Below are 52478 nucleotides of genomic sequence, written 5' to 3'. Positions count from 1 at the left end.
GCGACGACACGACACGTCACCACTCCCCGAGACCGCCGACCCCATGCCTGAACAGCGGAAACACAGCCCTCAAGCCCGGAAAGACAACAGCCACTCACGGGCGCACGCCGATCCGAACCGATTTTCACCGTGCCTCCCCGCAGGCCTGCCCCGCCCGCCGCGGGGGCGGGGCGGGCCTGCGGCGGATCAGGTGTGGATGCCCTGGCCGGGGGTGAGGATGCCGGCCGGGTCGTAGCGGCGCTTCGCCGCGACGGCGGCCGCCCAGCGGGAGCCGTAGTGACGGCGCCAGTCGGTCGGCGTCATGCCGGGGACGGCGCCGATCAGGTAGCGCTTGCCGCCCAGGGCGACGGCCCGGTCGTAGAGGCGACGGTTGCGGCGGAGCATGGCGGCGGTGTCGGCGCCGGGGGCGGGGAAGGAGAGCAGGTCGAAGTGCCAGCCGACCGGTGCGTCCGGCATCACGGCCATCGGGCGGGTCAGGGCGGCGGTGCGGTAGGGGTAGAGCAGGAGGAGCCCGGCGCCGAGGTCCGCGGGGGTGAGCGACGCGGTGGCCTCACGGACGAAGGCGGCCGCGGTGGAGGCGGGCAGGAAGACGCTGAGCCAGGCCTTGGGCTGGGTCCAGAGGCCGGCGGCCTTGAGGTAGCCGGCGAAGCCGTCGACCCGGAAGGCGTAGTCGCGGGCGCTCTGGTCGACGACGGTGGTCTCGCCCGGGAGGCAGCGCAGCCCGCGCAGCAGGGCGTCCCGGTCCGGGGGCGTGGTGCCGTCGTAGTGGGCGACCGTCTCGATCTTGTACCGCCACGTGCCGGCCGCGGCGTCGAGCACCGCCTCACCCGCCTGGAGGTCGAAGCGGCGCTCGGCCATCAGACGCTCCTGGTCACCGAGGTAGGCGGCGAGGTCGTCGTAGTACAGGCTGAACACCAGGGCGCGCTGGCGGGCCGGGACGAGTCGCAGCGTGGCGCGGACGATGATCCCGGCCTGTCCGCCGCCGGCCAGGACCGCCTCGAACAGCTGACGGTTGGTGGTGGCGGAGGCGGTCAGCAGCCGGCCGGTACCGGTGACCACGTCGACCGACTCGACGGTGTCCACCTGCAGGCCGTGGCGCTGCACGGCGGAGCCGATCCCGCCCACGCTGAGCGTGCCGCCGACGGAGAGGTGCAGGTAGTCCGTCAGACAGGGCGGCATCCAGCCCTGGGCGAGGGCGGCGTCGGTGAGCTGCGCCCAGGTGACGCCGGCCTCCACCACGGCCCGGCCGGGGGTGAGGGAGAGGATCCGGTCCAGGCCCCGCGCGTCGACGGCGATGCCGCCGGGTGCGGTGGCCTGGCCGTAGCCGGAGTGCGACTCCAGTTCCGCGGGGTCGCCGCCGCCGCTCTGGCCGTTCATGGCGACCGGGATCCGGTGGCGGTGGGCGAAGCCGACGACCTCGGTGATGTCGCGCACCGAGCCCGGCCGAAGTACGGCCCGGGGCGCGGCGGTCACCAGGTGCCCGAAGTCACCGGTGAACCGGGTGAGCGTGGCGGGGTCGGTGACCAGGCTGCCGTCCAGCCGGGGCAGTGCGGCCACCGCGTCCGCCGTGGCCGGGCCGTCGGTGGGGGCGCCCCGGCCGGCGGCGACGGCCCAGCTGCGGCCGGCGGTGTTCCAGCCGATGACCGTGGCCGCCGCGCCGACGAGCAGACCGCGGCGGGGCAGAGCTGACTTGCTCATGGCAGATATCTCCGATCAATCGTCATATCAGCGCAGTTGTACCGCAGTCGGCCCGTCTCCGGGCAGTCCCCTGCGCCGTTGACGGCGTGAACGGGGCGCGGGCCGTCCGGACGGCGGGCTCAGGCCGGTCCGGCGCCGTCGTCGTCCACCTCGACGATCACCAGCGTGCCCCGGCTGCCCGGGGCCACCGCGTGCGGGACGCCGGCCGCCACCACGTACAGCTCCCCGGGGCCGAGCGGGACGGCCGTGCCGGCGACCAGCAGGTCCAGCCGGCCGTCCAGGACGAGCAGCGCCTCGGCGTGCGGGTGCCGCTCCTCGGCCAGCGGCAGCTCGTCCATCCGCAGCACCTTGACGGCGGCCGTGCCGATCCGGCCGAGGACGCGCGAGCGCCAGGCCCCGGGCAGTGCGGCGGCGGTCGCGGGGACGTCGATCCGGTTCATGGCACACCTCTTCCGGCACGGTCCGGCCGCGCCCGTGATCACTGGGATGCCCGCACGCTATCCGGGACGCGGGGCGCGTTGGTCGACCGTTCGGCAAAATCTCCGGACCGCGGCCCCGCTGACACCCCGTCGGGAGGGAGGACTAGCCTGGACGCATGTTCGTTCTGGAGTTGACCTACACCGCGCCCCTGGACCGTATCGACGCCGTGCTCCCGCGGCACGTGGAGTGGCTGAAGGAGCACTACGAGGCCGGGACCTTCCTCGCCTCGGGCCGCAAGGAGCCCCGCGACGGCGGCGTGATCATCGCCGTGGCCCCGGACCGGGCGGTCGTCGAGGAGATCGTCCGGACCGACCCGTTCAGCCTGGCCGGTCTGGCGGAGTACACCGTCACGGAGTTCCTCGCCACCACCACCGCGCCCGCACTGGACGCCTACCGCCAGCAGCTGCCCGCCTGAGGACCCCGCGGGGGCCGGGCGGCCCCGGCTCCCGGGGTGGGCGCCGTGGCGTCGGTGGCCGGTGGGGTTGGTGAACGGCGGGCCGGGGGAGGAGAGCGGCAGACCATCGCGAACGGGAGCGCCGCCATGACGATCAGTCACCGCACCATCGGTACCGGCGAGCACAAGGTACTCGTCCTGCACGACTGGTTCGGCACCAGCGCGGGTTGGGGCGCGTTCCTCGACCACCTGGACCCGGACACCTTCGGCTACGCCTTCCTCGACTACCGGGGCTACGGCGAACGGCGCGACGTGGAGGGCGAGTTCACCCTGGCGGAGATCGCCTCGGACGCGCTGGCCCTGACCGACCAGCTGGGCTGGGACACCTTCTCCGTGGTCGGGCACTCGATGGGCGGCAAGGCGGCGCAGCGCGTCCTGGCCGAAGCGCCGGACCGGGTGCGCAAGCTGGTGGGGCTGGCCCCGGTGCCCGCGAGCGCCTATCCGCTGGAGGGTGACGCGTACGACCTGTTCCACCAGGCCCCGCGGCAGCCCGCCAACCGGCGGGCCATCCTGGACCTGGTGACCGGGCACCGCGCCTGCGGCCGCTGGCTGGACGCGATGACGGCCCGCTCGGTGGCCGGCTCCAGCCCGGAGGCCGTCGCCGGCTACCTCGACGACTGGACCACCCAGGACTTCGCAACGCGGATCGCCGGCAGCACCCTGCCGGTCAAGGTCTTCGTCGGTGAGCACGACCTCGCGCTGTCCGCGGAGTTGATGCGCGGCACCTGGCTGGCGCACTACCCGAACGCGGACCTGGAGGTCCTGGCCAACTCCGGGCACTACCCGATGCACGAGGTGCCGGTGGCGCTGGCGACCGCCCTGGAGGCCTTCCTGCGCGCCTGACGGGCGCTGGGGGTCGGCTCCGGGGTCGGCCTCCGGGGGCCCGACCCGGGGGAATGTCACGCCAGCGGCGGCACCTGCTCGGCCAGCCGTCGCACCAGCCGGTCCAGCCAGCCCCGGACGGTGGCCTCGTCGAAGAGGTCGGCGTCGTACTCGGCCAGGCCCGTCAGGCCGTTCCCCTCGGGGGTGAGCATCAGCAGCAGGTCCGAGCGGGCGCCGCTGCCCGGAACGTCCTCGACCACGACGTCCAGGCCGGTCAGCTCCAGGACCGGCGCCGGGGTGGTCTGCACGGCCAGCAGCACCTGGGGGAAGGACGGCGGGAGCGCCAGCCCGCGCGCCCGCAGCTCCTCCGTGACCAGGCCGAACGGAACGTCCGCCTGGTCGAGCGTGGTGGCCAGGGCCTCGCCGGCCCGGTCGACCAGCCCGGCGAACCCGCCCGGCGCGCGGCTCGGCAGCCGGACCGGCAGGTTGGTGGTGAGCAGCCCGACCAGCCGCTCGTGCTCCCGGCGCCGCCGGTTGGCGGTCGAGAGCATCACCAAGGTCTCATCCGCGCCGGTGAGTTCGCCCAGCAGATCGCCCACGGCGGCCAGCACCACGGCCGCCGGGGTGGTGGAGCGGCGGGCCGCGCACCGGTTCAGCGCCGCGGTGAGCTCGGGGGTGAGCGTGAAGGGCAGCACGCCGCCGTGCCCGGAGCGCCGTTCGGGCCGGGGCCGGTCGGTGGGCAGCGGCACCGTGAGCGGCAGTCCGGCCAGCCGCTCGGCGTACCGGGCGGTGGCCCGGCGCACCGCCTCCCGGGTCACCACCGTCCGTTCCCAGCAGGCGTGTTCGATCATCGATCCCGGCTCGGGCAGGTCGGCCCGGTGGTCCCCGTACAGCGTGCCGAGATCGGCCAGCAGGGTGGCCAGGGACCAGCCGTCCAGCACGATGTGATGGATCGTCAGCAGTAGGACGTGGTGCTCGGGGCCCAGCCGGAGCAACCGGGCCCGGAGCAGGGGCGGGGCGGCGAGGTCGAACGGGGTGGCGGCCTCCTCACGGGTGGCGGCGGCCACCGCCTCCGCGCCGCCGCCCACCGCGGCGACCGGCAGCGGCAGGCCGTCGGGCGCGGGCAGGACCTGCTGGAGCAGCCCGAGGTCGGAGGGCGCGTACCGGGTGCGCACGCTGCGGTGGCGGGCGGTCAGCGCGGTCAGGGCCCGTTGCAGGCGGGCGGGGTCGAGCGGCCCGCGCAGGGTGATCCGCTGGGTGATGTTCCACAGGCTCGGGTCGGCCACCCGGCCGTGGCTGCGGTGCATCCGGGCCTGGGCGATGCCGGCCGGTGCGGCGGCCTCGGCGGCGCCGCCGCCGGTCAGGGTGGCGAGCAGCCGGGGCCGTTCGGCCTTCACGAGGGCGACGAGCGGGGCGTCCATCGCTCCGGGCGGGGCGAGGTAGTCGAGCCGGCCGCCCTCGGCGGAGAGGACGATCTCCCGCTCGTCCAGCAGCCGGACGAGCCGCTGCCAGTCCTCGGTCGGCGCGGGCACGGCGGGCGCGGTCGGTCCGGTGGGCACGGCGGTCACAGCGTCCCTCGCTCGAAGGTCTCGGCGGGTGCGGCGGCGCGGGCGCGGTCGGCCATGCCGCGGATGGTGGGCCGGCGGAAGAAGTCGAGGATGCCGATCTCCAGGCCGGTCTCCTCGCGGACCAGGTTGAGCAGCCGGGTGGCGGCCAGCGAGTGCCCGCCCAGATCGAAGAACGAGGTCTCCACGCCCGGGGCGGGGACGTCCAGCTCCTTCGCCCAGAGCTGTTGGAGGCGCTGCTCCAGCTCGGTGGCGGGGGCGGTGTCCGCGTCGGCGCCGATCGGCACGGCCGGGGGCAGTGCGGCGCGGTCCAGCTTGCCGTTGCGGGTCAGCGGCACGTGGGTGACGCGGGCCCAGAGCCGGGGCACCATGTGCTCGGGCAGCCGGTCGGCGAGCTCGTCGCGCACCCGGGCGAGGGCGGCGGCCGCGTCGGGAGCTGCCGGAGCTGGGTGAGCTGCCGGAGCTGTCGGAGCTGCCGGAGCCTCGGGGTCTTCGGGGGCTTCGGGGGCTTCGGCGGCTTCGGGGGCGAGCACGACGTACGCGGCGAGCGCGGTGCCCTGCGGGCCGTGGTGCGCGGCGACGGCGGCCTGCCGCACCCCGGGGACGGCGCGCAGCACGTTCTCCACCTCCCCTGGTTCGATCCGGTAGCCGCGGATCTTCACCTGCTCGTCGATCCGGCCGAGGAGCTCCAGCGTGCCGTCGGGCCGCAGCCGGCCGAGGTCGCCGGTGCGGTAGCGCAGGCCCTGCGGGGTGCGGACGAAGGCGGCGGCGGTCTCCTCGGGGCGGTTCAGGTAGCCGAGGCCGACCTGGTCGCCGAGCACGTGGATCTCGCCGACCGCGCCCTCCGGCACCGGCCGGCCGTGCGGGTCGAGCAGCTGGACGCGGCTGCCGGGGACGGGGCGGCCGACCGGGGCGTGGTCGGGGCCGTCGGCGGAGAGTTCGACGCTGGTCATCGCGTGGGTCTCGGTCGGCCCGTAGTGGTTGAACAGCCGGCACCGCGGGTTCTCCCGCAGGAAGGCGCGCAGCGCGGGGGTGAGCAGCAGCTGCTCGCCGCCGGAGACGATTTCGCGCAGGTCGGGCACCGGGGCCTCGGCCAGGGCGCCGAGCAGGCCGGTCAGGGTGGTGTGCGGGAGGTGGATGCGTTCGGTGCGGGTGCGCCGGAGGTGGTCGGCCAGTGCCCGGGCGTCGTAGCGGGTCGCCTCGTCGACGAGGACGAGGGTGCCGCCGCCGGCGAGGGCGGTGAGGGTCTCCTGGACGCAGACGTCGAACCCGCAGGAGGCGTACTGCAGGGTGCGCAGCGGGCCGTGCTGGTCGGTGTTCCAGTCGACCAGGGACCGCAGGCCGCGGTAGGGCATCACGACGCCCTTGGGCCGGCCGGTGGTGCCGGAGGTGTAGAGGCAGTAGGCAGGTGACTCGGGATCGGGGTCGACGGCGGCGGGTGCCGGCGGCACCGCGCTCCCGTCGTCGGCCAGGACGGCGGGCAGGGCGATGCCGAGCCGGTCGGTGCCGGTGCGGGTGAGCAGGACGGGCGCGCCGCTGTCGGCGGCGATCAGCCGGCAGCGCTCGGCGCCGTGCACCGGGTCGATCGGTACGTGGACGGCGCCCAGGCGGACGACCGCGAGCAGCGCGGCGACCTGGTCGGCGGAGCGCGGCAGCAGGGTGGCGACGGGGGTGCCGGCGGTGACCCCGGCGGCGGCCAGCAGCGCCGCCAGCCGCTCGGCCCGGTCGGTGATCTCGCGGTAGGTGACCGGGGTGCCGTCCGGGGTGAGGACGGCGGTGCGGTCGGCGTGCGCGGCCGCCGTGCGGGCCAGCCGTTCGCGCAGCGACGGGGTGCCGGGCAGGGCCGGGGTGGCCACCTCGCGGCCGCCGGGCAGCAGCTCGGCCACCGGGCGGGCGGGGTCGGCGACGGCGGCGGCCAGCAGCTGCTCGAAGGCGGTCAGCAGGCGCTCGACGCTCTCCCGGTCGAAGAGCGCGGTGGCGTACTCGACGTGGCAGCGGATGCCCTCCGGCAGGTTGGTGAGGAACAGGGTGAGGTCGAAGCCGGACTTGTCGACGACGTCGTCCAGCGGCCGGGCCTCGATGCCGGGCAGGTCGAGCTCGAACAGTGCGTGGTTCTCGAACTCCACCATCACCTGGAAGAGCGGGTTGCGGCTGGTGTCGCGGGCCGGGTTCAGCTCCTGCACCAGGACTTCGAACGGGAGCCGCTGGTGCTCGTAGGCGTCCAGTGCGGTGGTCCGCACCCGGGCGAGCAGCCGTTCGAAGTCGGGCTCCCCGGACAGGTCGAGGCGCAGGGCGAGCGTGTTGACGAAGAAGCCGACCAGGTCCTCGGTGCCCTCCTCGCGGTTGGCGACGGGGGTGCCGAGCACGAGTTCGTCCTGGCCGCTGAAGCGGTGCAGCACGCCGGCGAACGCGGTGAGCAGCACCATGAACAGGGTGGAGCGCCGGGAGCGGGCCAGCTCCCTTACCCGGGCGGAGAGTTCGCCGTCGAGCAGGCGGACGAAGGCGCGGCCCCGGCCGTCCGGCAGGGCCGGGCGCGGCCGGTCGGTGGGCAGCGCCAGTACCGGCAGCTCGCCGCCGAGGACCTCGCGCCAGTGCGCCAGGCTCGCGGCGTGCGCGCCCTCGGCCACCAGGGCCCGCTCCCGGGCCGCGAACGCGGCGTAGTCGGTGGGCAGGTGCGGCAGTTCGGGGCGGCGGCCCGACTGCGCGGCCCGGTAGAGCTCGCCCAGCTCGCGGGTGATCACCACGGCGGAGAGGGTGTCGATGACGATGTGGTGCATGGCGAGGACGAGCACATGGCGCTCCTCGGCCAGACGCAGCAGCCGGGTGCGCAGCAGCGGGCCGGTGGCCAGGTCGAAGCGGTGGGCGCCCTCCTCGGCGACCAGCGCGCGGACGGCCCCCTCCCGGTCCTGCCCCGGCGGGGCGTCCTCGACCGGGAGCGGCGCACCGGTGGCGGGCAGCACCACCTGGTACGGCTCGCCGTCCTGCTCGCGGAAGACGGTGCGCAGCGCCGGGTGCCGTTCGGTCAGGGCGTGCAGGGCGCCGGCCAGCGCGCGGTGGTCGAGCGGCCCGTCCAGGGCGATGGCCTTGACCTCGTTGTACCGGGAGCTGTCGGGTAGCATCCGGTGCAGGAACCACATCCGCTGCTGGGCGTACGACAGCGGCGCGCGCCGCTCGCGGGGCCGCTGGGCGGTGCGGCGCAGCTCGTCCAGGTACGGCAGGCCGGCGGCGACGAGCTCGGGCGAGAGGCCGAAGTCGACGAAGGCGGCGATCTCGTCGGCGCCGGCGGCGCGCAGCGAGTCCAGGACGGTCCGCACGCTCTCCGGGGTGCCGATCAGTGCGCGCGAGGCGCAGTACCGCTCGTAGGCGCGTTCCAGGACGAACTCCAGGTCCTCCTCCGGGGTGTTCTCGTAGTCCAGGGTGAGGCCGAGGCTGTTGGCGACCTGCCCGAAGAGCGAGAGCGAGGAGCGCAGGTAGCCGCAGAACGGGCGGTAGGCCTGCTCGCGGGCGGTGGCGAGGTCGGCGCCGAGGTAGCTGTGCACCAGCACCACCACGCGCCCGGCCTCGGGGTCCAGGCCGTGCTCGGCCCGGGTGCGCCGGTAGAGGGCGACGTTGGCGGCCAGCTCCTCGACGCTCTGGGTCATCAGGTTGGTGATCACGCCGAGGTCGTGGCGGGCGGCCTCGCGGAAGCTGTCCGGGTTGCCGACGATCGCCGTGTACATCGGCGGCAGCTCCTGGAGCGGGCGCGGGTGCAGGTGCACCTCGATCTCCTCGCCGCTGCCGTTGCGGCCCCGGTAGGGCTCGCCGCGCCACAGCGCCCGGATGGTGTCGACCTGCCGGTGCATCAGCTCCTTGTGGGTGCCGTAGCGGTCGGGGAAGAACAGGAAGTCGTTGGGGTGCCAGCCGCTGGCGCAGCCCAGGCCGACCCGCCCGCCGGACAGGTTGTCGACCACCGACCACTCCTCGGCGACCCGGACGGGGTGGTGCAGCGGCAGCACGGCGCAGCCCGCGTTCAGCCGGACTCGCTCGGTCTCCCGGGCCAGCGCGGCGGCCAGCACCGAGGGGTTGGGGAAGATGCCGCCGAAGGAGTGGAAGTGCCGCTCGGGCAGCCAGACGGCGTGGAAGCCGTTGCGGTCGGCGAACCGGGCGCTCTCCAGGACGATCCGGTAGCGGTCCTCGGGCCGGGTGTCGAGCGGGTAGTCGCCGAAGAAGGAGAGGCTGAAGTCGACCTCGCGGTCCGGGTCACCGGCGGGCGCGGGGACGGGGACCGGCGCAGGGACGGGCGCGGGGACGGGGGTGGGCGCGGGCAGTTCGAGGCGCGGGGCGGGTACGGACGGCACGGCCACCCCGCGCGTCGAGGGGAAGAAGCCGCCGCGCCGCATGTCCCGCAGGGAGGAGCGGACGGCGTCGGCCACGAACTCCACGTCGCCGTCGGAGTGCGCGGTGGAGAGGAAGAAGTTGCGCCACTCCCAGACGTAGACCCCCTTGACCAGCAGGTGGTGGAAGAGCAGCTCCATGTCGGCACGCGGCTCGAAGCGGAAGAGCGAGCCGAAGTGCGCCAGCCGGAGCGGGAACTCCTCCTCCTCGAAGAAGCCGTTGAGGGTGGTTGCCAGCTCCCCGGTCCGGGCGTTCAGCCGCTCCTGAAGGCCCGGCCCCTGCTCCTTGAAGTGCCGCAGCACGGCACGGCAGGCGGCCATCGACAGCGGGTGCTGGATGTAGGTGCCGCCGAAGAAGGTGGTGTCGTTCGGCGGGTGGCTGGCGTCCCCGTACTGCCAGAAGCCGCCGTCGATGCCGTCCATCACGGCCGCCCGCCCGGCGATGGCGCCGATCGGGAAGCCGCCGCCGAGGACCTTGCCGTACGTCGAGAGGTCGGGCTCCACGCCCCAGAACCCGCGGGCGCCGCGCAGGTGCGGCCGGAAGCCGGTGAGCATCTCGTCGAAGATCAGCACGATGCCGCGGCGGGCGGTCAGGTCGCGCAGCCCCCGGACGAACTCGGCGGGCTGGCGGGACGGGTGGCGGCTCTGCACCGGTTCGACGAGCACGGCGGCGATCCGGTCACCCAGCTCGTCGATGACCCGCAGGCTCTCCGGCTCCCCGTACGGCAGCACGACCAGGTCGGCGACCGCGCTGCCGGGGATGCCGATCGACACCGGGACCGTCTCGCGCTCGGCCCCGTGGCCCACCGGGCGGCCCAGCGTGTGGTCGAAGTGCCCGTGGTACGAGCCCTCGAACATCACGATGGTGTCCCGCCCGGTGTACGCCCGGGCCAGCCGGATCGCCCCCGCGTTGGCCTCCGTCCCGGAGTTGGCGAACGCGACCCGCTCGGTGCCGGTCAGCTCCGCGAGCAGTTCGGCGGCCTCGCCGGTCTCCGCGCCGCGCGGACCCAGCCGCAGACCGCCGGCCAGGTGCTCGCGGACGGCCTCCTGGACGAAGGCGGGCTCGTGGCCGAAGAGCAGCACGCCGAAACCCATCGTGATGTCGACGTAGGAGTTGCCGTCGACGTCCTCCAGCCGGGAGCCCTGCGCCCGGCGGGCGGCGAGCGGGTAGAGCATCTCCTTGGTGGCCGAGCGGAAGCCGACCACGGCCCGGCTGTCCGCGAGCACCCGGCGGTGGCGCTGGGTGAGCGCCTTGGAGGCGGCGGTACGGGCGGTGAAGCGTTCGACCAACTCGTCGAGGTGGCGGCGCTGTTCGCCGGTCAGGCCGCCCCCGGCCATCCCGGAGTCCCGGGCGACCGTGACGCGCGGGCCGTGCACCTGTGCTTGCGATGGGGTGGCCGGCTGGGCCGGTGTGGCGGGGAGTTCCGGTGCGACCGTGACGGCGGCGGCCGCGGCGGTGGCTGCGGCGGTGGGCAAAGCGGGCGCGGTCGGCGTGGCGGGCGTGGCGGGGGTGGCGGGCGTGGCGGGGGCGCCGGCGAGCAGGGCGAGCTGGTCGGCCATCAGCTGGGAGAACTGGCCCATCAGGGCGAGCTGGCGTTCGATCACCGCGCCGGCCCCGTCGGGAGCGGCGGCCGCCACCGGGGTGACGGGAGCCGCAGCGACGGGGGCCGGGGTGGGCGCCGGCTGTCCGGGCGTCGGCGCGGGCGCGGCCGGTGCCACCGCCAGGGGCGCCGGTACCGGCGCGGGCACCGCTTCCGGAGCCGCCGGCGTCGGCGCGGGCACCAGGCCGGCCAGCGCCTCGGCGCTCATCCGCCCGGCGATCAGCCCGGCCAGCCGCGCCGGGGTGTCCGCGTCCTCGAACAGCTCGCGCATCGGGACCCGCACCCCGAAGGCGCGCTCCAGGTCCCGGATCATGTTGATCATCGACAGCGAGTCGGCCCCGAGGTCGAAGAAGGGGTCCTCGGTGCCCACCGCCTCCTCCGCCACGCCGAGCTGACGCGCGGTCTGCGCGACGACCCGGCCCAGGACCAGGGCGGCCGCCTGCTCCAGCGGGTCCGGCGCGGGGGTGTCGGTCATGACGGGCTCCTCCAGGACGGTGCGTTCGGCTACGGGCGGGGCCGCCGGCCCGGGACGGGCCCCGGCCACGGTCAGCGGTACGGAACCCGACAGCGGTACGGAACCCGACAGCGGTGCGGGCCCCGGCGCCGGTACGGGCCGGGGCGCGGGCGGCGACGCGGTCGAGGCGTCGGCCGTGTCTCCGGCGCCGGGCGCGGTGAACCAGTGGTAGGTACGGTGGAACGGTCGGCCCGGCAGCGGGACGCGCCGCGCGGGCCCGTCCGGCCACCGCCGGGCGGCGGCGGCCGCCGCCCAGTCCACCGGCACCCCGTGGGTCCACAGCGTGCCCAGTGCGGTGAGCAGTTGGCGCTCCGGGCCGCGACCGCGGCGTCCGCTCGGCACGAACACCGCCCCCGCGAGTTCGCGCCGGCCCAGCCCGCTCAGGGTGTGGTGCGGACCGACCTCCAGGAAGAGCCCGTGGCCGAGCCCGTCGAGCGTCGCGAGCACCCGGTCGAAGCGCGCGGTCTCCCGGGTCTGGCGGACGAAGTGGTCGGGGCCGGGCACCGTGCCCGGTGCCAGCGGCACGCCGTCCAGATTGCTCACCAGCGGGACCCGCAGCGGCCGGAGGGTGATCTGCTCCAGCCGGTGCCGGAACGCCTCCAGCATCGGCTCCATCAGCCGGGAGTGGAACGCCCGGTCGGCGGTGAGCCGTTCGGTTCCGACACCCTCCAGGGCGAGCACCGCCTCCGCTCCCGCGATGTCCCCGGGCCGCCCGGCCAGGACGCACTGCCCGGCGCCGTTCACCACGGCCAGGTCCACCCCGGGCAGCCACTCGGCGAGCGCGCCGAGGCGTTCGGCGGACGCGGTGGCCACCGTCATCGCCCCCGGCTCCGTCGAACGGTGCATCAGCCGCCCGCGCACCCCGGCCAGGAAGAGGCCGTCGGCCAGTGAGAAGGCCCCGGCCGCGTAGGCCGCCGCGTACTCGCCCGCGCTGTGCCCCGCCACCGCCGCCGGCCGCAGCCCGAACTCCTCCCAGAGCGCGGTGTACGCGGCCTGCACCGCGAACAGCGCGGGCTGCGCGGCCTCGGTGGTCCACGGCTGCTCCTCGCCGTCGGGACCGGGCTCCAGCAGCAGGGGCAGCAGCGACTCCCCCCAGGTCTCGCGGTGCAGCCGGTCACAGGTGTCCAGCACCTCCCGGAACACCGGGTACGCCCGGTACAGCCCGGCGGCCATGCCCCGGTACTGCGCGCCCTGTCCGGTGTAGAGCAGGACGGGGACCGGTGTGCCGCGCCCGGCGTCCCGCGCCGAGTGCGCCGGGCCGGAGGGCCGCCCGCCGACGAACCCGGCGAGCGCGTCGGCGAGTTCGGTGGGCCCGGTGCCGGTGACGGCGAGCCGGTGGCGCAGCGGGCGGCGGCCCGCGCCGAGGGTGAGCAGCAGGTCGGCCGGGCGGGGCGGGTGTTCGGCGCGCAGCCGGTCGAGCACGGTGGCCGCGAGGTCGGTGAGCGCCTGCGGGCTGCGGGCCGACAGCGGCAGCAGGGCGACCGGCGGTTCGCTGTCGGGGGCGGCGGGGGCGTCCGCGGGGGCGCCGGCCGGCGCCTCCTCCAGGATCAGGTGGGCGTTGGTGCCGCCGACGCCCAGCGCGCTGACCCCGGCCCGGCGCGGGGCATCCCCGGTGGGCCAGTGCGATGCCTCGGTCGGGAGCGTGAAGGGGCTGCCGGCCAGCCCGAGAGTCGGATTGGGCCTGGTCAGGTGGGTCACCGGCGGGATCGCCCGGTGGCGCAGCGCGAGGACGGCCTTGATCAGACCCGCCATCCCGGCGCAGGTGTCCAGGTGGCCGATGTTCGGCTTGACCGAGCCGAGGGCGCAGAAGCCGACCGCCCCCGTACGGGCCCGGTAGGCACGGGTGAGCGCCTGGACCTCGATCGGGTCGCCGAGCGGGGTGCCGGTGCCGTGCGCCTCGACGTAGCCGATGCTGTCGGCCGGCACGCCCGCCACGTCCAGTGCCCGGCCGACCACGGCGGCCTGGCCGTCCAGGCCGGGCGCGGTGTAACCGACCTTGCCCGCACCGTCGTTGTTGACGGCTGAGCCGAGGATCACCGCGTGCACGGTGTCGCCGTCGGCCAGCGCCCGGTCGAGGCGCTTGAGCAGGACGGCGGCGACGCCGTTGCCGCCCACCGTTCCGGCGGCCCGCTCGTCGAAGGCCCGGCAGACGCCGTCGGGCGCCAGGATCGAGCCCTCCTGGTAGCGGTAGCCGGCGGCCTGCGGGACGTGCAGGGCGGCGGCGCCCGCGAGCGCGAGGTCGCTGTCACCGGTCAGCAGCGACTGGACGGCCAGGTGGACGGCGACCAGCGAGGTGGAGCAGGCGGTCTGCACGCCGACGGCGGGCCCGGTGAGGCCGAGCCGGTAGGCGACCCGGGTAGCCGCGAAGTCGGCCTGGTTGCCGATCGCCACCTGCAGCGCCTCGACCGGCCGGGCCGGGTCGGCGGCCGTGCCGATGGCGTGCTGGAGGTAGCCGCGCAGCGAGTACAGCGTCATGCCGGTGCCGGCGAAGACCCCGACCCGGGTGTCCGGCGCGGTGTCGCCGTAGCCGCCGTCGTCCAGGGCCCGGGCACAGGTCTCCAGCAGCAGCCGCTGCTGGGGGTCCATCAGGGCGGCCTCGGCGGCGCTGATGCCGAAGGCCTCGGCGTCGAAGTGGCCGATGTCGGCGATCGGCGCGGTGACCGGGACGAAGTCGGGGTGGCTGTACTCCTCGGCCCGGATGCCGGCGGCGGCGAGCTGTTCGGGGGTGTATCGGGTGGTGCTGACCACGCCGTCGACGATGTTGCGCCAGTACTCCTCGGGGGTGTCCGCGCCGGGCAGCCGCAGTGCCAGGCCGATCACCGCCACCCGCCGGTCGGCGGGCACCTCCGGCGCGGGCGCGGCGGAGGTCGGTGCCGGCTCCGGCGCACCGCCGGCCAGCTGGGCCGCCAGCGCGTCCACGGTGGGGTGCCGGAACAGCGCGGTCGGCTCCAGCCCGGGCGCCGGGCCCGCCGCCAGCGCGGCCTGGACTCGCATCAACTGCACCGATCCGAGGCCGAGTTCGTGGAAGGGCCGGCCGGGGTCGACCGGTTCGCCGAGGACGGCCTCGAAGGTGTCCAGCACGGCGCGGCGCAGCTCGGCCGGGGCGGGCGGCGCCACCACCGGGCGCGCCGGACCGGCGGCGGGCGGCTCCGGGGCGTCGGCGACCAGCCGCGGCTCACCCGCCAGCAGTCGGCGCCGGGCGGCGGGGCGGGTGCCGTCGGGACCGGCGTAGTAGTGACCGGGCGGGGCCGCGAGCAGCGCGGTGGCCAGCCGCCGGCCCTCGGCGGCGTCGAGCACGGCGATCCCGCGCTCGGCGGCGGCCGCGTCGTGGGAGGCCTCCCGGTTCATCCCGACACCCCGCCACAGGCCCCAGGAGACCGTCCAGGCCGCGACCCGGTGCTCCCGGCGCAGCCGCTCGACCGCCGCCTCCAGGGAGCGGTTGGCCGCCGCGTACCCCGCCGAGCCGACCGCCTCCTGGAACCCGATCATCGAGGAGTAGCCGACGAACTGGGCACCGGGGCGGGCCGCCACCAGCTCGGCCAGCGCGTCGGTGCCCGCGGTCTTGGCCCGGACGGCCTCCTGCCACCGCTCGGGTCCGAGCTCCTCCAGCAGGCCGATCCGGTACTCGCCGGCCAGGTGCAGGACGCCCTCCAGCGGCGCGCCCCAGGCCTGTTCGGCCTCGGCGACGGCGGCCGCCAGGGCCCGGCGGTCCGTCACGTCGGCCGTCCGGTACTCGACCCGGCCGCCGGCCCGCACCAGGCGCTCCAGCGCGGCGCGGCGCGCGGCCGCCGCCGGACCGCCCGCGGCCGGGTCGGTGCGCCCGACCAGCAGCAGGTGCGGGCCGTACCGGCGGAGCAGTTCCGGGAGCAGTTCCCCGGCGAGGCCGCCCAGCCCGCCGGTCACCAGCCAGCGGGCCCCGGGGGAGAGCAGCGTGCAGGCCGGTGCGGCGGCGGCCTCCGGCGCGGTGAGCGGGGCGAGCGGGCCGAGCCGGGGTACGTAGGGGCGCCCGTCGCGCCAGGCGGCCTCGGGCTCGCGCCGCGGGTCGGCGAGGAAGGCCAGCACGGCCCGCGGGTCTGTCGGGGCGTCGGCGGGCAGGTCGAGGTGGCGGGCCCCGGCGAGCAACCGCTCGGCCCGGGCCCCGGCGGTCAGGGCCGCGGTCGGCGCGGCGACCGGCCGCGGCAGCTCGCCGTCGGCGAGCGCGTGCAACCCGGCGCTGACAGTGACGAGTTCGACCCCGTCCGGACCACCGCCGTACCGGTGGGCCAGCGCCCGGGTCAGTCCGAGCAGGGCCTCGCCGCACAGCACCTCGTCCGGCTCGGCAACCTGCGCCCACAGGTGCAGCACCCGGTGCGGGCGGCGGCCGGCCGCCTCCAGCTCGTCCAGCAGCCGCGGCCAGCTCCCGGCCCGCCGCTGGTCGAGCGCGTAGCCGTCGCCCAGCCGGGCGAAGGACTCTGCTTGGGACGCCTGGACGGTGTCCGGCAGCACGGCGGCGAGTGCGTCCGACAGCGTGCCCGGTCCGACCGGCCCGAGCAGCAGGACGGTCCCCGGCGGTGGCACCGGAGCGGCGTCCGGCGCGGGCCGGGGCTCCCAGGCCGCACGGCGGACGACGTCCGGCACGGTGCGGGCGTTGCCCTCGGCGAGGTCGAGGCGGGTGATCAGCGCGTCCAGGCCGCCGTCCAGCAGCCGGGCGCGGATCGCGGTGCGCTGGATCTTGCCGCTGGTGGTGCGGGGGAAGTCGGCGGCCGGGACGGGCAGCACCAGCGCGGCCGACAGCCCGAACCGCTCGGCCAGCGCGGCCCGTACGGCGCCCGCCGTCCGGTGCGGCTCGCCCGCCTCCGGGGCGGCCACGAAGAAGACCGCCAACTGCTCGCTGCCGCTGCGCTCGTCGGGCACCCCGCACGCGGCGACGTGACCGGAGAGCACCCCGTCGACGGCGGACACCACGTCCTCCAGGTCGTGGCAGAAGTGGTGGACGCCGTTGATGATGATGATCTCCTTGCGCCGACCGGTGAGGATCACCTCCCCGTCGCGCAGGTAGGCGAGGTCCCCGGTGTCGAACCAGCCGTCGGCGGTGGCGGATTCGCGGTCCGCCCGCGGGTTGTTCAGGTAGCCGGGAGTGACCCGGCCGGAGGAGACCTGGAGCCGTCCGATCCGCAGCTCGGGCAGGACGGCGCCCCGGTCGTCGGCGACCCGCAGCCGCGCGCCGGCGGCCGGGCGGCCCATCGAGAGGAAACGGGTAGCCGCCTCGTCCGAGCCCTCCGGCAGCGGCCGCAGCGCTCCGGTCAGCGAGTCGGTGGCCAGGACCTGGACGGCGCCGGGTTCGCCGTAGCGCTTGTAGGTGATGACGGTGCAGGTCTCGGCCATGCCCCAGGCGAGCAGCAGGTGGTCGGGCCGCAGCCCGGAGGGGGCCAGCCTGGCCAGGAACTCCTCGGCGACGCCCTCGGTGCACTGCTCGCCCGCGTTGATCAGGGACTTGACGGCCGAGAGGTCCCAGCGCCGCCCGGGGGCGGCCCGCAGCGCCTCGGCGACCAGGCGGTAGCCGAAGTTCGGCGACCAGGAGTGCGCGGCGCCCCGGCGCTCCAGCGTGTCCAGCCACAACAGCGGGTCGGCGAGGACGAGTTCGGTGGGGATGTGGGTCTGGTCGCAGGCCGCCACGACGTCCCGCAGGTGGAACATCAGCAGGCCCGCGACATGGTCGAGCGGCAGCCAGTTGACGGTCGGGTCGCCGGGCGCGAAGCCCTGCTCGCAGGCGCCCGCCACGTACTCCAGGATGCCGCGGTGGCTGATCCGGATCGCCTTGGAGCGGCCGGTGGAGCCGGAGGACAGCTGGAGGATCGCGACATCGCCGCCGGCGCCGTGCGGCGCGGCGGGCGGCTGCGCGGCGGAGCGGTCGACCGGGATCACCCGCAGACCGGCGGCCCGCGGGTCCAGCCGGCCGATGCCCGAGAGCCCGGCGACGGCCTCACCGGCGGCCAGCACCGGCGGGTGCTCCAGCGTCTCCCAGGCGTTGACCAGCTTCTCCAGGACGGGGCCCGGGCGGTCGTAGCCCGGCGGGCGGGCCACCGTGACGGGCAGGACGCCGCCCAGCAGACAGGCCCAGAGCGCGGGGAAGTAGTGCTCCAGGTCGGGGACTTGGAGGATCGCGCGGTCGCCCGGGCCGAGGCCCGCGGCGGTGAGGGTGCCGAGCACGCGCAGCGCCCGGTCCAGCAGCTCGGGGTAGCGCAGGGTGGTCGCGCCGCCGTCGGCGCGCACCAGGTGCAGGCCGCGTTCGGGGTGCAGCCGGGCGGCGCGCAGCAGCGCGTCGGGCAGGTCGGCGGGGCCGTCGGGCAGCGCCGTCAGGACGGGTCCGACGGCGACGGCGGGCTCGCCGGTCGCGGGCTCGGGCTCCGCCGGCGGCTCCGGTGCGGCCGGCGCGGCGACGCCGAACGGGCGCCAGCGGCCGGTGAGTTCGCTCAGGTGCCGGCGGGCGGGGCGGGGGTGCTCGCGCGGGTCGCGGGCGGCGGCCAGGGCGGCGGCGTCGGCCGCCCCGTCGGCGGTCCGGGGGATGCCGTCCACCAGGCGGATCTCCGCGTCGGGGGCGTCCTCCAGCAGGTGGGCGGCGGCCCAGCGGCGCAGTCCGGCGTGGTCCCGGTCGTCGGCCGGCACCAGGTAGACGATCGGCTCGGCGCCGCCCGGGGAACCGCCGGGGACGAGGGCGCAGTCGGCCAGGCCGGTGTGGCGCAGCAGCCGGCCCTCCACCACGTCGGCTCTGGGGCGGTCGGGGCCGGGGACGCTCATGCGGGTCGTACCTTCCTGGGCTCTGCGACAAGGGCGGGCGGGGCGCGGTACGGCGGGGTGACGGCGGGCGGCGGCCGGGGCGGCCGGTACGGCGGTCGGGCGGGTACGGCGGGCGGTCGCCCGGCGCTCGGCCGCCCGGTGGGGGAGGGCCGGTACGCGGCTAGTGGTCGGCGGGGACGGGCCGCGCGGCGGGCGCGCGCCGCCGACGGGCGCCGACCCCCACCATCAGCAGGAACCCGGCGGCCAGCGCGATCGGCACGGCGTGCGAGAAGCCGACCACCGTGAGCGGGCTGAACCGCTCCATCAGCCCGGCGCTGAGCAGCATCCCGGCGCCCATGCCGAGGCTCTCGGCGCTCGCCACCAGCCCGAACGCCTGGCCGCGCCGGTCGTCGTCGACGGCCTGGATCCGGGTGGTGTAGGAGATCTCGGTGAAGCCGTCGGCGAGCCCGGCGCCGAGCGCGACGACGAGGAAGAGCGGGGTCGGCAGCCCGGTGAAGGCGAGGATGAAGCAGGTGGACATCAGCGCGGTGCCGACCGCGAAGGCCCGCTCGCCCGGCTCCCGGCCGCGTTTGACGAGCAGTCGGGAGACCAGCTGGTGGGCGCCCAGGCTGCCGACCGCCCAGGTGGCCCAGAACAGGCCCAGCACGGCAGCCGGGTTCTCCGGGGACGTCCGGGTCGCGAACACCGGCAGGCCGATGTTGTGCGCGGCCGAGCCGAAGGCGTCGACCAGCCGGATGGCGACCATCGCGCCGATCACCGGCAGGGTGCGCAGCAGCACCAGCCCGGCGAACCGCCCGCCCGGCTCGGCCGCCGGGCGCTCCGTCGCTCCGTCGCGCTCGGCCCGGGTGCGCAGCGGCAGTCGCAGCACGACCGTGCCGAATACGACGAAGCTGGCGGCGTCGGTGAGCAGCGCGGCCTGGAACCCGGCCCAGGCCACCAGCACGCCGGCCGAGGCGAACCCGAGCACCATCGCCGTCGAACGCCCGGTCACCAGCACCCCGTTGGCGCGGGCCCGGTGCTCCGGGCCGACCATCTCGGGCACGCTGCTGCGCAGCGCGACGGCGCTGAGCGTGCCGGCCGCGCCGAAGAGCAGGGCCAGCGGGTAGAGCACCGGGATCCGCAGGTGGTCGGGGACGATCGCGAGCGCCACCAGGCCGGTGGCCTGGGTGAAGGCGCAGCCGACCATCAGCAGCCGGCGGTCGAGGCGGGCGACGACGCGCCCGGCGAGCACGCCGGCGCCGAAGCCGCCGAGCAGACGCAGCGTCAGGTAGCCGGCGGTGCCGAGGGCGTTGCCCGCGGCCTCGTAGGCGAAGAGGCTGAGCGCGACCATATTGAGCTGGCTGCCGTAGCTGGAGACGGCGTCCCCGACGGCGAGCCGGTAGAACGGCCTGGGCAGGGCGCTCGTGGCGGTACCCCGGCTCGGAACGGTGTGATCCCCCACGACGGCTCCATTGCCATGTGACATTTCATCTGGATCCTAGGGCGGCGCCGTCGGCGGGATCAAGGGGTTCGACCGCTCACGGCGCTAAGACCATACGACGGTACGCCGTCAATTCGGACCGGAACGTTCACTTCCGGCCACCCGGCGCCCGAGCATGGCCGACCGAGGCGCCCTGGCGACGGCCGGCCGCTGTCGCCGGGCGGTTCGCGGGCGTACGGTGGCCACACGGTGGTGCGCAGTGCGGTCGCGCGCCCGTCGGGGCGCGGGACGGCGGCGCCACCGCCCCGCGATGGCACGCCCCGCCGGAGACCGCGATGGCTGATCCCCTGGCCGACCGCATGGCCTTCTTCACCACGCCCCGGCACCCCCGTGAGCGCCGGGACCCGCAGGAGCGGCTGGGGGACTGGCGCGAGGTCTACCGGGAGGGCGCGACGCTGCCGGTCGCCGGTGACCAGGCCGCGCGCTGCATGGACTGCGGTCTGCCCTTCTGCCACCACGCCTGCCCGCTCGGCAACCTCGTCCCGGACTGGAACACCCTGGTCGCCCACGACGACTGGCGAGCGGCCGCCGCGCGTCTGCTGGCCACCAACAACTTCCCCGAGTTCACCGGCCGGCTCTGCCCCGCCCCGTGCGAGAGCGCCTGCGTACTGGCGATCGACGCGGAGGCCGTGACGATCAAGAACATAGAGCTGGCGATCGCCGACCGGGCCCTGGAGAGCGGCTACGACCTGCCGCAGCCGCCCGAGCGGCTGACCGGCCTGCGGGTGGCCGTGGTCGGCTCGGGCCCCGCCGGGCTGGCCGCCGCCCAGCAGCTGACCCGGGCCGGCCACACCACGACCGTCTACGAACGCGCCGACCGGATCGGCGGCCTGCTGCGCTACGGCATCCCGGCGTTCCGGCTGGAGAAGCACCGGCTGGACCGGCGGATCGACCAGATGCGGGCCGAGGGCACGGTCTTCCGCACCGGCGTCGCGGTCGGCCGCGACCTGCCCGCCGACGAACTGCGCGCCCGCAGCGACGCCCTGGTGGTGGCGGTCGGCGCGACCCGCTGCCGCGACCTCCCGGTACCCGGCCGCGAGCTGGCCGGCGTGCACCAGGCCATCAGCTACCTGACCCTCGCCAACCGGGTCGACGAGGGCGACTACCCCGTCTCGCCGGTCTCCGCCGAGGGACGCCACGTAGTGATCGTCGGCGGCGGCGACACCGCCGCCGACTGCCTGGGCACCGCGCTGCGCCAGCGGGCCGCGGCGGTCACCCAGTTCGACATCAACCCCCGCCCGCCCGGGCGCCGCGCCTCCGGCCAGCCCTGGCCCGTGCACCCCAAGGTCTACCGGGTGACCACCTCGCACGAGGAGGCCGGCGGCCCGGCCGCCGAGCCCCGGGTGTTCGCGGCGGCCACGGTGGGGTTCGAGGCGGGCCCGGACGGCCGGCTGGCGGCCGTCCGCTTCGCCGAGGCGCGGCGGGGCGACCGCAGCCCCCGGCCCGGGACCGAACGCACCCTCCCGGCGGACCTCGCCCTGCTGGCCCTCGGCTTCGCCGGCCCGGGCTTCCCCGGCGCCGGCTTCTCCGGGCCCGGCCGGGACGGCGGGCTGGTCGGCCAACTCGGCCTCGCCGTCGGCCCGCGGGGCACCCTCGTCCGCGACGAGGAGTTCGCCGGCGGGGCGGACGGGGTGTTCGTCGCGGGCGACGCCGGGCGCGGCCAGTCGCTGATCGTCTGGGCGATCGCCGAGGGCCGGGCGGTGGCCGCCGCCGTCGACCGCCACCTGCGCGGGCACACCGAACTGCCCGCACCGGTCTCGCCGTCCGACGGCCCGCTCGCCGTCTGAGCGCCCGCCGCGTCGCCGCCCGTCGCGCCGCGCGCGGGCCCTCACCGCCGCCGCGCCGCCCGGGCCGGTCAGACGAGTTCGAGCACCAGCTTGCCGGTGTTCTCGCCCCGGAAGAGCATCTGCAGGGTCTGCGGGAAGTCGTCCACCGTGCCCCGGACCACGTGCTCCAGCACCTTGATCCGCCCCTCGGCGATCCAGCCGCCGAGTTCCCGCGCGGCCTCCTTGTAGCGCGGCGCGTAGTCGAACACCACGAAGCCCTCCATCCGGGCCCGGCGCACCAGCAGCGACAGGTAGTTCGACGGCCCCTGGACGTCGGTGGCGTTGTACTGGCTGATCGCGCCGCAGACGACCACCCGGGCGCGCATCGCCAGGCAGGCCAGGGCGGCGTCCAGGATCTCCCCGCCGACGTTGTCGAAGTACACGTCGATGCCGTCCGGCACCAGGGTGCGCAGCGCCTTCCGGACGTTCCCGGCGCGGTAGTCGACCGCCGCGTCGAAGCCGAGCTCGTCCGTCAGCACGGCGCACTTCTCGGCGCCGCCGGCGATGCCGACGACCCGGCAGCCCTTCGCCTTGGCGATCTGGCCGACCATGCTGCCCACGGCGCCCGCGGCGCCGGAGACCACCACCGTCTCGCCCTCCTTCAGCGCGCCGACGTCCAGCAGGCCGAAGTACGCCGTCATGCCCGGGCTGCCGAGCGCGCCGAGGAAGGTCGACGGCGAGGCGAGCGCGGGGTCGATCCGCACGGCGCCCTTCCCGTCGGAGACCACGTGCTCCTGGACGCCGAAGAGGCCCGCGACCAGGTCGCCGATGGCGAAGCCGGGGTGGTTGGACTCGGTGACCTCGACGACCGACCCGGCCCGCATCACCTCGCCGATCCCGACCGGCGGCAGGTAGGAGGGGCGGTCGTCCAGCCAGCCGCGCATCGCCGGGTCCAGCGAGAGGTAGCGGGTGCGGCCGGCGAACCGGCCCTCGCCCGGCGCCGCGGCCGGCTCGGTGACGTGTTCCCAGTCCTCGGGGCCGATCTCGCCCACCGGCCGGCGGGCGAGGCGGATCTGACGGTTCTCTGCGGACAACATGGCGGCTCCCGGTGGCTGGACTGAGCTGGAGCGCGGTACGGCGGACCTCCCGCGACGAGGGAGAGTCTAAGCAAGCGCTTAGTCAGTGCGCCAGGGCGGGACCGGCGGTCCCGCCTCCGACCCGGTCCGGACGCTGCCGACCGGGTCGGCCTGCGGGCTGTTCGGGCGAGGCGCGCCGGTCGGACGGAGGTCGGCCGCTACCTTCTGGCGGGGGCGGGACGACCGGACGACGCGCACGGGAGAGCCATGACTTCGAAGCGGCCCGAGGGCGGGGTGGCGGTGGTACGGGTACGGGCCTCGCAGGTGCTCCGCAACCCCAAGGTCTGGATGGTCCCGACCGTCATCGTCGGCACGGTGGCCTTCCTGCTGTCGCTGCTCTACCTGGGCGGCATCATCAACCCCCGGGCGGACCTGCACCGGTTGCCGATCGGCCTGGTCAACGCCGACCAGGGGGCCGTCGTGGCGGGCCAGCCGCAGAACCTCGGCGCGCAGATCACGGCCGGCATCGCGGCCGCGCCGGACCCGCAGGGGCAGGTCTCCTGGCGGCTGCTCGACCAGGCCGCCGCCGACGACCAGCTGGCCTCGGGCAAGCTCGCGGGCGCGCTGGAGGTCCCGGCCGGCTTCACCGCCGCCGTGGCCGCGCTGGGCGCGCCCGCGCAGCCGATGCCGCCGCGGCCCACGCTGACGGTGCTGACCAACCCCGGGGTGGGCAGTCTCGCGTCCTCGCTGGCCTCCTCGATCACCCAGGCGGCCGCGCAACAGGCCTCGACGCAGCTCGGCAAGACCCTGACGGCGCAGGCGCAGGCCCAGCCGGCGGCCGGCGGCGGTGCGGCGATCAACGCGACGCTGCTCCAGCTGGCCGACCCGGCGGCCGTCGAGGTCAAGGTCGGCCACCCCATCGGCCCGCACAGCGGGCTGGGCCTGACGGCGTTCTACTACACGCTGCTCCTCGTGCTGGCCGGCTTCCTGGGCGCCAACGTGATCAGCAACGGTGTGGACGTGGCGCTCGGCTACGCGGCCAGCGAGCTGGGGCCGCTGCGGATGCAGCACCCGCTGGTGCCGATCAGCCGCACCCAGACGCTGACCGTCACCTGCGTGATGTCCGTCTGCCTCTCGGTGCTGACCTCCAGTCTGGTGATGCTGGCGACCGTGGTGGTGCTCGGGATGGACGCCTCGCACCTGCCGCTGCTCTGGGTCTTCTCGGTCTGCGCCAGCGCGGCGGTCGGGCTCGGCGCGCAGGCCCTGATCGCCGCGTTCGGCGGGATCGGGCAGCTGATCAGCATGTTCGTCTTCATCGCCCTCTCACTGCCGTCCTCCGGGGCGACCATCCCGCTCCAGGCGCTGCCGACCTTCTACCGGGGGCTGGCGGTGTTCGAGCCGATGCGCCAGCTCAGCGACGGCGTCCGGGCCATCCTCTACTTCGACGCGCAGGCCGACGCCGGGCTGGCGCGGGCCTGGGTGATGATCGCGATCGGCACGGTCGCGGCCCTGGTCTTCGGCTTCGCGATGACCACCTACTACGACCGCAAGGGCCTGCACCGGTTCCATCCCGAACCGAGCTGACCTGTCGGATGTCCCGCCGGGACTCATGTCCCAGTGGGACATTTCCGGGTGTACGGTGGACGACGTGAGCATCGAAGAGGCAGCGGGAGCGGCCCCCGAGGGCCGGCGCGAACGCAAGGCACGCCGAACCCGGGAGTCGCTGGCCGCCGCGGCCCTGCGGCTGGTCCTGGAGCGGGGCCTGGCCGCCGTCTCCGTGGAGGACGTCACCGACCTGGCCGACGTCTCCCGACGCACCTTCAGCCGGTACTTCCCCTCCCGGGAGGACGCCGTACTGGACTGCCTGCGGGCCGACTTCGCCCGGATCAACGCGGCCCTGGCCGAGCGCCCCGCCGCCGAGACCCCGCTGACCGCGTACCGCGCGGCCCTGCGGGTCTGGCTGCGGGACGACCTCGACCCGGCCTGGCACCGGCGCCCCGGCGTCCGCGAGCTGTTCGGCCTGATCGCCGCGGAACCCGCGCTGACCGCCGCCTACCGGCGGATCTGCGTCGACGAGGAGGAGGCGTCCATCCGGATCGCCGCCGCCCGGCTCGGCCTGGACGCCGAGCACGACCTGCGCCCGGCCGTCGCCATCGGCCTCGGGGTCGCGGCCCTCCAGGCCGCCTCCCGCGCCTGGGTCCGGCACCCCGCGACCGGCGCGGCCCCCGACCTGCCCGACCTGCTGGAGCAGGCCTTCGAGCTGCTCACCGCCGAACCGCCACCCGACGGCACGGCGGTGTGAACGAGCGCGCCCACCCGGCGCGCACCGGTACGAAAGGAACGACCGCCATGACCGGCATCGACTACACCCAGGAGTTCACCGGCCGGACCGCGCTGGTCACCGGAGGCGCCTCCGGCATCGGCCTCGCGGTGGCCCGGCGACTGGCGGCCGGCGGCGCCGCCGTCGCGATCGCCGACTTCGACCCGGCGGGCGCCCGCGAGGCCGCCGCCGAGCTGTCGGCCGCCGGAGCCCGCGCCCTGGCCGTCGACGTGGACGTCACCGACCCGGAGTCGGTGCGCGCCGCCGTCCGGGCCACCGTCGACGGGCTCGGCGCCCTCCACCTGGCCGTCAACAACGCCGGCATCGCCGGGGCGGCCGCCCCCACCGGCGCCTACGAGCCCGAGGACTGGCGGCGGGTGCTGGCCACCAACCTGGACGGCGTCTTCTACTCGCTGCGCTACGAGATCCCCGCCATCCTCGCGGCCGGCGGCGGCGCCGTCGTCAACATGGCCTCGATCCTCGGGACCAACGGCTTCGCCGGCTCGCCCGCCTACGCCGCCGCGAAGCACGGCGTGGTCGGCCTCACCAAGACGGCCGCCCTGGAGTACGCCGCCCAGGGCGTGCGGATCAACGCCGTCGGCCCGGGCTTCATCGACACGCCGCTGCTGCGCGACGCCGACGCCGCCGCCCGCGACGCGCTGGTCGCGCTGCACCCGGCCGGCCGGCTCGGCCGCGCGGAGGAGGTCGCCGAGCTGACCGCCTTCCTGCTGTCCGACCGGGCCTCCTTCGTCCACGGCAGCTACCACCTGGTCGACGGCGCCTACGCGGCCCGCTGACCCGGCCGATTCCGGGGGGAGGGGGAACACCGCACGCCGCGCGCACCGGACGCCCGTCCCGAACGCGCCCGCACCGAAGGAGAGTCACGACGATGAAGGCAGTCCAGTACCGCACGGCCGGCGCCGCCCCCGAGGTGGTCACCGTCCCCGATCCGGAGCCCGGCCCCGGGCAGGTCCTGCTGAAGGTCACCGCAGCGGGCGTGTGCCACTCCGACATCGCCGTGATGAGCCTGCCCGCCGAGCAGCTGTCCTTCCCGCTGCCGCTGACCCTCGGCCACGAGGGCGTCGGCACCGTCGCGGCGCTCGGCGCCGGAGTGACCGGCTTCACCGAGGGCGACCCGGTCGCCGTGTACGGGCCCTGGGGCTGCGGCAGCTGCGCCAAATGCGCGGAGGGCAAGGAGAACTACTGCCTGCGCGCCGCCGAACTCGGCATCCGCCCACCGGGCCTGGGCGCCCCGGGCGCGATGGCGGAGTACATGATCGTCGACGACCCGCGGCACCTGGTACCGCTCGGCGGACTCGACCCGGTGCGGGCCGTCCCGCTGACCGACGCCGGTCTGACGCCCTATCACGCGATCAAGCGCTCGCTGGGCAAGCTGGTGCCGGGCAGCACCGCCGTGGTGATCGGCACCGGCGGCCTCGGCCATGTCGCGATCCAGCTGCTGCGAGCGATGACGGCGGCCCGGGTGGTCGCCCTGGACGTGACGGAGGAGAAGCTGGCCCTGGCCCGGGCCGTGGGCGCGCACGAGGCGGTGCTCTCGGACGCCTCGGCACCGGCGGCGGTCCGCGCCCTCACCGGCGGCGTCGGCGCCCAGGTGGTGCTGGACTTCGTCGGCGCCCCGCCGACGGTGGCCTCGGCCGGCGCGATGGCGGCGGTGGAGGGCGACGTGACGATCGTCGGCCTCGGCGGCGGCTCCCTGCCGGTCGGCTTCGGCACCCTCCCGTACGAGGTGTCGGTGGCCTCCCCGTACTGGGGCACCCGCTCCGAGCTGATCGAGGTGCTGGACCTCGCCCGGGCCGGCGCGGTCGAGGTGCACGTCGAGACCTACGGCATCGACGACGCCCCGCTGGCGTACGAGCGCCTGCACGCCGGGCTGATCAACGGCCGCGCGGTGATCCTGCCGAACGGCTGAGCGCGGGAGCGGCCCGGACCGCCCCGGCCCGTCCGGACCGTCCCGGACCGCACCGCGGCGGTCCGGGGGCCGCGCCGGGGTCAGCGGCCGGGCGGGGCGGCGGAGGCCGTGGGCGCGGCGGCGCCGCCGCAGGTGGCCGTGTCGATCAACGCCTGGAAGGTGCGGCCCGTCGCCTCGCTCAGCTCGTAGGGATTCAGCGAGATCGCCAGCTGCCGGCGCCCGGCGGCGTCGCCCATCACGATCGTGCCGTAGCCCGCGATCCCGCCGCTGAGCCCCCAGTAGTCGCCGCAGGCGGTCGGGTACCGCACCAGCCCGAGCCCGTAGCCGCCCCCGGTGTCCGTGGTGACCTGCTGCTTCATCTCGGCCAGCTCGGCCGGGCCCAGCAACCTGCCGCCGAGCAGCGCGGCATTGAAGCGGGTGAGGTCGGCGGTGGTCGAGATCCCGGCGCCCGCCGGACCGAAGGCGGAGGGGTTCTGCAGGGTGATGTCGACCGGGCCGTCGGCCCGCGGGAGGTACCCGTGGGCGTGCGGCCCGGGGACGAAGGGCGAGGAGCCGGGCATCGACGTCCCGTACAGGCCCAGCGGGCGGATGATGCGGCGCTCGACCTCGTCCGCCCAGGAGTGCCCGGTCGTCCGCTGGACGATCATCCCGAGCAGCACGTAGTTGGTGTTGGAGTAGTGCCACGGGCCGGGCTCCGAGTACGGCGGGTGGGCGTTGGCGAGGTCGACGACGTCCTGCGGCCGATAGGTGGTCCAGCGCCCCACCCGCAGCCAGCGGTCGGCCGCCTCGCCCTCGGTGCTGAACCGGGCGTCGTCCGTGAAGTTGTAGAGACCGCTGGTGTGGTTCAGCAGCCGGCGCACGGTGATCGCGCCGCCGTTCGGTACGACCCCGGGCAGGTACCGCTCGACCGGGGCGTCCAGAGCGATCCTCCCCTCCGCGACCAGCTGGAGCACCACGGTGGCGGCGAAGGTCTTGGTGACGCTGCCGATCCGGAACCGGGCGTCCTCGGGCACCGGCGCCCCGCTGCGCAGGTCGGCGACGCCCGCCGCGCCCCGCCACACCCGGCGGCCGTCCTCGCGCACCTCGGCCTGCACGGCGCTGGAGCCGCCCTCCGACACCACGGCGCGGATCGCCCGGTCCAGCGCGGCGGCGTCGGTCGCGGGCCGCGCCGGGGCGGTTGCCACGACGCCACCGGGCGTCGCCGCGAGGGCCGCCGGCGCCGCGGTGCCCAGGAGGCCGGCCGTGGCCAGGGCGGCGATCGCGGCCCCGACGGCCGAGCGGCGGAGCCTTGACGGTGACGTGCTGACGGTCATGACGGTGTCCCTCCCGAGAAGCGCCGGATTCCCTTCCGGCTGATGCCAGCCTGGCCCCGGCCCACCGGGGCGGGCGTCCGCCCGAGGTCGCGACGGCCTCCCCCAGGGGTGTCGTGCGGGCTCCGCCGGAAGGAGGAGGAGCCCGCCTATCGACCGGGGCCGTCCGTCCCATCGACGCGGTTCGGCTCGACGGGTTCGGCTCAACGGGGTTCGACGAGCCCCAGCAGCCAGAAGTCGGCGCAGGGGCCGGCGCTGGTGACGGTCGGATCCCCGGGCCGGCCAGCGCGGCCGGGGCCGGGCAGCTCCCCGGTCCGGGTGCGTGCCGCGGGGTACGCCGCAGGTGGGAGGCCGATGCCCTCCTGCGGGCGGATGGCGGCCGGGGCGGTGCGCCGTATCGTCGGCGGTATGAGCCGACCGCTGCACCTGGCCACCTACCTGATGGCCTACGACACCCGGGCCCAGGCCCTCCAGGACCGCACCCGGGCCGGGTTCCTGCTGCGCGCCGCCGCGCTGGCCGAGCTGGCCCAGCGCGGTGACCTCGTCGAGGACGGCCGGGGCCGGGTGCTGGTGGCGCCCGGCGCCGGCCCCGCCGGGGACCCGGTGCTGGACGCCGTCCTGGCCGAGGTGGCCGCACGGCGGCGCGGCTGGAAGTCGTGGATCAAACGCGGCCGCGAGGAGACGCTGGACGCCGTCGAGCAGCGGCTGGCCGTCCTCGGCGTGCTGACGGTCCGGGACCGTGACCCCTACGGCCCCGTCGTGCCGCGGCGGCCGGTGGCGATGCCCGACCCCCGGGAGGCGCTGGACCGGCAGCTCCGGGTGGCCGAACTGGTCCGTGGCGAGGAGCCGGTGGGCGAGGTGGCGTTCGCGGACGCGGTGCTGGCGGCGCTGGCCGCGCACGGGCAGGTGCGGCTGGTGCTGTCGCGCCAGGAGCAGCGGACGCACGCCGGGCGCATCGCGGCCCTCACCGCGCGGCTGGGGGAGCGGGCACCCGGGCTGGCCAAGGCGGTCGACGGGCTGGGGACGACCATGGTGGCCGCGCAGGGCGGGATGGGCGGCGGCTGAGCACGGAGCGCCGGCCGCACAGGTGGGGGAGCGGCGGAGCAGGGCGCCGCGGAGCCGGTTCGTCGACGCAGCGAGTGGGCAGGAGTGGTGAAGCGCTTGCTTTGACGTCGGCGTCAATGTCTACCGTCGACATCGCGTACCGGCGCCGAACGGGCGGCGGAGACGCGTCCGGGGGCCTGGCCGGGTGTCCGGCCATGACCACCCGTGGTTCGACGGCACCGGAGACCGCGTCACACCGCTGACGCGGCCGACCGGTGGCGATGCTTTGATTCGCCCCTGATACAACCCGAGGTCGCCTTCATGCCTTCCCTGCTGCACATCGACGCGAGCATTCGTCACGACGGCTCCGTGTCCCGCGAGTTGTCCGCCTACTTCGCCACCCAGTGGCGCGAGAACCACCCCGACGGCGGTTACGTCTACCGCGACCTGGGTGCCGAGCCCGTCCCGCACATCACGCACGCCGTCCGCGAGGCCCTGCTCGACCCGAGCGGCGAGCACGGCGAGACCCCGGAGGAGCGGGCGCTCAGCGAGGCGGTCACCGCCGAGGTGCGCGAGGCGACCACGCTGATCATCGGCGCCCCGATGTACAACTACACCATCCCGTCGACGCTCAAGGCGTGGGTGGACCGTCTCGTCACCCCGGCCCACATGGTGGCTCCCGGCGGCGACCCGGGCCTGCTCAGCGGCAAGTCCGTCGTGGTGGTCACCGCCCGGGGCGGCTCCTACGCCCCCGGCACCCCCCGTGAGGGCTGGGACTACCAGGAGCCGTACCTGCGCGCCGTCCTGGGCGCGATCGGCCTGGCGGACGACCTGACCTTCGTCCACGCCGAGCTGACCCTGGCCGCGATCGTGCCGCAGATGGCCGCGCTCAAGCCGCTGGCGGAGAAGTCCCGGGACACCGCGTTCGAGACGCTCAAGACGCTGGCCGCCTGAGGGTCCGTCACGCGGTAGTCCTGTCGGTGGGTCGCGGGGCCGCGGCCGGGTGGTTCCCGGCGGCGGCCCCGCTCACGTCTCACGCCGGCCGTGGCCCCGGCCGGGGCGATCAGCCGCGCCCGGCGGGCCGGGTGATCCCGGCCCGCTCGGCGACGTCCAGCGCCGGCTTCAGCAGGAGCGGACGGCGGTCCTCGTGCTCCGGACCGGCCGCCGCCAGCAGATCCGCCACCACCGCGGCGTCCACGGTGCGCGCCTCGGCGTGCCGGACGAACCGGGCGAGCGCATCGGTGAACGCCGCCGCGTCCGCGGGCCGGACGGCGGCGAGCTCGGCCGCCTCGTCGGCGAACTCCGCCTCCGAGCCCAACCACCCGGCGGCGCCGGACAGTCCGTCGTCGTCGAGCGACTCCGGGTACGGGATGCGGTGCCAGGCCCCGGCCTGCCACCAGTAGACGAAGCCGAACAGGTTCCCCTCGGCGTCCTCGCGCAGCGCCTCCCAGGGCAGCCACGACGGACCGCCGGCGAGGAAGTCGATCTGCCGGCCGTCGACGTGGGTCCGGCTGCCGTCGGAGTCCTGCCCGCAGAAGACGACGCCGCCGCCCTCGCACCGCGTGACGCGCCACCAGTAGGAGCCGCCCGTCGCGTCGCACCACACCCCGTGCTCGTCCAGCCAGTAGCCCTCGGGGTTGCCGTGGGCGGCCTCCAGGAGGGCGAAGGCGACGGCCCTCGCCCACACCCGGTCACCGTGGTCCAGATCCTCGGGCCGGCTCGGCCTGTGCATGATGCTGCTCCTCCTCAGGTGGGTCGGGCCCAGCCTGGCACACGCCACCGACAACGCGAGGAGCGGGCTCGCGCTCCTGCCGGAGGCGCCGCGCGGCGAGGTCATGGCGCAGGAGACGTCTACGGCACCGGCCGGTTCCGGTCCGGCGGCCGCACACGCCCCCGCCGGCCGGCGTCCGCGCGCGGACGCCGGCAGACGGTCACACACCCTTCAGGAACGCCCCCGCCCTGCGCCACGAGTCCTCGGCGGACTCCTTGTCGTACGGCGGGTGGCCCGGGAAGAAGAAGGCGTGCTGCGCCTCGGGGTAGACGACCACCTCGTGCGGGACGCCCGCCGAGGCGAGACCCGCGACGACCTCCTCGCGCTCGGCGGCGCCGATCACATGGTCCCGGCCGGCGAAGAACAGCAGCACACGCGTGCCCACCCGGGCGATGGCCGGGGTGTCCTCGGCGAGCGGGGCCGGGCGGCTCAGCGCCGTGCCCGAGGTCGTCAGCCAGCCGGGGAAGTAGGCCACCACGGCGTCCAGTTCGAGGCGGGTCGCCGCGAAGTACGCGATGTGCCCGCCGAGGCTGAAGCCGATCATGGCGGTACGCGTCGAAGCCCCCGCGTACTGCCGGGCGTGCGCGACGGCGGCCCGCAGATCCGCCTCCACCTCGTCCCGGGCGAACCCGTCGAGCAGCGCGAAGGCCCGGGTACGGTTCTCGGGGCTCTGCGCCATGCCGGCGGCCGTCCCCTCCTCGCCCGCGCGGTAGTAGAGGTCGGGCGCGACAGCGACGAAGCCGAGCGCGGCGACGTCCCGCACCGTCTTCCGGACGTCCTCCGTCACCCCCCACAGCTCGGCCCCGACGAGCACGACGGGGTGGTCCCCCGGCTCGGTGGGCCGTGCGAGGTAGGCCCCCATCGGCGGCGCCCCCGCGGCCGCCTCGATCCGGATCTGCTCGGCAACGATCTCGTACGCCATCGTCCGTCCTTCGCTCCACGTCGCACCCGCGCGTCCTGAACTCCACGCGGGCTCTGCCCTGTTGACGATCATGGGTGGGCTTGCCGGAGAGGCATGCTAGCCCAGTCGATCGCCTCGCGAACGCAGCGCTCCGGCTCGACCGCCGCCTCCCGGTCATCGCATCCCGGACCGGGCGGCCCCTCGGACGTCGGGGTCCGCTCCCGTCCCCCCGGTCAGTGGGTGGCCTGGACGGCGATGACGACGAGCGGCCTCACCCTCACCTCGGCTCAGGGACCGACCTCGGCTCAGGGGCCGACGTATTCGTACACGCCCCCGTGCGGGTGCCGCAGTACCGCGCGGTGACCGTTGGGGGTGGGTTGCGGCGGCATCACCACGGTGGCACCGGCCGCGCGTCCCTCCTCGACGGCTGCCGCCAGATCCGGGACGGCCAGGGTGGCACTCACTCCGGCGAACGTCCGTACCGCGTCGTCCGGACCGCAGAACAGCAGGAAGGGTCCGACGCTCGCCAGCCGCACACCTGCGAAGGTGAAGCGGCTCGCGGTCCGGCCGGTCAGCCGTTCGTAGAAGGGGATGGCCGCTTCCAGGTCGTCGACGCGCTGTCGTGCGATCACTGAGTCGATCTTCGAGTCGATCTTTGAGTCGATGTTTGAGTCGATCTTCATCGGCATGCTGGAACACCTCGTCAGGTCGGGCCCGCGGTCAATGCCCTGGCCATGACCGCCGGCCTCGGCTCGGGCCCGGTGGGGCCGGCGCCGGACCGCGCCGGCCCCACCGGGCCTTACGAAGGATCAGGCATCGCCCTTGCTCTGCCAGGTCGCCCGCTGGCGCAGCGAGATCCGGTTCCCGTCGGGATCCACGGCCTCGATCCGGATCCCGTACCCGTAGTCCTCCGGTTCGGGCTGGTCGAAGGTCACACCGCGCTCGCGGAGCACCTTGAAGTCCGCCCGCAGGTCGTCCGATTCGAGGAAGACCGGACCGGGCGTCGTGCCCGGCTGTAGCGCGGCCGGCTGCCCCGAGGCCGTGGCGTGCGGCCAGAGGATGATCTCCAACGGGCCGCCGGAGACACCTACGGTGAGGAAGCGCCCGTCAGGACCGGGGTAGTCGACGCGCTTCTCCAGGCCGAGCTGCTCCGTGTAGAACCTCAGCGCGCGGTCCTGGTCGGTGACATAGAGCGTTACGTACATGATGTTCGTCAGCACCGTGTGGTCCTTCCATCGGTCGGTCAGGCGGTCCGCCTCACTTCATCGACGGACTTCGCCGAAGGAACGTGACCGATGGACGGAGAAAACTTGACGGCTTGTGCGGGCCGGGCATCCGCGACGGCCCGGAGTGGGCCCCGCCGGTAGGGCGGGTCAGGGCATCGGGACGGCTTCCAGGCAGGGGTGGGCGGTGCCGTAGCCGGTGGGCAGGGCGAGGACTTCGGCGGTCGAGCCGTTGATCTGGAAGCGGAATCCGCCGGTGGTGTCCTCGTAGACGGGTTCGTGGGCCGGTCCGAGGCGGTCGGTGCGGTGCACGATGACGGTGCGTGTCGTGCCGTTCGGGCCGCGGACGGCGATGGCGTAGCGGGTGGCGTCCCTCACGGCGCACTGCCTCGCTGGTCGAAGCTGTTGTGCTGGTCGGCGAGGCCGGCGAGGCCGGCGAGGCCGGGCCGTTCGGCGACGGCCGGGAGCCGGCGTGCGGCCCCGGCGCGGATCCGTGCGGGGGCGGGCGCGGTGAGCCGGCGGACCACGCCGCGGGCGCGGCCGGTGGCCGGGGCGGGGGTGGTCATGGCAGGTGCTTCCCCTCGAGGATGGGGCTGGGGGTCTCGGCCGGGGTGTCGTTGAGGAGGCCGGTGGTGTGGACGGGTTTGGTGTGGAGGCCGGTTTTGGCGTCGGCGGGGCGGGTGCCGCCGGGCGGTGTGGCCCCGTCGGGGTGGCCGTCGAGGGTGAACAGGGCGGTGGTCTCGGTGAGGGCCAGGAGCCGCTCCAGGCGGGGGCCCGGGTCGGTGATCGTGAGGCGGCGTTTGGCGCGCAGGGCGGTCAGCCGCAGGCGCAGGAGCATGTTGAGGCCGTAGCTGTCGCAGAACGTGACGGCGGAGGTGTCGAGGTCGAGGCCGGTGCCGCTCTGGTGGAGCAGTTGTTCCAGGGTCTCGCGCATGCCGTCCGCGCTGTCCATGTCGATCTCCCCGGCCACCTGGACCAGGGTGCGGTGTGCTCCGGCGGTGACCGCGAGGTCCGGGCCGCCGGGCAGGCGCCGCGGTACGGACGGCGGCTGCACGGCGGAGCGCCCTGCGGCGCCGGTAGCGGACGGATCTTCGGTCATGGCCGGGTCCTTGGGGAGGGAAGGGGCGGGCTGAGACCCTTCCAGCGTGGCCCGCAGCCACATTCACGTCAAGAGATACCAGAAATTCGATTCAGGTGTAGCGAAATCTGAATCTTTCGTCTTACGGTAGGGGGCATGGCACACGAGGAACCCACGGCGAGAACAAGCTGGACGTTCGTGACCAACCACGCCCGCGTGCTGGCCGCGATCGCCCGCGACCCCGGTATCCGGCTGCGGGACATCGCCGTGGAGGTCCAGCTGACCGAGCGCGCCGTCCAGGCGATCGTGACCGACCTCGACCAGGGCGGCTACCTCACCCGCGACCGCGCCGGGCGACGCACCCACTACAGCATCGCCTCCGGCACCCTGCTCAGACACCCCGCCGAGGCCGGGCTCAGCATCAGCGCACTGCTCGACCTGCTCGCCCCCACCCGCAAGGACCGCGACCACGACGCCCCCACCGGCGACGGCGGTGCCCGCCGGGTGAACGGCACGTCGGCCAGCCGGCCCCACCCCTGACCGCGCCACGCTTCGTCCACGGGATCGGGTGGTCGCCACCCGGCCCGAACGGGGGCCGCGCGCCTCGGCCCGCGAGCCCGGTACCTCCCGCTGCTCAAAGCCTCGTCTTGTACCTGGTCATGACCACGCCGCCGGGGAACGTCCGCGTCTCCACCAGGTTCAGGTCCACCCAGCTGTCCAGCGCGGTGAAGAACGGTGTCCCGCCGCCCACCAGGACCGGATAGGTGGCGATCGCGTACTCGTCGATCAGCCCGGCGCGCATGACCGCCCCGGCGAGCGTCGCGCCGCCGATGGTCATCGGGCCGCCGTCCTCGGCCTTGAGCCGGGTGATCTCGGCGATCGCGTCGCCGGTGACCAGGCGGGTGTTCCAGTCGACCTCCTCGGCCGTCATCGTCGAGGAGAACACCACCTTCGGTGTGTCCCGCCAGTTCCGCGCGAACGCGATCTCCCCCGGGGTGGCATCGGGCTGCTCGTCGCCGGTCGGCCAGTAGGAGCTCATCGTCTCCCACAGCTTGCGCCCGTACAGGGTCAGGCCACTCGCCCGCTCCTGGTCGAGCCACCACTGGAACAGCTCGTCGCTCGGCGGTCCGCTCCAGCCGATGTCGTCCCCGGCGGCGGTGACGTAGCCGTCCAGGGTCAGGTTCATGCCGTAGATCAGCTTCCGCATGGCCAGCCTTCCGTCGTGGGTGTCCGGCGTGGAGACCAGCGTGACGCGGGAAGCTCACCGGTGCGCGGTCCGACCCGCCGGTGTGGGCCGAGTCCGATCTGGCGTGGCCGGAGTCGCTCGGGCGGGCAGAGGTAGAACAGTTCGGGGTCCGCCTCGTCGAGGCCGTGGACCAGGCCGGCCGGGTGCCAGTCGAGCTGCTGCAACAGCAGCTGCATGGGATGGTTCGAGACGTTCGTCGAGGTGAACAGCTTCGGGGTGGAGCAGCTTGCTTCGACGGCCTGGAGAAGGCGGGCGCCGACGCCCCGTCGGCGTGCGCCCGGCGAGACCGTCACCATGGTCACGAAGCCCTGTTCGAAGAACGTGTACTCCAGAACGCCGTAGCCCAGGATGCCTGACGGATCTTCGGCGACGCTGACGGATCCCTGGTCCAACCACCGACGAATGCTCCGGGCCCGCGCTTCGTCGCCGGCGGCCGCGATCGCGTCGATGGCGACGAGGGCCGGCAAGTCCGTGGCGTCCGCGGCTCGCACCCGGATCCGGCTGGACATCTCGATGTTCGTGCGGACCATCCTGGCAGTGCGACGAGGCCCCGGCGGCCGAGGATCGCCGGGGCCTGGTGCTGGGTGAGGGGCGGCCGGTGTCCTGGACCCGGACGGCGAACCTAGCGGAACTCCTCCGCGTGCTCCTCCGCCCAGGTGCGGAACGTGCGCGCGGGAACTCCGGTGATCTCTTCCACGGTGGAGGTGATCACGTTCGATGCGGGCCGGGTCTCGGCGCTGGCCAACAGCGCCTCGACGAGTGCGGGTGGCCTGCCGTCAGCCAGCATCTGCCGTCGCGCGACCTCTACGGGGACTTCTTCGAACGCCACCGGGCGACCGATGGCCTCCCCGATCGCATGGACCTGTTCGGCCCTGCTCAGTACCTGCGGACCCGTCAGGACAAGCCTCGCGCCCACGTGCCCGTCACCGGTCAGGACAGGAACCGCCACAGCCGCGATGTCGCTCTCGTGGATCACCGCGGTGGCGGCGGCACCGGGACCGCGAACGGTGCGCGTGGCGCGGACCTGCTCGCCCCACCCTCGCGCGTTGGACGCGATGGTGTTCGACCGTAGGAAAGTCCACTCCAGGCCGGATTCCTCGATCATGCGCTCCATGTCGGCGTGGAGCTGGTTGATCGGATCGGTCTGCCGCTCGGCCGCCTCGTTGACGCCCGACGACGAGAGATAGACGATGCGCCCGACACGTCGTGCAAGCGCCTCCAGTACGGCGGGCGCGCCCTCGGTCGTCAGGAAGGGCCAGACCAGGAACACTGCGCTGGTCCCCTCCAGCGCCACGTCGAGCGTGCCCGGCGCGGACAGGTCCCCGCTGACGACCTTCACTCCCTCCGGCAGCCCGGCCGTTTCGGGATCACGCGCCAGCGCCCGCACCTCGGCGCCCGCGGCCAGGAGCCGAGCAACCACGTGTCGGCCGACGTTGCCGGTCGCGCCCGTCACAAGAATCTCACTCATGATCAGCCCAGCCTCGGCCCTGCTCGGACTATTCCGTCTGCCGGGCCCCGGCGCTCGGGAATCCCCCCGCCGCTGAACGTCTTCCTCGCTTCAGCCGCAGTGCTTGGAGCTGTAGCCGGATGCCCCTTGACCTGCGAACTCGTTGTACATCAGCCCGCCGACGAAGTCGATGCAGGCCCCCTTGGCGTACGTGTAGACCGGGCCCGCGTAGCTGGAGTAGTTGCTCCCGGCGCCGTCCTGGATCCAGTCGCTCGTTCCGGAGCGTCGTATCGCGACCCGGATGTCGTGGTGACCGGTGACGGTCCCGTCCTTCCCGCGGGCGATCGCACAGTTGATCCCGTTTCCGCTGTTGTAGTAGATGTCGATGAAGCCGACCACCACGCTCGTTCGGGCGTTGTCCGTGATGTCCCAGCTCTGCTTGAAGTCGTACGCGCTCCCGCACTTGTTGACCCGGGGGTAGGCGTGGGCCGCGCCGGCGGAGAGGCCGACGAAGCCTCCGGCGAGGACCGTGGCCGCGAGTACCGTCGCGAGGTGCTTCTTGATGAGCATGGCGAGCTCCTTCGAGTGCCGTGGGTGTCTAGGGTCGGGACGGGACTGCCGGGGGACCGTCTCCGTGCCGGAAACCCCGGGGTGTCCCGTCGCAGGCTTCGACATGTTGTCCGATGGCCTGATGAAGCTCCCACAGTGCAGGCATGTCCGATTGTCCATCCACCGGACTCGGCTGCGGCCCAGGTGACCAGCGGACAAACCGGATTGGCCGCGGACACGGCACGGCTCGACACAAGGTAGGCCGTCCACCCAGGGCATCGTCGTCCCCGGCCGCTGAAGTACCGCGCGCACCCGACCGGGACGGCCCCGGGGCCGTCCCGGATCCGGTCCCTCCCGTCGCGCGGAAGGCTCCCGTGTGGCCGGCCCCGGGCGTTCGCAGCGAAAGCCACTGGTACCGGCGCAGCGGGTTGGACAAGCTGGGGCCCATGGACTGGACGCCTCTGCTCTCCACACTGACCGGTGCCGTCATCGGCATCGCCGCCACGCTGATCGCCGACCGCAACCGGTGGCGGCGGGAGGAGGCCAGGCATGCGCTGGACGTGCGGCGCGAGGTCTACACGGAGTACGTCTCCGCGCTCAAGGCCGCGGGTGAGGAGATCCGGGCTGTCGCCCTGGGCGACCACATGTCAGATTCGGCCCGCGACGCGGCGGTGCGGGAGGCGGTGCGGCGCACCGGCATCTACACGGCGAGCGAACGCCTGTGGCTCGTGGGCCCGTCGCCGGTCGTGGAGGCCGGGAACGAGGCGTTCCACTGCCTGCGGGCGATCCGCGACGCCTACGCCCGGGGAGCGGCGGTCGGCTCGGCCGACGACGCGCCCCTGATAGCGCGGCGACGCGAGGCCATGGCGCGGATGCGTCGCCTCATGCGCGAGGACCTGGGCGTCGGACCCCTCGGAATCGAGTGATATCGAGTGAGGTGGCAGAGCCCCGCGGGCCGACCCGGGCCGACCCGGGTAGGCCCGTACCGGCCGCAGGACGCCGAACTCCGGCGCGCCGCCGGCCCTGGGGCCCGGCCGATCGGGCCAGGTCGTGCACGTGGCGGCGCTCGGACTCGTCCAGCCGCAGGGCCCGGGCGATCCCGTCCAGCACCTCCGGCGAGGCGTTCGGCGAGTGCCCCTGTCCCAAGCGGGCGTAGGAGGAGGCGCTCACCCCCGCCAGCAGCGCCGGCTCCTCCCGGCGAAGGCCCGGCACGCGCCGGCGCTCCCCGTAGGCGGGCACCCCGACCTCCTCCGGACGCAGTTGGGAGCGCCGCGTCTGCGGGAAGTCCCCGAGCTGTGATTTCCCGTTCATGCCTCCGAGTACGGGTCGACCCGCACCGCGCAGCCTCTCCCTGCCGAGGATAGGCACCGGCGGGTGTGGCCGACGAGCCCGGGACGCGATCAGCTGGGTGTCATCGCATCCCGCACTCGTCCAGGAGGACAGCATGAGTACCGCGACCCGTGAGGATGACCCCTTCGAGACCGTGGACGCGGCGGATTTCGCCTTCACCAGACGCGCCTGGGTGGATGCGGCCCCCGCACTGGTCTACGACCTGGTCGGCGACGTGTCCGCGAACCGCCGGTGGAGCCCCGACGTCGTCGAGGGCGCCTTCGAGGCCGCCTTCGACCAGGACGCCGGACCGCGGGTCGGCGCCTGGTTCAGCGGCCGCAACCGCAGGGACGGCAAGGAGTGGACCACGCGCTCCCAGATCGTGCGGGCCGTCCTCGGCGCCGCCTTCGCCTTCGTCGTCGGCGGCGCCGAGGACGGCATCGTCCGGTGGAGCTGGACGTTCCGAGCCCGGGGGCGCGGCACCGTCGTCCGGCAGTCCTGGCAACTCCTGCGCCTAGCCCCGGTACTGGGCAGCACCCGCGGCGACCTCGCCGCGCTGCGCGACCGCATGGCGGACAGCGTCGAGGCCACGCTGGCCGCCCTCGCCCAGTGGATCGCCGAGGGAGGGCCGCCCCGGGATCGGCCACGGCGATCGCCGGAGCTCCCGCTGATCCGCCGGTCGCGACGGGAGGCTCAGTCCTCGCGTTCCGGAGTCCCGTTGTCCGTGCCTCGTGAGAGGCTGCCGGCGACGTCGAGACAGGGAGGGAGAGCTGGCGCAATGGGATTCGAGGGGGAGGTCTGGCGTCTGATGCGCCAGGAGGAACTGCTCGGCGAGATCGTGATCGACGAGAGCGAGTTCCCCTGGTTGTACGGGCGCTTCGCTCCGACTGCGGCGTTCGGGGCGGTGAAGCCGTGGTTCGACGAGTCGCTGGCTCTGGTGGAGGCGGAGGAGTTCGAGCGCTTCGACGACTCCTACGACCGGATCGCGGCCGCCCTGACGCTGCTGGCCCCGTCAGGTCTGGTCGCGGAGTTCCTCCTGCACATCAACGACGGCCGCGCCTGGCTCAGGTGGAGCGACGAACCGTTCGACGCCATCTGAGCCCACCGGGCCCCTGGGCACCGGCTGACCGGAAGAGCGGGGGGACGGCACCCCCCAGGCCCGGCTCGAGAGGCCTGGTCGCGCTCAGCGCTCAACCAGCGCCGTTCGACGGGGTAATTCGGTGGCGCCGAGCCCGTCCACCGTCGACTCTGGGCACCGTGTCAGAACCCAAGCACCAGATCCGCGCCAGCTACACGGACACGACAGTGACGGTCTACCAGGCGTACGCGCCGGAGATCGGCCTGCCCGCCGCACTGGACGGTCGCTTTCCCGCAGCCTGGCGGCGGGACCGGATGACGTGGATCAAGCCGTCGTTCCTCTGGATGATGTATCGCTGCGGATGGGCGGGCAAGGAGGGCCAGGAGACCGTGCTGGCGGTCGAGATTACCCGCGAGGGCCTCGAATGGGCCCTGGAGAACGCCTGCCTGGCCCACTACCAACCCGGACTGCATCCCGACCGCGGCGACTGGAAGCGCCGGCTGAAGCGAGCCCCGGCCCGGGTGCAGTGGGACCCCGAACGCGATCTGCACCTGCGGCCGCTCGCTCACCGGTCCCTGCAACTCGGCCTCGCGGGCGAGGCGGCTGAGCGCTACGCGGAGGAGTGGATCGTTTCGATCCGCGACGTCACCGCGCTCGCGCAAGCGATCCACGCCCACGTGAGGGACGGAGCACTGGACGCCGCCCGGCAGTTGCTCCCCGCGGAGCGCCCCTACCCGGCGGGCGACGTGCTCACGGCCCATCTGCGCGACTGAGCCGACCCGACCACCCGGGCCGCAGGCTGCTCGCCCCGCGCGGCGTCTACCGTCGGCGGGGTGCCCCGGCCTGCGGACCGGATCCACCGATGGCAGCGGCGCCTCTCGGCCAGGGGGCGGATCCAAGCCGCCGACACCGGGGGCCGGTCGGCCCGCTCGGACAGGTGGAGGGATGAGCGCGGCGATGCTTCAGGCGTCGTCCTCGCCCCGGTGGTGGCGGCCGTCCAGGGGGAGCCCGGCAATCTCCAGGGCCTGCGCCATGCCGGGCCGGCTGCGCAGGCCGTACGCCTCCGTGAAGGCCGATTCGGCGTTGGGGTGGTGCCGGCCGAAGGGGTAGGGCGTCCGGGTGGCCCGGCACTGCCGGGTGAACTGGTGGCGGTCGTCGTCACCCCAGCCGGCCCACGGGTGGCGTCCTGTGGGGTGTTCGGCCGCCGGCGTTCGGCGCGCCTTGGCGAAGCCGACCCCCGCGTCGACCTCGCACTGGGTGAGGCCGGTGGGCTCCGTGCGGAACTCACTGACGTGGACCGGGTGGGCCGCACCAGGATCCGATGGCGGGCGAGGCGCTCCCCGGCGGGTTCCGAGCCGGTGAACGGACCACTGCGGCGAGCCGCCCCGCACGCGAACATTTCCGTCCGGTAGGTCTTGACGCCCTTCCGCAATCGGCGTTTCATTTTGTTCATAAGTGTTTGAACCTGCTGAAACATGATGGAGCACACCCCGCTCTCCTCCCGGTACCGAACACGGCACCGCCCCCACCCGCATCGCCCCCACAGCGCCGCCGGTCCGAAACGCCGCTCGGCGACGGAATCCGCCACCCGGAAGAAGACAGCACGGCTTCCGCAGGCGCGTCACACCCGGAGAGAGCCATGTTCACATCCGTCTTCGCCCCGCCATCGGAGCCCGCCCCGGTGCCGGCGGCGTCCTGCACCGCCCGGGGCGCGGGTCAGGTCGCCGCCTGGAGCGGGCGCAGCAGCAGCCCCTGGTGCGTCACCGTCCCGGTGGCCTTCCCCGACGGCCGGGCCGGCACCCAGACCTTCGTCGAGTGGGCCGACAGCAGCGGCCAGGCGCGGGAGGCGGCGCTCCTCAGGGCCGACACCCCGGACGCCCTGCGCCGCCGTCGCAACGCCGTGATCCTCCCGGTCGGCCGGGTGACCGTGGAACCCTGGCAGCGCCCGGCCTGGTGGTGACACCGCCGCCCGGTGGTGGCACCGCCGCCGGAGGACGGGCGTCCGCCACGGCCGGCCGCCCCACCCCGTACCCGCGGCGGCCCTACTGCTCCGGCCCCGTGGAGCCCGTCGTGGAGCCCGTCGGCTCCGCCGCTCCCGGCGGCAGCCGGACCGGCCGCAGCCTCGCCCAGCCGGCGAAGAGCGCCGCCCCGACCAGCATGCCGACGCCCACCCAGAGGTTCACGTTCGCGCCGCCCGCCCGGTCGAGGTCGGCCTGAGAGGTGGCGGTGGCGCCCAGCACGGTCAGCGCGGTGCCGTAGACGCAGAAGAGCAGCGCGAGGATCAGGCGCAGGTCGAAGATCCCGGCCTTCACGGCCGCCCCCGTCGTCGGATCCGTCATGTCCTCGCTCCTCTCACCAGAAGATCACGTTGAGTACGGTGGCGAGCAGCAGGGCCCCGGCCCCGAGCAGCGCGGGGCTGCGGTACCAGCCCGCGTCCTCGGCGGTGTCGCCCTCCTTGATCCGGTCCCTGGGCGTCAGCGACCAGACCAGGCCGACCAGTTCGCTGTCCGGCTTGGGCCGGGTGGCCAGCGAGACCGCGACGCTGACCGCGATGTCCAGGACGAAGGCGGCGCTCGCCGCGACGAAGCTGGGCCCCTGACCCGCCAGGTGCAGCACGTCGTGGCGGACGAGCTGGTCCACCGTCACGGCGGCCGCCGTTCCGACGATCAGCCCGATCCCGCCCGCGAGCGGCGTCGTCCGCTTCCAGAACATCCCCAGGATGAACGTGGCGAACAGCGGGGCGTTGAAGAACGAGAACAGCGTCTGGAGGTAGTCCATGATGTTGTTGTAGCCACTGGCGATGAACGCGGTGCCGACCGCGATCGCGCAGCCGAGCACGGTGACCGTCCGGCCCACCCGCAGGTAATACGCGTCCGGCCGGCCCCTGACCACGTACGCCTGCCAGAGGTCGTAGGTGAACACCGTGTTGAACGAGCTCACGTTGGCCGCCATGCCCGCCATGAAGGCCGCCAGCAGCCCGGTGATCGCCACCCCCAGCATGCCGTTGGGCAGCAGGTCGCGGATGAGCAGTTCGATCGCGTTGTTGTACGTGACGCCCTCGGTCGACGTGCCGCCCGCCGCCTTGTACCGCGCCAGCTCCGGCGAGAGGACCGCGGCCAGCATCCCCGGGATCACGATGACCAGCGCGATCAGCGCCTTCGGGTACGCGCCGATCAGCGGCGTGCGCCGGGCCGCCGACATGTTCCTCGCCGCCAGCGCGCGCTGCACCTCCGCGAAGTTCGTCGTCCAGTAGCCGAACGACAGCACGAACCCGAGGCCGAACACGATGCCCAGCACGGACAGGGTGGCGTTGGCGATCCCGGTCAGGTTGCTGGCCGGCCAGGCGTTCAACTGCTCCGCCGCGTCGGCGTTCACCGCCCGGATCCGGTCGCTCAGCCCGTCCCAGCCGCCCACCCGGTGCAGCCCGACCAAGGTGATCGGCACCAGCATGGCGACGATCAGGAAGAACTGCATCACCTCGTTGTACACGGCGGCCGAGAGCCCGCCCAGCGTCGTGTACGCCAGCACGATCAGCGCCGCCACCAGGACGGAGGACCACAGCGGCCAGCCCAGCAGGGCGTTGACCACCGTGCTGAGCGCGTACAGGTTGACCCCGGCGATCAGCACCTGGGCGAGCGCGAAGCTGAGCGCGTTCACCAGGTGCGCGAAGCGGCCGAACCGCAACCGCAGGAACTCCGGGACGCTGCGCACCTTGGACCCGTAGTAGAACGGCATCATGACCAGGCCGAGGAAGACCATGGCCGGGATCGCGCCGATCCAGTAGTAGTGCACGGTCGGGATGCCGAACTGCGCGCCGTTGGCGGTCATCCCGAAGATCTCCACCGCCCCGAGGTTGGCCGAGATGAACGCCAGGCCGGTGATCCAGGCGGGCAGCGACCGGCCGGCCAGGAAGAAGTCCAGACTGGAGGAGACCGACCTGCGGGCGAGCGAGCCGATGCCCAGCACCAGGGCGAAGTAGACGGCGAGCAGGGCGTAGTCGACCGGCTCGGCATCCAGCCGGAGGCTTGCCTCGGCAAGGGAGTTCACTGCTGCCTCGATCCGTTACGTGGAGCTTCTCCGCTTCCGGACTTCTAGCAGCGGCGCGCCCGCCCGCCACCCGGCGTCACCCGCCCGTGGGCGAGTCGCTCGACCGACCGGCCGACACCGACCGACCGGCCGACACCGACCGGCCGACGGACACCGCCCGGCCGACGCCGGCCGGCCGACGGACACCGCCCGGCCGTCCGGAAAACCAGGTGCCACGGCCCCGGGCAGGCCGGTAGCCTGCGCCGATATGACACCCGAACTGGAACGCCCCCCACTTCAGGCCGACGAACGTACCGCGCTCATCGGCTGGTTGGACCTGCAGCGGCAGATCCTTCGCTGGAAGTGCGAGGGGCTGACGGAGGAGGACGCTCGTCGCTCCGTCCTCCCGAGTTCACCGGCCATGACGATGGCCGGCCTCATCACTCATATGCGCTGGACCGAGCACACCTGGCTGGAGGTCCTGTTCCTCGGCGGCGACGAGAAGCAGAACCCGTCGTTCGCCGAGTCGGGCGAGGACGCCGACTGGCAGCCCGGCGACCGCTCCCTGGCCGAGCTGCTCGCGGAGTACGAGGCCCAGTGCGCCCGGAGCAACGAGATCGTCGCCGCGGCCTCCCTGGACGATGTCGGCCGTCACTCCGGCTTCCGCTCCGGTGGCGCCAACCTCCGCTGGATGCTGATCCACCTCGTCGAGGAGACCGGGCGCCACGCCGGCCACGCCGACATCGTCCGGGAGCTCCTCGACGGCACCAAGGGCTATTACTGACCCGGGCGATGCCCCGCGATGGACCAGCCGTCCAACCGTCCGATCCGGCGGATCTCGTCCACCGGATACGGGGTTCGCCTGCTCTCCCGCTGGAGCCTGCGGTAGAAGTCCGTCATCACCACGGCGAGCGGGGCGTGGCGGGTGAGGATCGCCGCGACCTCCGGCGGGACGCCCGGCGGACGCTCTCCCCGGGCGCACGCGCGCACGAACGCGTCGCGCTCGTCCCGCTCGTAGCCGTACAGAGCGGTGATCAGCCACAGCACCAGGTGCGTGGTGGCGTAGCAACGGTCGTAGCTGCGGTGCGCGGCGAAGAAGTCGGCCTCGTCCTCGGACAGGTCGAACCGGGAGGAGGTGGCGAGCCCGTAGTCCGCGAAGAACAGCCGCCGGCCGTCGGTCAGGATGTTCTGGAAGTGGGCGTCGAAGTGGAGGAGCCCGCGGGAGTTCATGAACGAGATTCCGGCGTCCAGCCGGCTCGCCACCATGGCGCAGGCCCGCCCGGTCGCCTCGTCGCCGGCTCCGACCCGGGCGCCCAGCCAGTCGTGCAGGTTCTGCGGGATGTACTCCAGGAACAGCGCGATGCTCGCCGAGGCGTCCCGCAGGGCCTCGATCCGGCCGCGCACCTCCGGTCCGCCTCCCCAGTACGCGACGGCCCGCTCCACATCGGCCAGTTCCTCGGGGAGCACCTGCCCGGCGTGCGGCAGCACCCGCCAGTGGTGCATCAGGGGAAAGCCCTCGTGGTCCGCCGTGAGGACCCAGTTCGTGGTCATGGTGTGCACGGCCAGCTCCCGCCAGGCCCCGAAGCCCGGCCCGCCGATGCCGTACTGGCAGAAGCCGGGGAGCCCGAAGAGGTTCGCCGTGGACCGGGCGTTGCCGGGCTGCCGTTCCGGGTCGGTGAGCGGGACCCGCTTGACGAAGACCGGAGTCCCGTCGACCTCCAGCAGCGCCGACGTCCCCCCGATGCCGGCACCCAGCGGCGCGGCCTCCGCCAGGAGGGCCTGCAGTTCGCGATCACTGCACAGGGCCAGCGAGGTGGCGACGGCGCCATGGGTGGCCAGGCGTGCACCGCGCGACATGTCACGGGCCTCGACGGTTGCCCCCACCAGCGCACCGACCTCTCCGAAGCAGCCGGGCGCCGCCGACGGGCGCGCACGCTCGGCGCGCGGCCCTTCGGGGCCCTGGCACGGGCAGGGGTGTCCGGCTTCCGTGCCGGGGCACAGGTCGGAACACCCGCTCGGCTGCACTGTACGGGGAGATCGGCGAGGAGATCGGGTGAACGCGAGGACCGCCGGTCGGAGCCGGCCCCCAACGCGGCCGCCGCCTCGTCACTCAGGTCGCCTCGTCACTCAGGCCGCTCGGGCAACTCAGGCCGCCCCCGTCGCTCAGGCCGCTCGGGCAACTCAGGCCGGCAGGGGAGCGAGGGCGTCCACCCCTGCGTGCTTCCTCCCCGGCCCGAGGTCGCCGCCGTCCTCGGCGACCCGTACGACGGTGTCGCGCAGCGCGTCCGCGTAGGCGCGCAGGGACTGGGCGGCGACGGTGGTGTCGGGGTGGCGGCAGGCGAGGTGCAGACCCTCGTGGAGTCGGGTGATCCAGACGCAGGCCTGGTCGCCGTGGGAGACCCGGACCGTCGCGCAGGCGTTCTGCTCGGTCCAGCGCTCGGCTCCGGGGACGGCCCTGGCGTCGACGAACGACATGAGCGAGTGCAGGTCGGGCGAGGTCGGACGGAAGTCCGAGCCGAGCAGGTGCAGGATCCGGGCCAGCGGGGTGCGGGCGAGCCGGCGGTTCGCGTGCAGCTCGGAGCGTGCCATCGCCAGCGCGCTCCGGAGGTCGGGGGCGTCGGCCGCGGGGATCTCGATGGGTACGACGCCGACGTACCAGCCCAGCGAGTCCTGCCACTGGGAGGCCGCCCTGGTGTGGAACGGCACCACCGTCCGGTACACGTCGTGCCCGCCGAGGTCCCGGGCGATCAGCGCGCTGGCGGCCAGGATGCCGGCCAGCGTGCCCCCGAAGGGGCGGCAGTACCGCTCGAACCCGGCGGCGTGCTCCTCGCCCACCAGCATCTCGGTCATCAGCCGTTGGGCGGGCATCGGTTCCTCCGGCTCCAGACCGAGGTCGAGCGGGAACCTCGGCAGCCGGTCGTCGCAGCCGGCGATGAACTCCCGCCAGCGGGCGACCGCCGAGTGGATCTCGTCGACCTGCTCCGCGTGCGCGCATTCGAGTTCGCAGAAGTCGAGGTAGCTTCCGACCTCGACCGCTCGCGGTTCGCCGCCGCCCCGGCGGGTGTCGTAGAGCTCGTGGACCTCGGCGGGGATGCGGAACAGCGAGTACGCGTCCACGTTGCTGTGGTCGAAGGCGAGGTAGACGTCCGTGCCGTCCTCGCGCAGGACGGCCGCGTAGATGTAGTTCGGCCATTCGAGCGCGTTCGTCGCGGCGTCGAAACGGTTCTGCAGGTAGGTGACCAGCTCCTCCGCCCGGTCGAACACCCCTGCCTCGTGCCGGTGCAGGGCCACCGAACCGGCGCCGATCGTGAACCGGCGGACGCCCTCGGTCCGGCGGCGGAATCCGCTGCGCAGCGTCTCGTGGCGCAGGGTCCAGTCGAGCAGGGTGGCCTCCAGCACGGCCGGGTCCGCCGGGCCGGGCAGGCTGAACCGGGTGCCGATCCAGGTCGGCATGGTCAGGCCGTTGTCGCGTACGGTCCGCGCGGTGCGCAGGTGCGACTGCTGGAGGTGGGAGAGCGGGCGGAGGTCGTCCGCCAGGGCCGTGGCGGCGTCGATGGTGGACGGGTGGAGGGTCCATTCCATGACACGCCCCGGACGGGCCTCGCAGCGGGCCAGGTCGGTGATACGCACAGGTGCTCCCTCTCTCGACTCGCGGTGCGCCGGCGGTCCCGGCGCACCGCCGCCACCCGTCGGCCCGTCCTCGCCACGGGCGTTCCGGCGTCACGTCCCGTACGCGTCTCGGCCGACGGGGTGTTGGTGACGGACCAATCAAGCAACGATCAACAGGCCGTCAGGGCACGCCCTGATGGCCGCCGGACCGGGTCACCGCGGCCGAGCCGGAAGGCTCGGTCCCCCGGGCAGGCGGCGACCACGGCCACAAGACCCCGGCGGCAGACCGTCGCACAGGCCTATCGTTGGCTGATGCGCGCTCACCCCATCGATCGACCGTCCGATCTCGACGTGGTCCGCGAGTCCTATGACCGCGTGGCCGACAACTACGCCCACATGGTGGCGACCACGGGGATCGGCGACATCCGGACCCACCCGTGGCTCAAGGCGTCGATCGACGCCTTCGCCGACACCGTGAGCGGCCTCGGGCCCGTGCTCGACGTCGGCTGCGGGCCCGGAACGGTGACCGCCTACCTCGCCGAGCGCGGCCTCGACGTGTCCGGCGTCGATCTCTCCCCCCGCATGATCGAGAACGCGCGCCGCCTCCACCCGCAGTGCCGGTTCGGCGTCAGCTCTGCCACCGACCTGGACCTCGCCGACGCCTCCCACGGCGGCCTGCTCGGCTGGTGGTCACTGTTCAACCTCCCGCGTGACGTCCTTCCCCAGGTCCTGGCCATGTTCGCGCGCGCCCTGGTGCCGGGCGGACACTTCATCACCGCGACCCATGTCGGTGACGAGGACGCGCTGCGCACCGAGGCCTACGGAGGCGTCCCCGTCCGCTGGACGACCCACAAGTGGCGGCCCGAGCCGCTCACGCACCTGATCGAGCAGGCCGGACTGCGCCCGGTCGCCGAACTCCGGCTCCCCGCGGACGAGCACGTCGGACCGGGCCTGGTCATCATGGCCAAGCGGCCGGGCTGACGATCGGGCACCGGACCAGGGCGTACCTGCCACCGGTCGACGCGGTGCGGCCCGGAGGCGTGGCGGTACGGGCCGGGGCCGTGGTGACGGAAGGGGCGACCGCCGCCCGAGTCCCCGGCCCGACGCCCCCGCCCCCCTGGTCGCATCCAGGTCCACCCTGCCCGGCCGGACCTGGTCAGACCATGGTCACGTCCCGCGCCCCGCTGCCCGGCCGGATGAGGTAGATGCCCGACCCGGGCAGCGTCTCCCGTGAGTCCCCGCAGGCGGTCGACGCTGGGAGGGCAGCGAGGAGGTCGGTTCGAGGGCGAGTTCGTCGATGCCCCGGGCCCCGTCGATTAGGCTCGGGCGGAGGGCGAGGGAGGGTGGGGCGGATGCAGTCGGGGCTGAGTTTCTCCGCGGCGGACCTGGCGCAGACGCGGTTCGCGGTGTCGCCCATGTGGGAGGTCGTCACCAGCTTCCGGCTGCTGCGGCGGGCGGACGAGCAGCCGTTGCACCGGCGGTGGGCCGAGCAGGTCCGGCCGCGGCTGGTGCGGGCGGGGCTCGACCGGGGGTGGTTGGCGGAGCTCGTGCCCGTCGACGGCTACCTCGCGGACTTCCTCAATCCGACTCCGGCCGGCCCGTTCCCCACGCTCGCCACCGAGCTGGAGGCGATCCGGCGGACCGCGCCCGAGCGGGTGCGGGTCGAGCTCGGGATGCTGGCCGCCGAGCGCGACGACGGGGCGCCTGCCCGGTTCCGGATCCTGTCCGAGGCTCCGGAGGAGGCGTTGGCGAAGGTCACGGCGGAGGTCGAGGCCTACTGGGAGCTTGCCCTCGCGCCCTACTGGGAGCGGATCCGGCGGTTGCTCGAAGCCGATGTGTTCCACCGGGCTCGGCAGGTGGCGGAGCACGGCTCGGCCCACGTGCTCAACGAGCTGCACGACTCCGTCCGATGGGACGACGGCACCCTGCGGCTGGTCCGCCGGCACTGCGCGCTGACCCGTGACCAGGTCGGTTCCGGGCTGCTCCTGGTGCCCTCCGCGTTCGCCTGGCCGAAGGTGCTGACCCGGTCGGTGGCGCCGGAGCCGCCGCAGCTCGCCTATCCGGCGCGCGGGATCGGCAACCTCTGGGAGCCCCGGGCCACCACCTCCCCGGACGCGGTGGCCGCCGTGCTGGGCCGCTCCCGCACGATGCTGCTGACCGAGCTGGACACGCCCGCGTCGACCACCCGGCTCGCCCAGCGGTCCGGCCTGTCCGCGGCCGGCGTCTCCCAGCACCTGACGGCCCTGCGCAACGCCGGCCTGGTGACCGCGCACCGCAGCGGCCGCTCCGTCCTCTACGCCCGCACCGCGCTCGCGGACGCCCTGCTGGCCCCGGCCGGGCACTGACCCGGCGGCCGTCCGAAGGCCGTCCGGAGCGCCGGGCCGGGCGGCGGTTCAGCGGCCGGTGGCGATGTCGGCGACGAGGTTGATGGTGGTGGCCAGGATGCTGGCGCCGAAGACGTAGGACAGCAGGCAGTGCCGCAGCACGACCGCCCGCAGCCCGGTGCTGGAGACGCTGGTGTCGGAGACCTGGTACGTCATGCCGAGGTTGTAGCTGAAGTACAGGAAGTCGCTGTACCGGGGCGGGACCTCGGTGTTGAAGTCGATCCCGCCGCCGGGGCTCCCGTAGTAGATGTACGCGTAGCGGGTGGCGTACATCAGGTGGAGCGCCGCCCAGGCCGTGAACACGCCGCAGAGGGCCGTCGCGGCCGCGGCCCGGCTCAGGTCGGAGCGGCTGGCCAGGAACAGCAGCACGATGCCGACCAGTCCGCACAGCGCGGCGGTGACGACGGCGAACTCCTCCAGGGCGGGCCGGAACTCCTCGCGCCGGACGTTGCGGCGGGTGGCGGCGGCGTCCATCGGCCACAGGACGATCCACCCCGCCACGACGAAGGCCGTCTCCGCTCCGGCGATGCCGGCGAGGACGCCCAGCGGCACGCCCGTCAGGACGGCGACGACCGTTCCGAGGGCCGCTCCGAGGATGGCCGAGCCGGCGAGCCGCGGGACGGCGGAGAGGACCAACGAGTGGTTCATGGGGGCCTCAGGCGCTGACGGCGGGGGTCGGCGTCAGCGTATCCGCGGCTGGGCCCGGGCGCAGCCGGGCGCGGGAGCCCGGAGAACGGGCCCCGACCGGCGAAGGGGGAGGGGCGGGACGGAGCCGGGGAGGTCGGGGCTATGGTTCCTTGGCGGTCCACGGACACCGGGGTACGAGGGAGAGTGCTGTGAAGTTGGTCGGTCGCACGATGACGGTGGCTACGGCCGGGGTGCTGCTGGGGGCCCTGACGGCCTGCGGCTCCAGCGGTTCGAAGGCCTCGGGCGACGGCGCCGCGGCGGCCGGCCGGGGCACGGCGACGGCCGGTGCCGGTGCGAGCGCGGAGGCGAGCGCGGGTGCGGGCACCGCGTCGCCGCAGGCCTCCACCGGCGGCGCGGGCGCCTCGCCCGGTGCGGCCGCCGGCGGTGCCCCGGCGCCCGGCGCGGCGCCGTCCGGCGGTACCGCCGCGCCCGGTGGCGGCCCGGCGGCCGGCACCGTCCCGATGCCCGTCTGGAGCGACGCCGCGACGCCGCTGCTCGACTACCGGGCCGTCCTGCAGCTGATGCCGGACCAGACCGCGATGACCGGCTGGGAGCAGGAGAAGCGCCGGGTCGACCTCACCGACCACTCCGCGGACTGCCAGAACCCCGCGGCCTGCAACGGCAAGCCGCTCAGCGGCGAGGCGAGGTTCAGCTCCGGCGACGTGGTCGCGCGCTTCCTCGTCGACACCCTGCCGACCAAGGCGGCCGCCCAGGACAAGCTCAAGGCGGCGTACGCGGCGTACGGAGACGCCACCCGCTACCACGCCGTGGAGCTGCCCGCCATCGGCACCGAGAGCCGGGCCTGGCAGGGCGAGCCCGGCGGCCGGGACGGCATCGCCGTCGTGATGCGGGCCGGCACCGTGGTCGCCACCGTGACCACCGAGGACGGCCCGGTGGACACCGCGACGGCGCAGCGCCTCGCCGTCCTGCTGGCCAAGCGCATCGAGCAGGCCCAGGCGGGCCAGGCCGCGGACGCGGTGCTCGGCCGCTGACCGCACCGGCGGGGCGGGTGCCCGAGGTCCGTCGCCCCGCCCCGGGCGGCCCCGGTGACGCGGATCACCGGAACCGGCCCGGAAGCCTCGAAGATCCACTCGGGGTGTCCACTCCTTCGCCGCTCGCCTCCGGGGACGGGGACCTGCTGCTCGTCGCCGAGCTGCTGGCCTTCGTCCCGCCGTTCGGCCGGGCGGCTCCCCCCGCCGCGGGGCCGGCCGGTGGCGGTGGGATGATCATGCGCATGAAGCACATCATCAGGGCGGTGGACGCCGAGGACTGGCCGAAGATCAAGCAGCTCCGGCTGGACGCGCTGCTCGATCCGGCGGCGCCCATCGCCTTCCACGACAGCTACGAGAAGGCGGCCGCCCAGCCGGACGAGTTCTGGCAGGAGCGCGCCGCCGGTGCGGCCGAGGGCGTCGCCGCGCGGCAGTTCGTCGCGGAGGCGGCCGACGGGCGCTGGCTCGGCACCGTCTCGGTGCTGGTCGAGCACGCCGGTACGGCGACCTTCTTCGGTGATGTCCCGCAGCAGGCGCAGACCCATGTCGTCGGCGTCTTCGTGCGGTCCGAGGCGCGCGGCAGCGGCGTCGCGCAGGGGCTCTTCGAGGCCGCCCTGGACTGGTCCTGGTCGCTCGCCGAGCCGCGCGTCGAGCGGGTGCGGCTCTTCGTCCACGAGGCCAACGGCCGGGCCGGGGCGATGTACCGGAAGACCGGCTTCGAGCCCACCGGCCACCACCTCCCCGCGCCGGGGGACGGGACCGCCCGCGAGATCGAGCTGGCCGTCCGGCGCGGCTGACCGCCACCACGGCGGCACGGTGTGCGCCGTGCCGCCTGCGGCGGTGGGGGGGGGGGGGGGGGGGGGCGCCCCCCCCCCCCCCCCCCCCCGGCGGGGGGGGGGGGGGGGGGGGGGGCGCGCGGCGGCGGGGGGGGGGGGGGGGCGGGGGGGGGCG

General features: G+C 74.6%; 42 protein-coding genes and 2 pseudogenes. 19 read left to right on the top strand and 25 right to left on the bottom strand.

Going from position 1 to position 52478, the window contains the following annotated elements:
- Positions 1-186: 186 nt before the first annotated feature.
- Together ACIF6L_RS27675 and ACIF6L_RS27670 are read right to left on the bottom strand one after the other, a co-directional pair.
- Positions 187-1698, bottom strand: a complete 1512-nt coding sequence (locus ACIF6L_RS27675; protein ID WP_396490100.1) for an FAD-binding protein — start codon at positions 1696-1698, stop codon at positions 187-189.
- A 119-nt stretch (positions 1699-1817) separates the two neighbouring features.
- Positions 1818-2138 carry a cupin domain-containing protein gene (locus ACIF6L_RS27670; protein WP_359809082.1) on the bottom strand — a complete coding sequence of 107 codons (321 nt, stop codon included), beginning with the start codon at positions 2136-2138 and terminating at the stop codon, positions 1818-1820.
- 155 nt (positions 2139-2293) lie between these two features.
- Here ACIF6L_RS27670 and ACIF6L_RS27665 point away from each other — a divergent pair, with 155 nt between their 5' ends.
- Positions 2294-2593 (top strand): YciI family protein, encoded by a 300-nt coding sequence (locus tag ACIF6L_RS27665; protein ID WP_329485784.1) that lies wholly within the window; start codon positions 2294-2296, stop codon positions 2591-2593.
- 126 nt (positions 2594-2719) lie between these two features.
- On the top strand, positions 2720-3475 hold the full coding sequence (locus tag ACIF6L_RS27660) for an alpha/beta fold hydrolase (protein WP_396490101.1): 756 nt from the start codon (positions 2720-2722) through the stop codon (positions 3473-3475).
- A gap of 56 nt (positions 3476-3531) precedes the next feature.
- Here the strand turns inward: ACIF6L_RS27660 and ACIF6L_RS27655 are convergent, their stop codons facing one another.
- From ACIF6L_RS27655 to ACIF6L_RS27645, 3 genes are all read right to left on the bottom strand, one after another.
- Positions 3532-5022, bottom strand: coding sequence for a condensation domain-containing protein (locus ACIF6L_RS27655; protein WP_396492598.1), 1491 nt, complete (start codon positions 5020-5022; stop codon positions 3532-3534).
- Complete coding sequence (locus ACIF6L_RS27650) at positions 5019-18284, bottom strand: MupA/Atu3671 family FMN-dependent luciferase-like monooxygenase (protein WP_396490103.1); 13266 nt, start codon at positions 18282-18284, stop codon at positions 5019-5021. Before ACIF6L_RS27650 ends, ACIF6L_RS27655 begins: the two co-directional genes overlap by 4 nt.
- A 160-nt stretch (positions 18285-18444) precedes the next feature.
- Positions 18445-19725 (bottom strand): MFS transporter, encoded by a 1281-nt coding sequence (locus tag ACIF6L_RS27645; protein WP_396490104.1) that lies wholly within the window; start codon positions 19723-19725, stop codon positions 18445-18447.
- A gap of 326 nt (positions 19726-20051) precedes the next feature.
- Here ACIF6L_RS27645 and ACIF6L_RS27640 point away from each other — a divergent pair, with 326 nt between their 5' ends.
- Positions 20052-21551, top strand: coding sequence for a glutamate synthase subunit beta (locus tag ACIF6L_RS27640; RefSeq protein ID WP_396490401.1), 1500 nt, complete (start codon positions 20052-20054; stop codon positions 21549-21551).
- Positions 21552-21619: 68 nt separating this feature from the next.
- On the opposite strand, the gene ACIF6L_RS27635 is transcribed toward ACIF6L_RS27640, so the two are convergent.
- Positions 21620-22627, bottom strand: coding sequence for an NADP-dependent oxidoreductase (locus ACIF6L_RS27635; RefSeq protein ID WP_329485779.1), 1008 nt, complete (start codon positions 22625-22627; stop codon positions 21620-21622).
- A gap of 246 nt (positions 22628-22873) precedes the next feature.
- Here ACIF6L_RS27635 and ACIF6L_RS27630 point away from each other — a divergent pair, with 246 nt between their 5' ends.
- From ACIF6L_RS27630 to ACIF6L_RS27615, 4 genes are all read left to right on the top strand, one after another.
- Positions 22874-24190: a DUF3533 domain-containing protein gene (locus tag ACIF6L_RS27630; protein WP_359809073.1), complete on the top strand. Its 1317-nt coding sequence runs from the start codon at positions 22874-22876 to the stop codon at positions 24188-24190.
- A 64-nt stretch (positions 24191-24254) separates the two neighbouring features.
- Positions 24255-24908: a TetR family transcriptional regulator gene (locus tag ACIF6L_RS27625; RefSeq protein ID WP_329485777.1), complete on the top strand. Its 654-nt coding sequence runs from the start codon at positions 24255-24257 to the stop codon at positions 24906-24908.
- 47 nt (positions 24909-24955) lie between these two features.
- Positions 24956-25723 carry an SDR family NAD(P)-dependent oxidoreductase gene (locus ACIF6L_RS27620; RefSeq protein ID WP_329485776.1) on the top strand — a complete coding sequence of 256 codons (768 nt, stop codon included), beginning with the start codon at positions 24956-24958 and terminating at the stop codon, positions 25721-25723.
- Positions 25724-25815: 92 nt separating this feature from the next.
- Positions 25816-26856, top strand: a complete 1041-nt coding sequence (locus ACIF6L_RS27615) for an NAD(P)-dependent alcohol dehydrogenase (protein ID WP_396490106.1) — start codon at positions 25816-25818, stop codon at positions 26854-26856.
- Positions 26857-26936: 80 nt separating this feature from the next.
- On the opposite strand, the gene ACIF6L_RS27610 is transcribed toward ACIF6L_RS27615, so the two are convergent.
- Positions 26937-28169 carry a serine hydrolase domain-containing protein gene (locus tag ACIF6L_RS27610; RefSeq protein WP_396490107.1) on the bottom strand — a complete coding sequence of 411 codons (1233 nt, stop codon included), beginning with the start codon at positions 28167-28169 and terminating at the stop codon, positions 26937-26939.
- Positions 28170-28574: 405 nt separating this feature from the next.
- On the opposite strand from ACIF6L_RS27610, the gene ACIF6L_RS27605 reads away from it, so the two are divergent.
- Entirely contained in the window at positions 28575-29231 is a 657-nt protein-coding gene (locus ACIF6L_RS27605) for a GPP34 family phosphoprotein (RefSeq protein WP_359809066.1), read from the top strand.
- A gap of 300 nt (positions 29232-29531) precedes the next feature.
- A complete protein-coding gene (locus ACIF6L_RS27600; RefSeq protein WP_329485772.1) occupies positions 29532-30164 on the top strand; it encodes an NAD(P)H-dependent oxidoreductase in 633 nt (210 codons plus the stop codon).
- A gap of 109 nt (positions 30165-30273) precedes the next feature.
- Here ACIF6L_RS27600 and ACIF6L_RS27595 read toward each other — a convergent pair whose 3' ends face one another.
- From ACIF6L_RS27595 to ACIF6L_RS27565, 7 genes are all read right to left on the bottom strand, one after another.
- Positions 30274-30942 (bottom strand): hypothetical protein, encoded by a 669-nt coding sequence (locus ACIF6L_RS27595; protein WP_359838720.1) that lies wholly within the window; start codon positions 30940-30942, stop codon positions 30274-30276.
- Between the two features lie 199 nt (positions 30943-31141).
- Positions 31142-31903, bottom strand: coding sequence for a dienelactone hydrolase family protein (locus ACIF6L_RS27590; RefSeq protein WP_396490108.1), 762 nt, complete (start codon positions 31901-31903; stop codon positions 31142-31144).
- A 284-nt stretch (positions 31904-32187) separates the two neighbouring features.
- Entirely contained in the window at positions 32188-32571 is a 384-nt protein-coding gene (locus ACIF6L_RS27585) for a VOC family protein (RefSeq protein ID WP_396492596.1), read from the bottom strand.
- Between the two features lie 120 nt (positions 32572-32691).
- The gene (locus ACIF6L_RS27580; protein ID WP_396490110.1) at positions 32692-33102 is read right to left on the bottom strand and encodes a VOC family protein; all 411 of its coding nucleotides are present in this window, start codon (positions 33100-33102) and stop codon (positions 32692-32694) included.
- Positions 33103-33255: 153 nt separating this feature from the next.
- On the bottom strand, positions 33256-33483 hold the full coding sequence (locus ACIF6L_RS27575) for a DUF6296 family protein (RefSeq protein ID WP_380390088.1): 228 nt from the start codon (positions 33481-33483) through the stop codon (positions 33256-33258).
- Positions 33480-33671, bottom strand: coding sequence for a hypothetical protein (locus ACIF6L_RS27570; RefSeq protein WP_396490111.1), 192 nt, complete (start codon positions 33669-33671; stop codon positions 33480-33482). Before ACIF6L_RS27570 ends, ACIF6L_RS27575 begins: the two co-directional genes overlap by 4 nt.
- Positions 33668-34204 carry an STAS domain-containing protein gene (locus ACIF6L_RS27565; RefSeq protein WP_359809050.1) on the bottom strand — a complete coding sequence of 179 codons (537 nt, stop codon included), beginning with the start codon at positions 34202-34204 and terminating at the stop codon, positions 33668-33670. The genes ACIF6L_RS27570 and ACIF6L_RS27565 overlap by 4 nt, the downstream gene beginning before the upstream one ends.
- A 135-nt stretch (positions 34205-34339) precedes the next feature.
- Here ACIF6L_RS27565 and ACIF6L_RS27560 point away from each other — a divergent pair, with 135 nt between their 5' ends.
- Entirely contained in the window at positions 34340-34723 is a 384-nt protein-coding gene (locus ACIF6L_RS27560; RefSeq protein ID WP_396490113.1) for a MarR family transcriptional regulator, read from the top strand.
- 94 nt (positions 34724-34817) lie between these two features.
- On the opposite strand, the gene ACIF6L_RS27555 is transcribed toward ACIF6L_RS27560, so the two are convergent.
- From ACIF6L_RS27555 to ACIF6L_RS27540, 4 genes are all read right to left on the bottom strand, one after another.
- Positions 34818-35390 (bottom strand): dihydrofolate reductase family protein, encoded by a 573-nt coding sequence (locus tag ACIF6L_RS27555; RefSeq protein WP_396490114.1) that lies wholly within the window; start codon positions 35388-35390, stop codon positions 34818-34820.
- Positions 35378-35959 (bottom strand): GNAT family N-acetyltransferase, encoded by a 582-nt coding sequence (locus ACIF6L_RS27550; protein WP_396490115.1) that lies wholly within the window; start codon positions 35957-35959, stop codon positions 35378-35380. Before ACIF6L_RS27550 ends, ACIF6L_RS27555 begins: the two co-directional genes overlap by 13 nt.
- A 92-nt stretch (positions 35960-36051) precedes the next feature.
- Positions 36052-36897, bottom strand: a complete 846-nt coding sequence (locus tag ACIF6L_RS27545; RefSeq protein WP_396490117.1) for an NAD(P)H-binding protein — start codon at positions 36895-36897, stop codon at positions 36052-36054.
- A 90-nt stretch (positions 36898-36987) separates the two neighbouring features.
- Positions 36988-37446, bottom strand: coding sequence for a hypothetical protein (locus tag ACIF6L_RS27540; protein ID WP_396490119.1), 459 nt, complete (start codon positions 37444-37446; stop codon positions 36988-36990).
- Between the two features lie 425 nt (positions 37447-37871).
- Here ACIF6L_RS27540 and ACIF6L_RS27535 point away from each other — a divergent pair, with 425 nt between their 5' ends.
- A complete protein-coding gene (locus ACIF6L_RS27535; RefSeq protein WP_329485756.1) occupies positions 37872-38351 on the top strand; it encodes a hypothetical protein in 480 nt (159 codons plus the stop codon).
- Positions 38352-38418: 67 nt separating this feature from the next.
- Here ACIF6L_RS27535 and ACIF6L_RS27530 read toward each other — a convergent pair.
- Positions 38419-38736 (bottom strand): annotated as a pseudogene (locus ACIF6L_RS27530) (helix-turn-helix domain-containing protein); the annotation flags it as partial.
- Between the two features lie 133 nt (positions 38737-38869).
- Here ACIF6L_RS27530 and ACIF6L_RS27525 point away from each other — a divergent pair.
- Positions 38870-39853, top strand: a complete 984-nt coding sequence (locus tag ACIF6L_RS27525) for an SRPBCC family protein (protein WP_396490120.1) — start codon at positions 38870-38872, stop codon at positions 39851-39853.
- A 158-nt stretch (positions 39854-40011) separates the two neighbouring features.
- Positions 40012-40605, top strand: a complete 594-nt coding sequence (locus tag ACIF6L_RS27520; RefSeq protein WP_396490121.1) for a DUF4291 domain-containing protein — start codon at positions 40012-40014, stop codon at positions 40603-40605.
- A gap of 189 nt (positions 40606-40794) precedes the next feature.
- On the opposite strand, the pseudogene ACIF6L_RS27515 reads toward ACIF6L_RS27520, so the two are convergent.
- Positions 40795-41177: pseudogene (locus ACIF6L_RS27515) on the bottom strand (DNA polymerase III); the annotation flags it as partial.
- A gap of 294 nt (positions 41178-41471) precedes the next feature.
- Between ACIF6L_RS27515 and ACIF6L_RS27510 the strand changes: the two are divergent.
- Positions 41472-41792, top strand: a complete 321-nt coding sequence (locus ACIF6L_RS27510; protein WP_396490122.1) for a hypothetical protein — start codon at positions 41472-41474, stop codon at positions 41790-41792.
- Positions 41793-41874: 82 nt separating this feature from the next.
- Here the strand turns inward: ACIF6L_RS27510 and ACIF6L_RS27505 are convergent, their stop codons facing one another.
- Both ACIF6L_RS27505 and ACIF6L_RS27500 read right to left on the bottom strand, forming a co-directional pair.
- Positions 41875-42171 carry a hypothetical protein gene (locus ACIF6L_RS27505; RefSeq protein ID WP_396490123.1) on the bottom strand — a complete coding sequence of 99 codons (297 nt, stop codon included), beginning with the start codon at positions 42169-42171 and terminating at the stop codon, positions 41875-41877.
- A 13-nt stretch (positions 42172-42184) separates the two neighbouring features.
- A complete protein-coding gene (locus ACIF6L_RS27500; RefSeq protein ID WP_396490124.1) occupies positions 42185-43879 on the bottom strand; it encodes a sodium:solute symporter family protein in 1695 nt (564 codons plus the stop codon).
- 247 nt (positions 43880-44126) lie between these two features.
- Here ACIF6L_RS27500 and ACIF6L_RS27495 point away from each other — a divergent pair, with 247 nt between their 5' ends.
- Positions 44127-44642 carry a DinB family protein gene (locus ACIF6L_RS27495; RefSeq protein ID WP_329485751.1) on the top strand — a complete coding sequence of 172 codons (516 nt, stop codon included), beginning with the start codon at positions 44127-44129 and terminating at the stop codon, positions 44640-44642.
- On the opposite strand, the gene ACIF6L_RS27490 is transcribed toward ACIF6L_RS27495, so the two are convergent.
- On the bottom strand, positions 44636-45715 hold the full coding sequence (locus ACIF6L_RS27490; RefSeq protein ID WP_396490125.1) for a protein kinase family protein: 1080 nt from the start codon (positions 45713-45715) through the stop codon (positions 44636-44638). The genes ACIF6L_RS27495 and ACIF6L_RS27490 overlap by 7 nt on opposite strands.
- Before the next feature lie 324 nt (positions 45716-46039).
- The gene (locus tag ACIF6L_RS27485; RefSeq protein ID WP_396490126.1) at positions 46040-47488 is read right to left on the bottom strand and encodes a condensation domain-containing protein; all 1449 of its coding nucleotides are present in this window, start codon (positions 47486-47488) and stop codon (positions 46040-46042) included.
- A gap of 291 nt (positions 47489-47779) precedes the next feature.
- Here ACIF6L_RS27485 and ACIF6L_RS27480 point away from each other — a divergent pair, with 291 nt between their 5' ends.
- Together ACIF6L_RS27480 and ACIF6L_RS27475 are read left to right on the top strand one after the other, a co-directional pair.
- A complete protein-coding gene (locus tag ACIF6L_RS27480; RefSeq protein ID WP_396490127.1) occupies positions 47780-48448 on the top strand; it encodes a class I SAM-dependent methyltransferase in 669 nt (222 codons plus the stop codon).
- Positions 48449-48819: 371 nt separating this feature from the next.
- Positions 48820-49812 carry a DUF5937 family protein gene (locus tag ACIF6L_RS27475; RefSeq protein WP_396490128.1) on the top strand — a complete coding sequence of 331 codons (993 nt, stop codon included), beginning with the start codon at positions 48820-48822 and terminating at the stop codon, positions 49810-49812.
- A 48-nt stretch (positions 49813-49860) separates the two neighbouring features.
- On the opposite strand, the gene ACIF6L_RS27470 is transcribed toward ACIF6L_RS27475, so the two are convergent.
- On the bottom strand, positions 49861-50499 hold the full coding sequence (locus ACIF6L_RS27470) for a DUF1345 domain-containing protein (protein WP_359807514.1): 639 nt from the start codon (positions 50497-50499) through the stop codon (positions 49861-49863).
- Between the two features lie 188 nt (positions 50500-50687).
- On the opposite strand from ACIF6L_RS27470, the gene ACIF6L_RS27465 reads away from it, so the two are divergent.
- Together ACIF6L_RS27465 and ACIF6L_RS27460 are read left to right on the top strand one after the other, a co-directional pair.
- On the top strand, positions 50688-51530 hold the full coding sequence (locus ACIF6L_RS27465; protein WP_396490129.1) for a hypothetical protein: 843 nt from the start codon (positions 50688-50690) through the stop codon (positions 51528-51530).
- Between the two features lie 104 nt (positions 51531-51634).
- Complete coding sequence (locus ACIF6L_RS27460) at positions 51635-52324, top strand: GNAT family N-acetyltransferase (RefSeq protein WP_396490131.1); 690 nt, start codon at positions 51635-51637, stop codon at positions 52322-52324.
- Positions 52325-52478 lie beyond the last annotated feature (154 nt).

The organism is Kitasatospora sp. NPDC086009, from assembly GCF_044540385.1.
In the GTDB taxonomy this organism is placed as follows: Bacteria; Actinomycetota; Actinomycetes; order Streptomycetales; family Streptomycetaceae; genus Kitasatospora.
Note: the sequence above shows the minus strand (reverse complement) of the source record. Positions and strands in the feature narration are given on the sequence as shown.

Coding starts and splice junctions, on each gene's coding strand:
- ACIF6L_RS27675 (WP_396490100.1), bottom strand. CDS start 1,698: ATGAGCAAGTCAGCTCTGCCCCGCCGCGGTCTGCTCGTCGGCGCGGCG.
- ACIF6L_RS27670 (WP_359809082.1), bottom strand. CDS start 2,138: ATGAACCGGATCGACGTCCCCGCGACCGCCGCCGCACTGCCCGGGGCC.
- ACIF6L_RS27665 (WP_329485784.1), top strand. CDS start 2,294: ATGTTCGTTCTGGAGTTGACCTACACCGCGCCCCTGGACCGTATCGAC.
- ACIF6L_RS27660 (WP_396490101.1), top strand. CDS start 2,720: ATGACGATCAGTCACCGCACCATCGGTACCGGCGAGCACAAGGTACTC.
- ACIF6L_RS27650 (WP_396490103.1), bottom strand. CDS start 18,284: ATGAGCGTCCCCGGCCCCGACCGCCCCAGAGCCGACGTGGTGGAGGGC.
- ACIF6L_RS27635 (WP_329485779.1), bottom strand. CDS start 22,627: ATGTTGTCCGCAGAGAACCGTCAGATCCGCCTCGCCCGCCGGCCGGTG.
- ACIF6L_RS27630 (WP_359809073.1), top strand. CDS start 22,874: ATGACTTCGAAGCGGCCCGAGGGCGGGGTGGCGGTGGTACGGGTACGG.
- ACIF6L_RS27620 (WP_329485776.1), top strand. CDS start 24,956: ATGACCGGCATCGACTACACCCAGGAGTTCACCGGCCGGACCGCGCTG.
- ACIF6L_RS27615 (WP_396490106.1), top strand. CDS start 25,816: ATGAAGGCAGTCCAGTACCGCACGGCCGGCGCCGCCCCCGAGGTGGTC.
- ACIF6L_RS27610 (WP_396490107.1), bottom strand. CDS start 28,169: ATGACCGTCAGCACGTCACCGTCAAGGCTCCGCCGCTCGGCCGTCGGG.
- ACIF6L_RS27605 (WP_359809066.1), top strand. CDS start 28,575: ATGAGCCGACCGCTGCACCTGGCCACCTACCTGATGGCCTACGACACC.
- ACIF6L_RS27600 (WP_329485772.1), top strand. CDS start 29,532: ATGCCTTCCCTGCTGCACATCGACGCGAGCATTCGTCACGACGGCTCC.
- ACIF6L_RS27595 (WP_359838720.1), bottom strand. CDS start 30,942: ATGCACAGGCCGAGCCGGCCCGAGGATCTGGACCACGGTGACCGGGTG.
- ACIF6L_RS27590 (WP_396490108.1), bottom strand. CDS start 31,903: ATGGCGTACGAGATCGTTGCCGAGCAGATCCGGATCGAGGCGGCCGCG.
- ACIF6L_RS27585 (WP_396492596.1), bottom strand. CDS start 32,571: ATGCCGATGAAGATCGACTCAAACATCGACTCAAAGATCGACTCGAAG.
- ACIF6L_RS27570 (WP_396490111.1), bottom strand. CDS start 33,671: ATGACCACCCCCGCCCCGGCCACCGGCCGCGCCCGCGGCGTGGTCCGC.
- ACIF6L_RS27565 (WP_359809050.1), bottom strand. CDS start 34,204: ATGACCGAAGATCCGTCCGCTACCGGCGCCGCAGGGCGCTCCGCCGTG.
- ACIF6L_RS27560 (WP_396490113.1), top strand. CDS start 34,340: ATGGCACACGAGGAACCCACGGCGAGAACAAGCTGGACGTTCGTGACC.
- ACIF6L_RS27555 (WP_396490114.1), bottom strand. CDS start 35,390: ATGCGGAAGCTGATCTACGGCATGAACCTGACCCTGGACGGCTACGTC.
- ACIF6L_RS27550 (WP_396490115.1), bottom strand. CDS start 35,959: ATGGTCCGCACGAACATCGAGATGTCCAGCCGGATCCGGGTGCGAGCC.
- ACIF6L_RS27545 (WP_396490117.1), bottom strand. CDS start 36,897: ATGAGTGAGATTCTTGTGACGGGCGCGACCGGCAACGTCGGCCGACAC.
- ACIF6L_RS27540 (WP_396490119.1), bottom strand. CDS start 37,446: ATGCTCATCAAGAAGCACCTCGCGACGGTACTCGCGGCCACGGTCCTC.
- ACIF6L_RS27535 (WP_329485756.1), top strand. CDS start 37,872: ATGGACTGGACGCCTCTGCTCTCCACACTGACCGGTGCCGTCATCGGC.
- ACIF6L_RS27525 (WP_396490120.1), top strand. CDS start 38,870: ATGAGTACCGCGACCCGTGAGGATGACCCCTTCGAGACCGTGGACGCG.
- ACIF6L_RS27510 (WP_396490122.1), top strand. CDS start 41,472: ATGTTCACATCCGTCTTCGCCCCGCCATCGGAGCCCGCCCCGGTGCCG.
- ACIF6L_RS27505 (WP_396490123.1), bottom strand. CDS start 42,171: ATGACGGATCCGACGACGGGGGCGGCCGTGAAGGCCGGGATCTTCGAC.
- ACIF6L_RS27495 (WP_329485751.1), top strand. CDS start 44,127: ATGACACCCGAACTGGAACGCCCCCCACTTCAGGCCGACGAACGTACC.
- ACIF6L_RS27490 (WP_396490125.1), bottom strand. CDS start 45,715: ATGTCGCGCGGTGCACGCCTGGCCACCCATGGCGCCGTCGCCACCTCG.
- ACIF6L_RS27480 (WP_396490127.1), top strand. CDS start 47,780: ATGCGCGCTCACCCCATCGATCGACCGTCCGATCTCGACGTGGTCCGC.
- ACIF6L_RS27475 (WP_396490128.1), top strand. CDS start 48,820: ATGCAGTCGGGGCTGAGTTTCTCCGCGGCGGACCTGGCGCAGACGCGG.
- ACIF6L_RS27470 (WP_359807514.1), bottom strand. CDS start 50,499: ATGAACCACTCGTTGGTCCTCTCCGCCGTCCCGCGGCTCGCCGGCTCG.